Source organism: Pseudomonas sp. FSL W5-0299 (assembly GCF_005930655.1).
GTDB lineage: Bacteria > Pseudomonadota > Gammaproteobacteria > Pseudomonadales > Pseudomonadaceae > Aquipseudomonas > Aquipseudomonas mandelii.
Genome location: NZ_RXHX01000004.1, coordinates 230687 through 286191, shown reverse-complemented (window position 1 = coordinate 286191; position 55505 = coordinate 230687). Strand labels below are relative to the sequence as shown.

Here is a 55505-nt window from a genome sequence, read left to right as displayed (position 1 = left end):
CCATTCCAGCTGCGACCGAGGTAGTTGTTCGGCCCCATGATGATCGCCTTGCCGCCGTGAACATCCATGGCGTGGCTGATGCACTCGCGGCCGCGTTCGGTGAGGTGGTACTTGAGAATCGCCGACAGCACCGACGGTTTCTCGCCCAGGTCCACCGCGTTGGCGGTCAGCATTCGGGCGGCGTCCATCATCCAGGCGTTGCCGCCGATGCGTGCCATGGCTTCCTGAATACCTTCGAACGCCGACAGTGGAACGTTGAACTGCTCACGAACCTGTGCGTACTGACCGGTGACCAGGCTGGTGAACTTGGCCGCACCGGTGCCGACCGCCGGCAGGGAAATCGAACGCCCGACTGACAGGCAGTTCATCAGCATCATCCAGCCCTTGCCGAGCATTTCCTGGCCGCCGATGAGAAAGTCCAGCGGCACGAAGACGTCCTTGCCTGAGTTCGGGCCATTCATGAAGGCGGCACCCAGCGGCAGATGGCGGCGGCCGATCTCGACACCGGCGGTGTCGGTCGGGATCAGCGCCAGGCTGATGCCCAGGTCTTCCTTGTCACCCAGCAAATGGTCCGGGTCATAGGCCTTGAAGGCCAGGCCGAGGAGGGTGGCGACCGGGCCCAGCGTGATGTAGCGCTTTTCCCAGTTGAGGCGCAGGCCGAGGGTTTCCTTGCCTTCCCATTCACCTTTGCAGATGACCCCGGTGTCGGGCATGGCGCCAGCGTCGGAGCCGGCCAGTGGGCCGGTCAATGCGAAGCACGGGATATCGTCACCCCGGGCCAGCCTTGGCAGGTAATGGTTGCGTTGTTCGTCGGTGCCGTAATGCAGCAGCAGTTCGGCCGGGCCCAGCGAGTTAGGGACCATTACGGTCGACGCGAGGTCGCCACTGCGGGTTGCCAGTTTCATCGCCACCTGGGAGTGGGCATAGGCCGAGAAGCCCTTGCCGCCAAACTCTTTGGGGATGATCAGCGCGAAGAAGCCGTTCTCCTTGATGTGGGTCCAGGCTTCGGGCGGCAGGTCCATGTCTTGCCCGATCTGCCAGTCGCTGACCATGGCGCAGAGCTCTTCGGTCGGGCCGTCGATAAAGGCCTGTTCCTCTTCACTGAGCTGCACTTTTGGATAGGACAGCAACTTGTTCCAGTCCGGGCGACCGCTGAACAGTTCGCCATCCCACCACACGGTCCCGGCGTCGATCGCATCGCGCTCGGTTTGCGACATTGGCGGCAGGGTTTTCTGGAACCAGCTGAACAGCGGCGCGCTGAAGAATTTGCGACGCAGGTCGGGCAGCAACAACGGCGCCGCGACGGCTGCAATCAACACCCAGAAAACCAGCAGCAGCCAGCCTGGCGCGCGACTGAAGGCCCCCATCGCGACGATATAGGCAGCGACGATGCACAGGGCGGGCAGGGGGGCGATGCGACGGTGGGCTAAATAAGCTATCCCGACAACCAGAACCAGTATCCACAACAGCAGCATATTTAATCCTCCGTGAACCAGGGCAAAACCAACCTTCAGAGCTTAGACGGCATCCGCAAAACAGGGTGGTCGGAGCGAGGTGATTGAATTCGTGGGAAACCATCGATGAGTTTTGTAGGTTGGGTTGGCAACACGCCCGGGAAATCGTTCGTTTCCTACGCGGCAATACGCCCATGTTTGGCCGAAACGTCGTTATCTCTGTGCTGAAGGTGTCGTTAGACTCGTGGCTTCCCCAGGAGATTGTTCTCATGCACGAGTATCTGAGTCCCGGCCGCTTCATCGATAGTGACCACCCCTCGGTGGTGGAGTTCGCCGAAAAACACCGGGGCGCCAGTCGCGATCCGCTTGAGCAGGCGATCAATCTCTATTACGCGGTGCGCGAGGCCGTGCGCTACAACCCCTACACGTTCAGTCGCGACCCGGATACGTTGCGCGGCAGTTATGCCTTGGCGGCCGGGGAAAGTTATTGCGTGCCCAAGGCCACGCTTCTGGCCGGTGCCGCGCGACATTGCGGGATCCATGCGCGGATCGGTCTGGCGGACGTGCGCAATCACCTGTCGACCCCGCGGTTGCTCGAGTTGCTCAGAAGCGATGTGTTCGCCATGCACGGTTATACCGAGCTGTATCTGAACGGGCGCTGGGTCAAGGCGACGCCGGCCTTCAACCAGCAACTCTGCGAACTGTTCAATATCGCGCCGCTGGAGTTCGACGGCATCAACGACAGTGTTTTCCATCCCTTCAACCGTGATGGTGAGCAGTTGATGGAGTACCTGGTCGACCACGGCCAGTTCACCGACGTGCCTGAGACGTTCTTTTTCGAGCACCTGGAAAAGTGCTACCCACATCTGTTCAGCGACACATTGCCGGCGTTGCTGGGTGACATGCAGAGTGATTTGAGCCGCGCCTGATCCGGCGTATGCTGCCTGCGCATTCATCCATAAAGAGGCGGTCATGCTGAAGATCTGGGGTCGGAAAAATTCGTCGAATGTCAGAAAGCCATTGTGGGCCGCCGAGGAGTTGGGCCTGGCCTATGAAGCCATCGATGCGGGTGGCGCCTTCGGTGTAGTCGATACGCCGCAGTATCGTGCGATGAATCCCAACGGTCGTGTGCCGGTGATCGAAGACGACGGCTTTGTGCTCTGGGAATCGAACGCCATCGTGCGCTACCTGATGGCTCAGCACGCCAACGCCACGGCCTGGTACCCGACGGATCTGAAGGTTCGCGCCGCTGCCGACAAGTGGATGGACTGGACCACCTCCAGTTTTGCCGGCCCGTTCCGCACGGTGTTCTGGGGCGTGTTACGCACACCTGAAGACAAGCAGGACTGGACCGCCATCAACGCCGCAATCAAGGAGTGCGATGATCTGTTGGCGATGGCGAACCAGGCGTTGGCGGCCGCGCCGTATCTGTCCGGCGACGAAATCGGCATGGGCGACATTCCCCTTGGCAGTTTCATTTATGCCTGGTTCGAGATGCCGATCGAGCGTGCACCGCAGCCGCATCTTGAAGCCTGGTATGCACGACTGAAACAGCGTCCGGCGTATAAAAAAGCCGTTATGACCGCTTTGACTTAATACTCACTATCGACACACTTGACTGTACTTGTTTGGCGGCGACAAGCACCATTGCGCTCGTGCGCCGCGGTTGCATTGCTCGCCGCCCGCCCATAGTTATCCCTTTCTTCCCTTCTTGGTGCGTAAATCCGATATGAGTTCCGCTCTGTCCATCCGGCAGCTAACCAAAACCTACGGCAACGGTTTCCAGGCCCTGAGTGGTATCGATCTGGACGTCGCCGAAGGTGACTTTTTCGCCTTGCTCGGCCCTAACGGTGCCGGCAAATCCACGACCATCGGCATTCTCTCGACCCTGGTGAACAAGACCAGCGGCACGGTGAATATCTTCGGTCACGACCTGGACAAGGAGCCGGCGGCGCTCAAGCGTTGCATCGGCGTGGTGCCCCAGGAATTCAACTTCAACCAGTTCGAAAAAACCTTCGACATCGTCGTGACCCAGGCCGGTTACTACGGCATCCCGCCGAAGATCGCCAAGGAACGCGCCGAGCAGTATCTGACCCAGCTCGGGCTGTGGGACAAACGCGATGTGCCGTCGCGTTCGCTGTCCGGTGGCATGAAGCGTCGCCTGATGATCGCCCGCGCACTGGTTCACGAACCGCGCCTGCTGATCCTCGATGAACCGACCGCGGGTGTGGACATCGAACTGCGTCGCTCGATGTGGACCTTTCTCACCGAGCTGAACCAGAAAGGCATCACCATCATCCTCACCACTCATTACCTGGAAGAGGCTGAGCAGTTGTGCCGCAACATCGGCATCATCGACCACGGCACGATTGTCGAGAACACCAGCATGAAACAGCTGCTCGGCCAGCTGCATGTGGAAACCTTTCTGCTTGATCTCAAGAACACGCTGAACGTCGCGCCGCAGTTGCTCGGTTATCCGACCAAGCTGCTCGACAGCCACACACTCGAAGTCCAGGTCGACAAGGCCATGGGCATCACCGCGCTGTTCACCCAGTTGGCGCAGCAGAACATCGAAGTGCTGAGCCTGCGCAACAAAACCAATCGCCTCGAGGAGTTGTTCGTGTCTCTGGTGGAGAAAAATCTGTCGAAGGTGGCGGTATGAGTTCCGAGCTGCAACCCAACCTCGTTGCCCTCAACACCATCGTTTACCGCGAGGTGAAGCGCTTTACCCGGATCTGGCCGCAGACCCTTCTGCCGCCGGCCATCACCATGGTCCTGTACTTCGTGATCTTCGGTAACCTGATCGGTCGACAGATTGGTGATATGGGTGGCTTCACCTATATGGAATACATCGTGCCGGGCCTGATCATGATGTCGGTGATCACCAACTCCTACGGCAACGTGGTGTCGAGTTTCTTCGGCAGCAAGTTCCAGCGCTCCATCGAAGAATTGATGGTGTCGCCGGTATCGCCGCATACGATTCTGATTGGCTACACCCTGGGCGGCGTGCTGCGGGGCTTGATGGTCGGGTTGATCGTGACGCTGTTGTCGCTGTTCTTCACCGAATTGCAGGTGCATCACCTGGGCGTGACCATTCTGGTGGTGGTGCTGACGGCGACGATCTTCTCGCTGCTGGGCTTCATCAACGCCGTGTTTGCACGTAACTTCGATGATATTTCGATCATCCCGACCTTCGTGCTGACACCCCTGACATACCTGGGCGGGGTGTTCTACTCGATCAGTTTGCTGCCGCCGTTCTGGCAGACCGTGTCTCTGGCCAACCCGGTGCTGCACATGGTCAACGCCTTCCGTTACGGCATTCTTGGCGTTTCGGACATCAGGATCAGCGTGGCGATTACTTTCATGTTGGTGGCGACCGTCGTTCTATACATCGGTTGTGCGCGGCTGCTGGTCAGTGGGCGCGGGATGCGTACCTGAGAAAGACCGCGTCGCCTGCTTCGCGGGCAAGCCTCGCTCCTACAGTTCACCATCAGACCTGTAGGAGCGAGGCTTGCCCGCGAAGGCGTCAGCCCAGACGTCATAAAAAAACGGCCTCCAACAATGGAGGCCGTTTTGCATTTACTGCATCCGGTTTCTCTTGCGCCGCTTCCACTGCCGCCCAACCCACCAGCGCCAATACATCATCACCAGGCAATAGGCGAGGGCGCCCAGCACCAGCCCCGTCACCACTGAACCCAGCAAAAACGGCTGCCACAAGGTGGAAAGCTCACCACTGATCCATTCCCAGGTCAGCTCGTCCGGCAAATGCCTGGCCGGCACGTCCATTAACCACGCTCCCGTCTGATAGGTGCAGAAGAACACCGCTGGCATCGTAATCGGGTTGGTCAGCCAGACCAGGCTGACGGCAATGGCCATGTTGCCCCGCACGACGATCGCCAGAATGGCAGCGACCAGCATCTGCAACGGAATGGGCAGGAAGGCCGCGAACAGGCCCACCGCCATGGCCCGTGCGACGGAATGACGATTGAGGTGCCAGAGGTTCGGGTCATGCAGCAGGGTGCCGAGAAAGCGTAAGGATTTGTGTTCCCTGATGCTGGTCGGGTCTGGCATGTAACGTTTGAATAAGCGCCGGGGCATAAGGCTTCTCGGTCGGTTAAGGCGGCAAGTATGTCTGGATTCTATGAACCGCCCATTCAGACTTTGTGACAATTAATAACCGTGTGCGTGCAGTCGGGCAGCTATGCCTAGGGTGGGACTCTCAAGGACGGGTGTATGCGCACAGGGATGATGGCGCTGGCGTTGGGTTTGCTGGCCCTGCGTTTTTTACCGGTTTTACCGCCGGTCTGGTTATGGATGTTGCTGCCGGTCGTGGGTTTGATGCTGTTGCCGTTTCGGACTCACCCGTTGGCGTTTTTTCTGTTCGGCTTCAGTTGGGCGTGCGCGAGTGCGCAGTGGGCGCTGGATGATCGCCTGTCGCTGAAGCTCGATGGCGAGACTCGTTGGGTCGAAGGTCGGGTGACGGGCCTGCCGCAGAATGCCGAAGGGGTGGTGCGCTTCGAGTTGACCGACAGTCAGTCCCGAAGCACCCGGCTGCCCCGGCATCTGCGCCTCGCCTGGTATGACGGACCGCCCGTCAACAGCGGCGAACGGTGGCGGCTGGCGGTCAAGTTGAAGCGTCCTGCCGGGCTGCTCAATCCGCATGCCTTTGACTACGACGCCTGGTTGCTGGCACAACGCATCGGCGCTACCGGTACGGTCAAGGATGGCCATAGGCTGGTCGCCGCCCAATGGGCCTGGCGTGACAGCATTCGGCAGCAATTGCAGGCCGTCGATGCCCAAGGCCGGACGGGGGCGCTGATCGCATTGGTGTTGGGCGACGGCGGCGGGCTGAGTCGCGAGGACTGGCAAGTGCTGCAAGACACCGGCACCGTGCATCTGCTGGTGATTTCCGGGCAGCACATCGGGTTGCTGGCGGGGCTGGTGTATCTGCTGATCGCCGGGCTGGCGCGCTATGGTCTGTGGCCGAGCCGTTTGCCCTGGCTGCCATGGGCCTGCGGACTGGCGTTTGCCGCTGCGCTGGGTTACGGGTTGCTGGCCGGTTTTGAGGTGCCGGTGCGCCGGGCCTGCGTGATGATCGGTCTGGTGTTGTTGTGGCGGCTAAGGTTTCGGCACCTTGGCGCCTGGTGGCCGCTGTTGCTGGCGCTCAATGGCGTTTTACTGCTCGACCCGCTGGCGAGCCTGCAACCGGGGTTCTGGTTGTCCTTCGCAGCGGTGGCGGTGTTGATCTTCACTTTCGGTGGGCGTCTGGGGCCGTGGCGTTGGTGGCAAACGTGGACCCGTGCGCAATGGCTGATCGCGATCGGACTGTGCCCATTGCTATTGATACTTGGCTTGCCGATCAGCGTCAGCGGACCAGTGGCCAATTTGCTGGCGGTGCCCTGGGTCAGTCTGGTGGTATTGCCGCCAGCCTTGCTCGGGACGTTGTTACTGCCCGTCCCTTATGTGGGCGAGGGGTTGCTGTGGCTGGCGGGCGGTCTGGTCGACCTGTTGTTCAAGGGGCTGGCATTGATGGCAGGGCGATTCCCCGCCTGGGTGCCGGTCGCGGTGCCGGTGTGGATTTGGGCGCTCGGTACGCTGGGGGCCTTTCTTCTATTACTGCCTGAGGGGGTGCCGTTGCGCCCGTTGGGTTGGCCGCTGCTGCTGTTACTGGTTTTTCCACCTCGCCCGATGCTTGCCGAAGGCGTCGCCGAAGTCTGGCAACTGGACGTCGGCCAGGGCCTGGCCATCCTGGTGCGCACCCGCCATCACACCTTGTTGTATGACGCCGGGCCGCGTTTTGGCGAATTCGACCTCGGCGAGCGAGTGGTGCTGCCGTCATTGCGCAAACTGGGCGTGTCCGGGATCGACCTGATGCTGCTCAGTCACGCCGACGCCGATCACGCCGGCGGTGCACGCGCGATTGCCAACGGATTGCCGGTGGCGCGGGTCCTGAGCGGTGATCCCGAGGCGCTGCCAGCCGAATTGCGCGCCGAAGGCTGTGAAAGCGGCCGGCAATGGACCTGGGACGGTGTGGACTTCCGTCTCTGGCAATGGACATCCGCCGCCGACAGCAATCAAAAATCCTGTGTCTTGCAGATCGAAGCCAGTGGCGAGCGATTGCTGCTGACCGGTGATATTGATGCGGCAGCCGAGCGGGCATTGCTCGACAGTCCGCTTGCCGTGCCGACCGATTGGCTGCAATCGCCTCACCACGGCAGTCGCAGTTCCTCTTCGATGGCGCTGCTCGCCGCGTTGCAACCCAGGGCTGTGCTGATTTCCCGGGGCCAGGGCAATTCCTTTGGCCACCCGCATCCCACGGTCATGGCGCGCTATCAAAAACGAGGCATGGCGATCTACGACAGCGCCACCCACGGCGCCATTCGTCTGCAACTGGGACGGTTCAAGCCGCCATGGACGATGCGTCTGGATCGGCGTTTCTGGCGCGATCCGCCACCGTTGGGCCCATAACCGCCAGTTATGAAAGCCCGACCGGATGCGACATCACGGTCTTCGGTGCATCCGGCCCCTATGTTAGAGTGGCGCACTTTTTCGAGGGGGCTGTCACTGTGTGGGAATTGGTCAAATCCGGCGGCTGGATGATGCTGCCGATCATTCTGAGTTCCATCGCGGCAATGGCGATCGTCGCCGAGCGTCTCTGGACCCTGCGAGCCAGCCGTGTGACCCCTGAGCATTTGCTCGGGCAGGTCTGGGTGTGGATCAAGGACAAACAGCTCAATAAAGAAAAACTCAAGGAACTGCGCGCCAACTCACCGTTGGGCGAGATCCTGGCGGCGGGCCTTGCCAACTCCAAACATGGTCGCGAGATCATGAAAGAGTGCATCGAAGAGGCCGCCGCACGGGAGGTTCATGAACTCGAACGCTATATCAATGCGCTGGGCACCATCGCCGCCATGGCCCCATTGCTGGGCCTGTTGGGTACGGTGCTGGGCATGATCGACATTTTCAGCGCGTTCATGGGCACGGGCATGGGCACCAATGCCGCGGTGCTGGCGGGCGGTATCTCCAAGGCGCTGATCACTACGGCCGCTGGCCTGATGGTCGGTATCCCGGCAGTATTCTTTCACCGATTCCTGCAACGCCGGATCGATGAACTGGTGGTGGGCATGGAGCAGGAAGCGATCAAACTGGTCGAAGTGGTTCAGGGCGACCGTGATGTGGACCTGGCCGAGGGCAAAGCGTGAAATTCCGCCGCAAACCGCGGGAAACGGTCGACATCAACCTCGCGTCGCTGATCGACGTGGTGTTTATCCTGCTGCTGTTTTTCGTGGTCACCACTACGTTTACCCGTGAAACCCAGTTGCGCGTCGATCTGCCGGAAGCGGTCAGCGGTTCGCCTGCCGAAGACCAGCAGGTCAAGCACCTGGACGTTGCCATCAGTGCCGAAGGCGCGTTCTCGGTGAACAATCAGCTATTGCCGAAGAACGACCTCGCGACGCTGATGGAGGCGCTGCAGAAAGAATCCAATGGCGACACCAACCTGCCGCTGTCCATCAGCGCGGATGGCAAGACTCAGCATCAGTCGGTCATCACCGCCATGGACGCCGCCGGCAAGCTGGGTTTCAGCCACTTGCGCATGACCACGGTCGAAGCGGCACCGCCCGCGCCCTGATGGCCATGTCCGATCGCTTGCTCGCCGCGTGGTACCAAGGTCATCCGGCCCTGAAACTGTTGCAGCCACTGGAGTGGCTGTACCGGCGCATCGTCATGAACAAGCGCAAGCGCTTTCTGGCGGGCGAGGGCGAGATCTATCAGCCGCCCGTGCCGCTGATCGTGGTCGGCAATATCACCGTCGGTGGCACTGGCAAGACACCGCTGATTCTGTGGATGATCCAGCATTGCCAGCGCAGTGGTTTGCGGGTCGGCGTGGTCAGTCGCGGTTACGGCGCCAAACCGCCGCAATTGCCGTGGCGCGTCGAGGCCGATCAGAGCGCAGACATCGCCGGCGACGAACCGCTGTTGATCGTCCAGCGCACGGGCGTGCCATTGATGATCGACCCGGATCGCAGCAGCGCCGTCAAAGCGCTGCTGGCGAGTGAGCCGCTGGATCTGATCCTCTCCGATGACGGCATGCAGCATTACCGGCTGGCCCGGGACCTGGAACTGGTGTTGATCGACGCCGCCCGCGGCCTGGGCAACAAACGCTGCCTGCCGGCCGGTCCCTTGCGTGAACCGGTCGAACGCCTTCAGAGCGTCGATGCCGTGCTGTACAACGGCGCCGCCAATGATCGCGAAAACGGTTTTGCCTTCCAGCTGCAACCTACCGAACTGGTCAACCTGCAAAGTGGTGAGCGTCGCCCCCTCGACCACTTCCCCGCAGGTCAGGCACTGCACGCCGTGGCCGGGATCGGCAATCCGCAGCGTTTCTTCACGACCCTCGAAACGCTACACTGGCAGCCAGTGCCGCATGCGTTTGCCGACCACGCCGAATACAGCGTGCAGGCCTTGAATTTCACACCGTCATTGCCGTTGGTGATGACCGAAAAGGACGCGGTGAAGTGCCGTGCCTTCGCCGCCGCCGATTGGTGGTACCTGGCGGTCGATGCTGCGCCATCGCCGGCTTTCGTGGCCTGGTTCGATACGCAGCTGATGCGCCTGTTGCCGGCTCGTCTTTTGCCTTAACTCCGTTTTTATCCAGGGAATGCTCATGGACACCAAATTGCTCGACATCCTCGCTTGCCCGGTCACCAAAGGCCCCCTCAAACTCAGCGCCGACAAGACCGAGCTGATCAGCAAGGGCGCCGGCCTGGCTTACCCGATTCGCGATGGCATCCCCGTGATGCTCGAAACCGAAGCCCGCACCCTGACCACCGACGAGCGCCTGGATAAATGACCACAGCCTTTACCGTTGTCATTCCATCGCGTTATGCCTCCACCCGTCTGCCGGGCAAACCGCTGCTGCTGATCGCCGGCAAGCCGATGATCCAGCACGTCTGGGAGCAGGCGAGCAAAAGCAGTGCCGAGCGTGTCGTGGTCGCCACTGACGACGTGCGCATTGTCGAGGCGTGCAAGGCGTTTGGCGCCGAAGTGGTGCTGACCCGCGAAGATCACAATTCCGGTACCGATCGCCTGGCCGAAGTCGCCGCGAAACTGGGCCTGGCCGCCGACGCCATCGTGGTCAACGTCCAGGGTGACGAACCGTTGATTCCGCCGAGTGTGATCGATCAGGTGGCTGCCAACCTGGCCGCCCACGCCGAAGCGCGCATGGCCACCCTGGCCGAGCCGATCGAAGACGTGGAAACCCTGTTCAATCCCAACGTGGTCAAGGTTGTCAGCGACCTTAATGGCTTGGCGCTGACCTTCAGTCGTGCCACGTTGCCGTGGGCCCGCGACGCGTTCGCCAAAAGCCGCGAGCAATTGCCGGAAGGCGTGCCGTACCGCCGCCACATTGGCATCTATGCCTACCGCGCCGGTTTCCTGCACGACTTCGTCAGCTGGGGCCCGTGCTGGCTGGAAAACACTGAATCCCTGGAACAGCTGCGTGCCCTGTGGCACGGCGTGCGGATTCACGTCGCTGACGCACTGATCGCACCGCCCACCGGTGTCGACACCGTCGAAGACCTCGAGCGAGTTCGTCGCCTGCTGGAGGCCTGATGCGCGTTCTGTTCGTGTGCCTGGGCAACATCTGTCGCTCCCCGACGGCCGAAGGCGTGCTGCGGCATAAATTGCGCGAGGCGGGGCTGGCCGATCACATCGAAGTCGCCTCCGCCGGCACCGGTGACTGGCATGTCGGCAAGGCGCCGGACAAACGCAGCCAGGCCGCCGCCAGACTGCGCGGTTATGACCTGTCCGCCCAACGCGCACAGCAAGTGACCCGCGCCGATTTTTCCGCCTACGACCTGATACTGGCGATGGACAACAGCAACCTGCGCCACCTCAAGGCCCTGCAACCGGCCAAGGGCAAAGCCGAGCTGGACCTGTTCCTGCGTCGCTACGAGTCAGAACTCGATGAAGTGCCGGATCCGTACTACGACGGCGATCAGGGTTTCGAACAGGTGCTGGACCTGATCGAGTGCGCCAGTGATCGACTGGTGATCGAATTGAAGGGACGGTTATGAGTTTGCAGGTTCAACCCCGGATTTCGCTCAAGCCGTTCAATACGTTTGGTGTCGACGTTCAGGCCCGGTTGTTCGCCGAGGCCCACAGCGACGCCGATGTGCGTGAAGCCCTGGCGTATGCGTCGGCCCATGACGTGCCGTTGCTGGTGATCGGTGGCGGCAGCAACTTGCTGCTGACGGCTGATGTCCAGGCGCTGGTGCTGCGCATGGCTACGCGCGGGATTCGGATCCTGAGCGATAACGGCAGCAAGGTCGTGATCGAAGCCGAGGCGGGCGAGCCTTGGCATCCGTTCGTGCAGCACACCCTGGCGCAGGGGTTGTCGGGGCTGGAGAACCTCAGCCTGATCCCCGGTACCGTGGGCGCTGCGCCGATGCAGAACATCGGCGCCTATGGCGTCGAGATCAAGGACGTGTTCGCCGGCCTGACGGCGCTGGATCGCCAGACCGGCGAGCTGCGGGATTTCACCCTGGAAGAATGCAACTTCGCCTACCGTGACAGCCTGTTCAAACAGGAACCGGGGCGTTGGTTGATCCTGCGCGTGCGTTTCACCCTAAACCGCGCCGCGCACCTGCACCTGGAATACGGCCCGGTTCGCCAGCGCCTGACCGAGCAAGGCATCGATCAGCCGACTGCCACCGACGTCAGCCAGGCGATCTGCAGTATTCGTAATGAAAAGCTCCCGGACCCGGCAGTACTCGGCAATGCCGGCAGCTTCTTCAAGAACCCTCTGGTGCCGACCGCACTGGTAGCGCAGCTGAAAAGCCAATACCCGGACCTGGTGGCCTACGCGCAACCCGATGGGCAGATGAAACTGGCGGCGGGCTGGTTGATCGAGCGGGCCGGCTGGAAAGGCTTTCGCGATGGCGATGCCGGCGTGCATAAGTTGCAGGCGCTGGTGCTGGTCAACTATGGCAGCGCCACTGGCCTGCAATTGCTGCACCTGGCGCAGCTCATTCAGAAAGACATTTCCCAGCGTTTCAACGTCGAACTGGAAATGGAGCCGAATCAGTATTGAGGCTACGCTTTAATGGCTGATCTCAAAGCCCTGCACACCTTCAACTGTGCAGGGCTTTTTTGTTAATGCTGGGTTAACTTAGCCACCTAACGATGCAAGCATTTGCTCCACCAAAGGCCCGATGCAGACGTTGCCGTCCGCGTAAGAGAGCCTCTTAGCCTGAGCCGATCTGCATGATGCCAACCGCCAAGTCTCGGCGGCAGATTGCTCGACCCCATAACCTCCAGAAATATGCGGGCGTGCCCATGATTACCCTGAAGCTCAATGGTCAAGACCATCAACTCGACGTCACCGAGGATATGCCGCTGCTCTGGGCAATCCGCGACGTGGCCGGTTACAACGGCACCAAATTTGGCTGCGGCATGGGCCTGTGTGGTGCCTGCACCATTCATATCGAAGGCGCTCCGGCGCGCAGTTGCATCACGCCGATCGGTTCAGTGGTCGGCCAGAACGTCACCACCATCGATAACCTGCACGTCGACCCGGTCGGGCAAGTCGTGCAGCAAGCCTGGCTCGACAGCGCCGTGGCTCAGTGCGGTTTCTGCCAGGGCGGGCAGATCATGTCAGCGACGGCGTTGCTCAAGACCAACCCGAACCCCAGCGACGCACAGATCGAAGAGGCGATGGTCGGCAATATTTGCCGTTGCGGCACCTATAACCGCATCAAGACCGCCATCCGCCAGGCATCCACTCACCTGAAGGAGGCCAAGGCATGAGCCAGTTACCGAATGATTTTGCGCTGAGCAACCTCAGCCGCCGTGGCTTCCTTAAAGGCGTCGGTGCGACCAGTGCGTTAGTTCTGGTAGCGAGCTGGGGCTGGCAAGACGCTTTTGCCGAAGAAAAAGAGAAAAAATTCGGCGCCGACGGCATGCCCAATGGCTGGATCGATGATCCCAAGGTTTACATCAGCATTGCCGCTGACGGCATGGTGACCGTGGTCTGCAACCGTTCGGAAATGGGCCAGGGTGTGCGCACCAGCTTGACCATGGTAGTGGCCGATGAACTGGACGCCGACTGGGCCATGATGAAAGTGCAGCAGGCGCCGGGTGACGAGGTTCGCTTCGGTAACCAGGACACAGACGGTTCGCGCAGCATGCGTCACTGGTACGAGCCGATGCGTCGTTGCGGTGCCGCCGCGCGAACCATGCTGGAACAAGCGGCGGCTGAGCAGTGGAAAGTGCCGGTCAGCGAGTGCCACGCGCAGCTGCATAAAGTGGTGCACCAACCGAGCGGTCGTGAACTGGGCTACGGCGCTCTGGCCGCCGCTGCGGGTGCGCTGGCAGTGCCGGCCCGTGACAGCCTGCGGCTCAAGCAACCGTCGGAGTTTCGCTACATCGGCAAGGAAGGCACCAAGGCGATCGACGGTGCCGACATCGTCAACGGCCGCGCCATTTACGGGGCCGATGTGCATTTCGACGGCATGCTCTACGCCGTGATTGCGCGTCCGGCGGTTTATGGCGGCACGGTCAAATCCGTCGACTCCAGCGCGGCGATGAAAGTCCCGGGCGTGATCAAGGTCATTCAGATCGAAGGCCGTCCGCTGCCATCCGAGTTCCAGCCATTGGGTGGCGTGGCCGTGGTGGCCAGCAACACCTGGGCCGCGATCAAGGGCCGCGAAGCGCTGAAGATCGAGTGGGATGACGGCCCCAATGCCAGTTACGACTCGATCGCCTACCGCAAAGAACTGGAAGCCGCGTCCCTCAAACCCGGCAAAGTGGTGCGCAATACCGGCAACATCGACGACGCCATGAAAGGCGCCAACAGCACCCTCGAAGCCTCGTATTACCTGCCGCACCTGGCGCAGGCGCCGATGGAACCGATGGTCGCCATCGCCCGCTTCAAGGACGGTGTGTGCGAGGCCTGGGCCCCGAGTCAGGCGCCACAGGTCACCCGGGAACGGATTGGCGAACGCCTTGGTATTCCGTTCGATAAGGTCACGTTCAATGTCACCTTGCTCGGCGGCGGTTTCGGTCGCAAGTCCAAGCCGGACTTCGTCATCGAAGCGGCGATCCTCGCCAAGGAATTCCCCGGTAAAGCGGTGCGGGTGCAATGGACCCGTGAAGACGACATCCACTGCTCCTACTTCCACACCGTGTCCGCCGAGTACCTGAAGGCCAGCCTGGACAAGGATGGGCTGCCCTCTGGCTGGTTGCACCGCACCGTGGCCCCGAGCATTACCGCGCTGTTCGCCCCGGGCATGAACCACGAGGCGGCTTTCGAGCTGGGCATGGGCTTTACCAACATGGCCTACGCCATCCCCAACGTGCGCCTGGAAAACCCCGAAGCGGCGATTCATACCCGGGTCGGCTGGTATCGCTCGGTGTCGAACATTCCCCACGGGTTTGCGATCCAGAGCTTTGTCGATGAGCTGGCGCACAAGGCCAAGCAGGATCCGCTCAAGTATCAGATCAAACTGCTCGGCCCGGATCGTCAGATCGATCCGCGTACCTTGAGTGAGGAGTGGAACTACGGCGAATCGCCCGAGCGTTATCCGATCGACACCGGGCGGATGCGTACGGTACTGGAAACAGCCGCCAAGGCCGCCGGTTGGGGGCGCGAGCTGCCCAAGGGCCGAGGCCTGGGCCTGGCGGTGCATTACAGCTTCGTCAGCTACGTGGCGGCGGTGATCGAAGTCGAAGTCAAAGACGACGGCACGTTGATCGTGCACAAGGCCGACATCGCAGTGGATTGTGGTCCGCAGATCAACCCCGAACGGATTCGCGCTCAGTTCGAAGGCGCTTGCGTCATGGGCCTGGGCAATGCCGTGGTCGGGGAAATCAGCTTCAAGGACGGCAAGGTGCAGCAGGACAATTTCCACATGTATGAGGTGGCGCGCATGTCGCTGGCACCGAAGGAAGTGGCGGTGCATCTGGTGACGCCTCCGGGCAATGTGCCGTTGGGCGGAGTCGGTGAGCCAGGCGTACCGCCGATTGCGCCTGCGCTGTGCAACGCGATCTTCGCTGCCACTGGCCAGCGTATCCGCAACTTGCCGGTTCGCTTCCAGCTGCAAGGTTGGCAGAAGGCGCAGGCCTGATGGACAGCGCGGATCTGAACGTCCTGCGCAGCGTGCTGGAATGGCGTCGCGCCGGTCGGCGGGTGGTGTTGTACAGCGTGGTCCAGACCTGGGGCACTGCGCCCCGGGCACCTGGCGCGATGCTGGCGTTGCGTGAAGATGGCGTGGTGATCGGCTCGGTGTCCGGCGGCTGTGTCGAGGATGATCTGATTGCCCGGCTGCACGATGGGCGGATTCCACCTGACGGGCCGCCGGTGCAATTGATCACCTACGGCGTCACCCGCGAGGAGGCCGCACGGTTTGGTTTGCCCTGCGGTGGCACCTTGCGCCTGACCGAGGAGCGGGTCGGCGATCCAGGTTGGGTCGCCGAGTTGCTGGAACGCTGCGAGGCCCATGAAATAGTGGCTCGTTCGCTGGATATTGCGACCGGTGAATTGATTTTGCAGGCGGCGAACAAAAGCGATGTGCTGAGCTTTGACGGCCACACCCTGCGCGCCATCTACGGTCCGCGTTGGCGGCTATTGCTGATCGGTGCGGGGCAATTGTCCCGGTATGTTGCCGAAATGGCGCGACTGCTGGATTTCGAAGTGCTGATCTGCGATCCGCGCAGCGAGTTTGTCTACGGTTGGGAAGAGCAGCACGGCCGTTTCGTCTCGGGCATGCCGGATGAAGCGGTGCTGACCATCGAGACCGACGAACGCACGGCCATTGTCGCCCTGACCCATGATCCGCGCCTGGATGATATGGCGTTGCTGACCGCTCTGGATTCCAGGGCTTTTTATGTCGGCGCCCTCGGCTCGCGGGTCAACAGCCTGAAGCGGCGGGAAAATCTGGCTCAGCTAGGCTTGTCATCACAGGCCATCGAGCGGCTGCACGGCCCGATCGGTTTGCACATCGGCAGCCACAGTCCCGCGGAAATCGCCTTGTCGCTGCTGGCCGAGATTGTGGCGATCAAGAACGGCGTCGAATTGAAGCAGAAGAAGCCGTTGCAGGAGGTTGTATGAGTGAATCCATCGGCGTCATCGTGCTGGCGGCGGGGCAGGGCAGACGCTTCAGGGAGGTGGCGGGAGCGGACAAGGACAAGCTGCTGGCCGACTGCACGGGGCGAGATGGCGCGGTTCGGTCGGTGATCGAGCACGTGCTGCTGAGTGTGCCGGCCAACCTTGGGAAGCGTGTGCTGGTGACGACCGAAGATCGCCCGCAAGTGATGCGCATGGCTCAGGCGTACGGTTTCGAGAGTGTGAAGATCGGGCCTGCCGGGATGGGCGATAGCATTGCCGCCGGGGTGGCGACGTGTCCAGATCTCGGTGGCTGGTTGATTGTGCTGGGGGATATGCCGTTTATCTTGCCGTCGAGTATCGAACGGGTGGTGGCCGGGGTTGCGGACGATTGCGTCAGTGTGCCGGTCCATGCGGGGAAGTACGGACACCCGGTTGGGTTCGGGCGCAGTTTTGGGCCGGGGTTGATGGCGTTATCGGGTGATCATGGGGCCAAGCCGTTGTTTGCGCAGGGCAGGGTGGTTGAAGTGGCGGTGGATGATGCCGGGGTGTTGTGGGATGTGGATGTGCCTGCAGCATTAGTATTTTCCTGACACACCGTCTTGCCCGCGAAGAACGATAACGCGGTCTACTTGCTTTATCTCAGATGTAAAAAAGCCCCGCCTGGATCACCAGGCGGGGCTTTTTAGTGGCCGATGGAATCAGACGAGGGGTTTAGGCTCGTGTTCTTTTTCCAGGGCTTGTTCGTGTTGCTCGACCGCTTCCTGTACGGAGCGCGGCGCTTCTTCGATGACCGATTCGGCAACAGGTGCCGCTTCGATCACTTCAGCCACAACCGGTGCAGGCTCGTCAGCGACAATCGCTTCAACCGGAGCAGCAGCGGCAGCCAGTTCGGCTTCCTTCTGCAGACGCTCTTCTTCACGCTTGCGACGACGCACTTCACGTGGATCGTTCGGTGCACGGCCGCTTGGCGTCAGGGCGCTGACAGGGGCGGCTTCGACGTGTGGTGCAGCCACTTCGGCAACGACCGGCGCCGGTGCTTCAACGACTGGAGCAGGTTCGGCAGCCACAATCACTGGCTCGGACACCATGGCTTCGGCAACCTGAGCTTCAGCAACCGGAGCAGGCGCTTCAACCGCAGCCGGCTCGGCAACCCAGTTGAACGCGGTTTGTTCTTCACGAACTTCGCGGACAGCTTCGGTTACGGTTTCGCTGGAGGTTTCGGCAGCTGGCTCGGCAGCAAACACTGGCTCGGGGGCCGCTTCAACTTCAGGCTGTGCTTCACGAACCGGTGCCACTTCGATTTCCGGAGCCGCAGTGGCTTCTACCGGAGTCGTTGCTTCCACTACTGGCGCTTCGACCGAAGCCGTTTCCAGGGTGGCGGCCGTTGCGCGTTCGGCTTGCTCGTTGGCTTGCGCTTCAGCAGGCGCGCTGATCACGGTGCTGGCAACGGCTGCGGTAACAGCCAGGCCGGCGGCCAGATCGGAAGTGCTTGGCGCTTCGTTGCTTTCGCCCGCTTCGCTGCCTTCGGCGGATTCGGATTCTTCCGAACCTTCGATCACGTTGCCGTTGGCATCGCGTTGACGCTCGCGACGGTTGCTGCGACGACGCTGGCCACGGGAGCGGCGGCGTGGACGATCGCCTTCGGCGCCTTCCTGACCGTCTTCCTGCAGTTGCTCTTCGTTGGTTACCAGTTCTTCTTCGGCAACCGCGGCAGCGGCTTGCTCGGCACGTGGCTGACGTTCTTCACGCGGTGGGCGCGGAGCGCGTTCTTCACGTGGCTGGCGAGCTGGACGCTCTTCAGCGGTCGCAGCAGCGGCTGGAGCGGTGGCATCCAGAGGTTCGCGCAGTTCACGCACGCGTTCTTCACGCTCGCCACGTGGCTTGCGGTCTTCGCGAGGTGCGCGCGGTGCACGTTCTTCACGAGGGGCGCGTGGTGCACGCTCTTCACGTGGAGCACGTTCTTCGCGGGCGACTACCGGGGTTTCTTCCCGGGCTTCGCGTGGTTGACGCTCTTCGCGTGGCTCACGTGGTGCACGTTCTTCACGCGGTGCACGTTCCTCACGAGGCTTGCGCTCTTCATCGCGGCGACCGTTACGGTTGCGGCTCTGCTGACGACCGTTGCGACGCTCTTCGTTACGGGCCGGGCGCTCGGTGGTCGCTGGTTTTTCAACCACAACCGGAGCAGCAGGCTCTTCCTTGGTAGCAAACAGGCTGACCAGCGACTTCACCAGGCCTTTGAACAGGCTTGGCTCTGGCACGGCGATCGGTGCAGCAACAGGTGCGGCAGCGACGACTTCGGTCGGAACCGGAGCGTTGGCGCGGGCCGGCGCGGTCTTGACTGCGGCTTCCTGACGAACCAGGGTGCGGGTCGCGGCGGCTGGCTGGACTTCTTCGACTTCGGCAGCGGCTGCTGCGATTTCGTAGCTGGACTGGCCGACTGCGGCTTCCGGGCTGTCATCACGCAGACGCTGAACTTCGAAGTGCGGCGTTTCGAGGTGATCGTTCGGCAGAATGACGATGCGGGCACGGGTGCGCAGTTCGATCTTGGTGATCGAGTTGCGCTTTTCGTTGAGCAGGAAGGCTGCGACCGGAATCGGCACTTGGGCGCGAACTTCGGCGGTGCGGTCTTTCAGGGCTTCTTCTTCGATCAGGCGCAGGATCGCCAGGGACAGCGATTCAACGTCACGGATGATGCCGGTGCCGTTGCAACGCGGGCAAACGATGCCGCTGCTTTCGCCCAGGGATGGACGCAGGCGCTGACGGGACATTTCCAGCAGGCCGAAGCGCGAGATGCGACCGACTTGCACGCGAGCGCGGTCGGCTTCCAGGCATTCGCGGACTTTTTCTTCCACGGCGCGCTGGTTCTTGGCAGGGGTCATGTCGATGAAGTCGATGACGATCAGGCCGCCGATGTCGCGCAAGCGCAACTGACGGGCGATTTCTTCGGCGGCTTCAAGGTTGGTCTGCAGGGCGGTTTCTTCGATGTCGCTGCCTTTGGTGGCGCGCGCCGAGTTGATGTCGATGGACACCAGGGCTTCGGTCGGATCGATAACGATGGAGCCGCCGGAAGGCAGTTCAACGACGCGCTGGAAAGCGGTCTCGATCTGGCTTTCGATCTGGAAACGGTTGAACAGCGGAACGCTGTCTTCGTACAGCTTGATCTTGCTGGCGTACTGCGGCATCACCTGGCGAATGAAGGTCAGGGCTTCGTCCTGGGCTTCAACGCTGTCGATCAGCACTTCGCCGATGTCCTGGCGCAGGTAATCGCGGATGGCGCGGATGATCACGTTGCTTTCCTGGTAGATCAGGAACGGCGCGGAGCGATCCAGCGAAGCTTCTTTGATGGCGGTCCAGAGTTGCAGCAGGTAGTCGAGGTCCCACTGCATTTCTTCGCTGCTGCGGCCCAGGCCGGCAGTACGAACGATCAGACCCATGTCGGCTGGTGCAACCAGGCCGTTCAGGGCTTCACGCAGTTCGTTGCGCTCTTCACCTTCGATGCGACGGGAGATACCGCCGGCACGCGGGTTGTTCGGCATCAGCACCAGGTAACGACCGGCCAGGCTGATGAAGGTGGTCAGGGCAGCGCCCTTGTTGCCACGTTCTTCTTTTTCGACCTGAACGATGACTTCCTGGCCTTCGCTCAGGACGTCCTTGATGTTGACGCGGCCTTCAGGGGCTTTCTTGAAGTATTCGCGGGAGATTTCTTTGAGGGGCAGGAAGCCGTGGCGCTCAGAGCCGAAATCGACAAAGGCAGCCTCAAGGCTTGGTTCGATGCGAGTAATCCGGCCTTTATAGATGTTGGCCTTCTTCTGCTCGCGTGCACCGGATTCGATGTCCAGGTCGTAGAGGCGTTGGCCATCTACCAGTGCAACACGCAACTCTTCGGGTTGAGTTGCGTTAATCAGCATTCTTTTCATGTAGTACCGTCGGTTTCCGGGCTGCCGGAAACGGCGTTCGGCACACACGACTTCTCATGGTCGGTGTCAGGTGCGTCGGGAGTGGTTGGCCATTCCCGTGTCCAGCGATGTCTGGCCAATTGGGCCGTTATCGCGACTTACGCGTCCTGCTTGCTGTGGCTACTTAAGCACTCAGTCAGGAGGAGGAATCAACCAGCGGCTGTGGACGAGATGAAGCGTCTTGATAAAGCCTATTGCTACACAGTCCAGCGGTTGTGCATCTCCACCCTACACGTATCCCTGATAATTCGGGTGCTGCCGCGCGCAGAATCCGCAGCGGGTTGGCATTTACCGTGAGCTCCGAAGGGGGAGGTCACGCATCATGGCTAATTTAGGCGTTGTTTCCGAAGCGTTCGCTCGGGGTCGTCCTTAGCTGACTGCACTTTGTGAACTGGCCATGAATATTGGCTCGCAAGGGGAGTGAAAACTCTGCTTTGCGGCTTGATTCAGGCCTCATGTCACCTGCGCTTGTTACAGCTGCAAACTCCACCGTTACGTAGCGAAAGCCCCGTAGGACGGCCTCGCGTCCTGGTGAATTGCGTTGGTCAGGGCCGGTTTTTGACCGTTAGTCCGCTGTCCAGGCCGCTTTTGGCGGCGTTCGCGACTATAGCAGCAATGATTAAGTGCTTCAATTCCATAAAAAATTGTTATCATCCGCGGCATGACGACTACTGCCCCTTCGACCCCAGCCGTACAACTGCTGGAGGTCTCGCCGGAATATGCCGGCCAACGTATTGATAACTTCCTTCTCGCTCGGCTCAAAGGCGTGCCCAAGACCTTGATTTACCGCATTTTGCGCAAGGGCGAAGTGCGAGTGAACAAAGGTCGGATCAAGCCCGAATACAAGCTGCAGGCGGGCGATATCGTGCGCGTGCCGCCGGTTCGCGTGCCTGAGCGCGACGAGCCGGTGCCGCTGGCCCAAGGCCTGCTGCAACGCCTGGAAGCCTCGATTGTGTTCGAGGACAAAGCGCTGATCGTGATCAACAAGCCTTGCGGCATTGCGGTTCATGGCGGCAGCGGCCTGACTTATGGGGTGATCGAAGCCTTTCGTCAGTTGCGTCCCGATTGCAAGGAGCTCGAACTGGTTCACCGTCTCGACCGTGATACCTCCGGCCTGTTGATGATCGCCAAGAAACGCAGCATGTTGCGCCACTTGCACACGGCCTTGCGCGGCGACGGCGTCGACAAGCGCTATATGGCGCTGGTCCGTGGTAACTGGGCGGCTTCGATCAAGCAAGTCCGGGCGTCGCTGGGCAAGAGCAATCTGCGTTCCGGCGAGCGTATGGTCGAGGTCGACGAGGAGGAGGGCAAGGAGTCTGTGACCGTGTTCAAGGTCCTGCGCCGCTTCGGTGACTTTGCCACCTTGATCGAGGCGAGGCCGATTACCGGCCGGACCCACCAGATTCGCGTCCATACCTTGCACGCCGGGCATTGCATCGCTGGCGACACCAAGTATGGCGACGAAGGTTTCAGCAAGGAAATTCGCGATTTGGGCGGCAAACGCCTGTTCCTGCACGCCTATCTGCTGACTGTGCCGCTGCCCGATGGTGGCGAGCTGAAATTGCAGGCGCCGGTGGATGAAATGTGGGCCAAGACCGTGGAGCGCCTGAGTGCACCCCTCTGATTACAAACTGCTGATTTTCGATTGGGACGGCACGCTTGCTGACTCCATTGGTCGGATTGTCGAGGCGATGCATGTCGCGTCCGAACGGTTCGGGTTTCAGCTGCGCGATGATTTTGCCGTCAAAGGCATTATCGGTCTGGGTCTGCCTGAGGCCATTCGCACGTTGTACCCCGATATTGGCGATGCCGAGCTGATTGCGTTCCGCCAACACTATGCGGATCACTACATCGCCGCAGAGGCTGTGCCTTCACCGCTGTTCGAGGGTGTGCTCGAGTCGATGGAGGCGTTTCGCGCCGAGGGTTATCATCTGGCTGTGGCCACGGGCAAGGCGCGTCGCGGGCTGGATCGGGTGCTGAAAGCCCATGGCTGGGAAGATTATTTCGATATCACCCGCGCCGCCGACGAAACCGCCAGCAAGCCCCATCCGCTGATGCTTGAGCAGATTATCGCGCATTGCGAGGTTCGCCCGGAGCAGGCGCTGATGGTGGGCGATTCGTCCTTCGACCTGCAGATGGCGCGTAACGCCGGTATGGATTCGGTGGCAGTTAGTTATGGCGCGCAATCGATCGACGCGCTGAAGCTGTTCGAGCCGCGACTGGCCATTGATCGTTTTTCAGAATTGCATGCCTGGCTGGGTCAGCGGGCTTAACAGGTTTTTGCTGGGGTAGATGTCATGACCGACGAATGGAAAGCGCCCGCCAAGGCGAGTGCAGAGAGCGGTGACGAAAAAAGCTGGAAGCTGCTGGAAACGACCCTGCTGGCCAGTGTCCAGGAGCAGCGCCGGTCTCGTCGCTGGGGTATTTTCTTTAAATTGCTGACCTTTGTGTACCTGTTTGGCGCGTTGATTCTGTTCACGCCGCTCATGGACATGGAAAAAAGCGCGACCCGCGGTTCCCACTACACGGCGTTGATCGATGTGACCGGCGTGATCGCCGACAAGGAGCCGGCCAGCGCCGACAACATTGTTGGCAGTCTGCGTGCAGCCTTCGAGGATGAGAAGGTCAAGGGTGTGGTCCTGCGCATCAATAGCCCGGGCGGCAGTCCGGTGCAGTCGGGTTATGTGTATGACGAGATCGTCCGTCTGCGCGGCTTGCACCCGGATACCAAGGTGTACGCGGTGATCTCTGACCTGGGCGCTTCCGGTGCTTACTACATCGCCAGCGCGGCGGATCAGATTTATGCCGACAAGGCGAGTCTGGTCGGTTCCATTGGTGTGACGGCGGCCGGTTATGGTTTCGTCGGCACCATGGAGAAGCTTGGCGTCGAGCGTCGGACCTACACGTCCGGCGAGCACAAGTCGTTCCTCGACCCGTTCCAGCCGCAGAAGCCTGAGGAAACTCAGTTCTGGCAGGGCGTTCTTGATACCACGCACCAGCAGTTCATCAACAGCGTGAAGAAGGGCCGTGGCGACCGTCTCAAGGATAAAGAGCATCCAGAGTTATTCTCCGGGCTGGTCTGGAACGGTGAGCAGGCGTTGCCGCTGGGTCTGATCGATGGCCTGGGGAGTGCCAGTTCGGTGGCGCGCGATGTAATTGGCGAGAAGGAACTGGTGGATTTCACCGTTCAGGAATCGCCATTTGATCGTTTCTCGAAAAAGCTCGGTGCCAGCGTGGCTGAGCAACTGGCGATGTGGATGGGCTTCCAGGGGCCTTCGTTGCGTTGATTCTTTGGTTGCACCAGAAAACCGGCCGCAGTGGCCGGTTTTTTGTGTTCAGGGAATTTGCACGCCCTCGGCCAGTAGCATGTCGATCAGGCGAATCAGCGGCAGGCCGATCAGGCTGGTGGCGTCAGGGCCTTCGGTGCTTTGAAACAGGCTCACCCCCAAGCCTTCGGCCTTGAAGCTGCCAGCGCAGTCGTAGGGCTGTTCGGCGTGCAGGTAGCGCTCGATGCGTGCCGGGTCGAGGGTGCGCATGTGCACGGTGAAAGGCACGCAGTCGACCTGGCAGTCGCCGGTCTGGCTGTTGAGCAGCGCCAGGCCCGTCAGGAAGGTCACGCTGGCACCGCTGGATGCCAGTAGTTGTTCGCGGGCCTTCTCGAAGGTGTGGGGTTTGCCGATGATTCGATCGCCGAGGACGGCAACCTGGTCGGAGCCGATAATCAGATGAGCAGGATGGCTGCCGGCCAGTGCCCGGGCTTTTTCTTCGGCAAGGCGTTTTACCAGTTCGATGGCCGTCTCGCCGGAGCGATGGCTTTCATCGATATCCGGTGAGCTGCAGGTGAATGGCAGCTGCAAGCGGGCCAGCAATTGCCGGCGATAAACCGAGCTTGAAGCGAGTAATAAAGGCAGCATGCGTATCTCCGGAAGACAGGCGCGAATTCTACCGAGGCTTCCAAGTGACGGACAGGGCTGAATTTCCTTTGACATGGCTGGGTGCATCCCTATAATGCTGCGCCTATGTTGAATGACCCGATTCCACCTCACGTTGACCCGCGCAAATTGGCTGACCGTGGCACCACCCTTCAAGGTGAACTGCTGCTGGCCGATTTGGAGAGACTCTGCGACCCGCTTTCCGATACTGTCGGTACGGTGCAGGCTAAATTCGTTTTTGAACGAGATGAACGTAAGTCTGTGGTAATCCACAGTTTTATCGACACCGAAGTCAAAATGGTTTGCCAGCGTTGTCTTGAGCTGGTCACCCTGCCGATCCATAGCGAATGCAGTTATGCTGTGGTGAAGGAGGGTGCGAATACCCAGTCGTTGCCGAAAGGTTATGACGTGCTGGAACTGGGCGAAGATCCATTGGATCTGCAGTCACTGATCGAGGAGGAGCTTCTGCTCGCCTTGCCCATTGTGCCTGCTCATCATCCGGAAGAATGCCAGCAGCCGGCGGGTCTCGATGAGCCCGAACCGAGCGAGGACGAGGTAACGCGGTCCAACCCGTTCAGTGTATTGGCGCAGTTAAAGCGTGACCCAAACGTTTAGGAGTTAATCAATTATGGCTGTTCAGCAGAACAAAAAATCCCGCTCTGCCCGTGACATGCGTCGTTCGCACGACGCCCTGACGGCAAGCACTCTGTCTGTAGAAAAAACCACCGGTGAAATTCACCTGCGTCACCACGTATCGCCAGAAGGCGTATACCGTGGCCGTAAAGTGATCGACAAGGGCGCTGACGAGTAATCACTTGTCTGCTCAAGTCATCGCGATTGACGCAATGGGCGGGGACTTCGGTCCCCGCAGCATTGTTCAGGCCAGCCTTGCTTGTCTGTCTGCTACGCCCTCGCTGCACCTGACCCTCGTCGGTCAACCCTCTCTTCTTGAAGAATTGCTCTCTGGCCAATCGGCTGTGGATCGCTCGCGCCTGTCGATTGCTCCGGCGTCCGAAGTCATCGCCATGGACGAAAAGCCTGCCCAGGCCTTGCGTGGCAAGCCTGACTCGTCGATGCGCGTGGCGCTTGAGTTGTTGCGTGATGGCAAGGTTCAGGCCTGTGTCAGTGCCGGCAATACCGGTGCGCTGATGGCGTTGTCGCGGTTTGTGCTCAAGACGTTGCCCGGCATCGATCGGCCGGCGATGGTGGCGGCGATTCCAACGCAGAAGGGTTATTGCCAGTTGCTCGACCTCGGCGCCAACGTTGATTGCAGTGCCGAGCATTTATTGCAATTTGCGGTGATGGGCTCGGTGGCGGCAGAAACCCTCGGCATTGTTCGCCCGCGGGTGGCCTTGCTGAACATCGGCACCGAAGACATCAAGGGTAATCAGCAGGTCAAGCTGGCGGCGACCTTGTTGCAAAGTGCTCGCGGCATCAACTACATCGGCTTTGTCGAAGGTGACGGATTGTACCGGGGCGAGGCGGACGTGGTGGTGTGTGACGGCTTTGTCGGCAATATCCTGCTCAAGTCCAGCGAAGGCCTGGCGACCATGATTGCCGGGCGCATCGAAGCCTTGTTCAAGAAAAACCTCGCCTCGAAAATGATCGGCGCGCTGGCGCTACCCCTGATGAAGCGTTTGCAGGCCGATCTGGCGCCTGCGCGACATAACGGCGCAAGCTTCCTGGGTTTGCAGGGGATTGTGGTGAAAAGCCACGGTTCGGCCGGAGTTCAGGGTTTTCAGAGTGCCATTTCCCGTGCGCTGATCGAGATCCAGGAAAACCTTCCGGAACGCATTCACGGTCGTCTGGAGGATTTGTTGCTTTAGGCGTTTTCGTCGGACAATGCTTAAATGTGACCGCTCAGTTCAATTGGCCATCCAACTGTCAGTTTCTTGCGTCCCCCAAGCGGGACGTCAAATTCTCCGACGACAAGATCATTAGGGGCTTGTTACATGTCTGCTTCCCTCGCATTCGTCTTTCCAGGACAGGGTTCGCAGTCCCTCGGCATGCTGGCCGAGTTGGGCGCACAACATCCGGTTGTCCTCGAAACATTCAAAGAAGCTTCCGATGCTCTGGGTTACGACCTGTGGGCACTGACCCAGCAAGGGCCGGAAGAGCAACTCAATCAAACCGATAAAACCCAGCCGGCCATTCTGACTGCCTCGATCGCCTTGTGGCGTCTGTGGCTGGCGGAAGGCGGCGCGCGTCCGGCTTACGTTGCCGGTCACAGCCTGGGCGAGTACAGCGCACTGGTCGCGGCGGGCAGCCTCAGCCTGGGCGCCGCCGTCAAGCTGGTGGAGCGCCGTGGTCAGTTGATGCAGGAAGCGGTTCCGGCCGGGCAGGGCGGCATGGCCGCAATCCTGGGTCTGGAAGATGCTGACGTGTTGGCCGCCTGTGCCGAAGCGGCGCAAGGCGAAGTGGTCAGCGCGGTCAACTTCAACTCCCCGGGCCAGGTCGTGATCGCCGGTGCCAAGGCTGCGGTCGAACGCGCCATCGAAGGCTGCAAGGCTCGTGGTGCCAAGCGTGCCATGCCGTTGCCGGTCAGCGTGCCGTCCCACTGCGAATTGATGCGTCCGGCAGCCGAGCGTTTCGCTGAGTCGATCGCTGCCATTGACTGGCAGGCTCCGCAGATCCCTGTGGTGCAGAACGTCAGCGCCAATGTGCCGGCCGATCTGGAAACCCTCAAGCGCGACCTGCTTGAGCAGCTCTACAAGCCTGTACGCTGGGTTGAGTCGGTCCAGGCGCTGGCCGCCAAGGGCGCGACCCAACTGGTCGAATGCGGCCCTGGCAAAGTACTCGCCGGCCTGAACAAGCGTTGCGCCGAAGGCGTGTCGACATCCAACCTCAATACCCCAGACGCTTTCGCTGCCGCCCGTGCAGCGCTGGCCTGAATCAGGAGAAACTTGCATGAGTCTGCAAGGTAAAGTTGCACTGGTCACCGGTGCGAGCCGCGGTATCGGCCAGGCCATCGCCCTGGAACTGGGTCGTCAGGGCGCTATTGTTGTCGGTACCGCGACGTCCGCTTCCGGCGCCGAGCGTATTGCCGCTACCCTGAAAGAAAATGGTATTCAAGGCACTGGTCTGGAACTCAATGTCACCAGCGACGAATCCGTTGCTGCCGTATTGGCGAGCATCACAGCACAGTTCGGTGCGCCGGCGATCCTGGTCAACAATGCCGGTATCACCCGCGATAATCTGATGATGCGCATGAAAGATGACGAATGGCATGACGTCGTCGATACCAACCTGAACAGTCTGTTCCGCCTGTCCAAGGGCGTTTTGCGCGGTATGACCAAAGCCCGTTGGGGACGAATTATCAGTATTGGCTCGGTTGTGGGTGCCATGGGCAACGCAGGCCAAGTAAACTACGCAGCCGCCAAGGCCGGTCTGGAAGGTTTCAGCCGTGCACTGGCGCGTGAAGTCGGTTCGCGTTCGATTACGGTAAACTCGGTGGCCCCTGGGTTCATCGACACCGATATGACCCGCGAACTGCCTGAGGCACAGCGTGAAGCCTTGCAGACGCAGATTCCGCTGGGCCGTCTGGGGCAAGCTCAAGAGATCGCGTCTGTGGTCGCTTTTCTTGCATCCGACGGTGCGGCTTACGTTACTGGGGCTACAATCCCGGTGAACGGCGGGATGTACATGAGTTAAATGTGACGGATTGCTTCAAAAAAATGTCATACGAGCTGTCTAAAATCCGTTATAAAGCTGCAATCTATTTATAGGCAGAGGGCCGTCGGGTTTGAGGAGTGAAGCTTTCAGTTGAAAAACTGAAAAGTCTTTCTATACACTTACCCACTGGCCAGCTGCCTGAATTTGTCCATTAGGAGTGAAAACAAGGTATGAGCACCATCGAAGAGCGCGTCAAGAAAATCGTTGCTGAGCAACTGGGCGTTAAAGAAGAAGAAGTGGTCAACACTGCTTCCTTCGTTGAAGACCTGGGTGCCGACTCCCTTGACACCGTTGAGCTGGTGATGGCTCTGGAAGAGGAATTCGAGACCGAAATCCCTGACGAAGAAGCTGAGAAGATCACTACTGTACAAGCCGCAATCGATTACGTTACTAACCACCAGGCTTAATAGCTTGTAATCGTTGCTTGCTGTCATGGAAAAACCGCACTGCCATCACGGCGTGCGGTTTTTTCTTTAGGCCTGATGCAAAGTCGTCATTTGAAAAAGGAGAGTGCTGTGTCGCGTAGACGCGTCGTAGTCACCGGTATGGGTATGTTGTCGCCACTGGGCACGGATGTGCCAAGCAGTTGGCAGGGCATTCTGGCTGGCCGCAGTGGCATTGGTCTGATCGAACACACCGACCTTTCTGCCTATTCCACCCGTTTTGGCGGCTCGGTAAAGGGCTTCAATGTCGAGGAATACCTGTCGGTCAAGGAAGCTCGAAAGCTCGACCTGTTCATTCAGTACGGTCTGGCCGCAGGTTTTCAGGCTGTACGTAACGCAGGCCTTGAAGTCACCGACGCCAACCGTGAACGCATCGGCGTGGCCATGGGGTCGGGTATTGGCGGTCTGACCAATATCGAAGAAACCAGCCGCACCCTGCATGATTCCGGGCCACGACGGATTTCTCCGTTTTTCGTGCCTGGCTCGATCATCAATATGATTTCCGGTTTTCTGTCCATCCACTTGGGTGCACAGGGACCTAACTACGCCATCGCCACCGCGTGTACCACCGGTACGCACTGCATTGGCATGGCTGCGCGCAACATCATGTACGACGAAGCCGACGTGATGATTGCCGGCGGCGCCGAGATGGCGGCTTGCGGTCTGGGCATGGGTGGCTTCGGTGCTTCCCGTGCGCTGTCGACCCGCAACGACGAGCCAACCCGTGCCAGCCGTCCATGGGACAAGGGCCGTGATGGCTTCGTTTTGTCCGACGGTGCCGGCGCCCTGGTTCTCGAAGAGCTGGAGCACGCCAAGGCGCGCGGCGCGACCATCTATGCCGAGCTGATCGGTTTCGGCACCAGCGGCGATGCCTACCACATGACTTCGCCTCCCGCCGATGGCGCCGGTGCTGCCCGTTGCATCACTAATGCCTTGCGCGACGCCAGGATCAATGGCGATCAGGTCCAGTACATCAACGCCCACGGCACCTCGACCTCGGCCGGCGATCTCGCCGAAGCCTGTGCAATCAAGTCGGTGTTCGGCGATCACGCCTACAAACTGGCCGTCAGTTCGACCAAGTCCATGACCGGTCACTTGCTGGGTGCAGCAGGCGCAGTCGAGGCGATCTTCAGCGTGCTGGCGATCAATAGCCAGGTAGCGCCACCGACCATCAACCTCGATGAACCGGACGAAGGCTGCGATCTCGATTTCGTGCCGCACACCGCGCGCAATATGGATATCGATGTGGTGCTCTCCAACTCCTTCGGATTTGGCGGTACCAACGGCTCGCTGGTGTTCCGCCGGTTCGCTGACTGATGGACAGCTGGGTCGACGGTCAGCCGGCTGACGCTTTGTCGCTGAAGGATCGCGGCCTGGCTTACGGTGATGGTCTGTTCGAGACCATTGCCGTGCGTGGTGGGCAACCCTTGTTGCTGGACCGACATCTGTCGCGTCTGGCCGATGGCTGTTCACGGCTGGCGATCACTGCCGATCACGAGTTGATCCGCAGTGAGCTGCTGGCCTATGCCGCCGCACTGGGTCAAGGTGTGCTCAAGCTCATCCTCACCCGCGGCGACAGTCTGCGTGGTTACGCTCCCGATCCTTCGGCTCAGGCCCGACGTATTCTGCAAGGAAATCCCCCCGCTGCTTATCCTGCCGTTCATGGCGAGCAGGGTGTTCGTCTGTTCCCGTGTGCGACGCGACTGTCCAGGCAACCACTGCTTGCCGGCCTCAAACACCTGAACCGCCTGGAGCAGGTCATAGCCCGTTCCGAATGGCAGGACACCGAGCATGCCGAAGGCTTGATGCTCGACAGGACAGGGCGGGTGATCGAAGGCGTATTCAGTAATCTTTTCCTGGTGCGCGATGGCGTGTTGATCACAGCCGATTTGAAGCGCTGCGGCGTGGCGGGTGTGATGCGTGCCGAATTATTGTTTCAAGCCGAGTCATTGGGGATCCCCACGCAAATCACCGACATTAGCCTCGATCAGCTGCAATGGGCCGATGAAGTCTTTGTCTGCAACAGCGTGTATGGCGTTTGGCCGGTGCGCGCCTATGCTGCGCTGAGCTGGCCGGTTGGGCCGCTCACCCGTAAACTCCAAACCATTGCCCATGCGCTACTGGATGCTTGATACGTGAGACGTAAATTGTTGCTGCTGCTGGAAACCGGATTGGTTCTGGCAGGGCTGTGTCTGGGCGCCTCCGCCTGGAAGATTCATACGGCGCTGAATCAGCCGCTGAACATCACCCAGGAAGAACTGCTGGAAGTGCCTAAAGGCACGACACCCACCCGCACCTTCTATCGACTCGAAGCCGATGGCGTCATCAAGGACGCTTTCTGGTTGCGCGTGTATTGGCGTTTCAATCTGGCCGGACAACCCTTGCACAAGGGCGAATACCGCATGCAGCCCGGCATGACCGTCGAAGGGCTGATCGACCTGTGGAAGCGTGGGGACATCGTTCAATACAGCCTGACTCTGGTCGAAGGCTGGAATTTTCATCAGGTCCGGGCGGCATTGGCCAAGGATGAAAAACTCGAGCAGACCCTCAACGGCTTGAGCGATAGCGAAGTGATGACCAAGCTGGGCCATACCGGGATCTTTCCCGAGGGCCGGTTCTTCCCCGACACTTACCGCTTCGTGCGGGGCATGACCGACGTCGATCTGCTGAAAAAAGCCTACGATCGCCTCGACGAAGTCCTGGCCAGGGAATGGGAGCAGCGCGCTGCTGACTTGCCGTACACCGAACCCTATCAGGCGCTGATCATGGCCTCGCTGGTTGAAAAGGAAACCGGTGTGCCCCAGGAGCGCGGGCAGATTGCAGGCGTGTTCGTGCGACGCATGGCGATGGGCATGCTGCTGCAGACCGATCCGACGGTGATCTACGGCCTGGGTGATCGCTACAGCGGCAAGTTGACCCGCGCCCACCTCAAGGAGGCCACGCCGTACAACACCTATATGATTTCGGGCCTGCCACCCACCCCGATTGCCATGGTCGGCCGCGAAGCGATCCATGCCGCGTTGAACCCGGTGGCAGGCAACAGCCTCTACTTTGTGGCTCGCGGTGACGGCAGCCACGTGTTCTCCGATGATCTGGACGCCCACAATAATGCGGTGCGCGAGTTCCAGCTCAAGCGTCGTGCCGATTATCGGTCCAGTCCGGCACCGGTCTCCGCGCCAGAAACTCCGAGTGCCGACACACCGGGTGCCGAAGCGCCGATTCCGGCCGCTTCGCCCAATCCCGATCCCGAAGCTTTGCCAGAAGTAGCGCCACAAGACGCGCCGCAAGAACCCGCTCCGGCGCCCGAACCCGTGCCCGAGCCGGACACACCGGCTCCGCAAAGCCCGCAATGACTCTGATTAAGGACTGCCCGTGACTGGCTTGTTTATTACCCTGGAAGGCCCGGAAGGCGCCGGCAAGAGCACCAACCGCGAATACCTGGCCGAGCGCCTGCGCGCCGCCGGTATCGAGGTGGTGTTGACCCGCGAGCCGGGTGGTACGCCCTTGGCCGAGCGGATCCGCGAGGTGCTGTTGGCGCCGGTTGATGAAGTCATGAACCCTGACACCGAGCTGCTGCTGGTGTTCGCCGCACGCGCCCAGCATCTGGCCGAGGTGATTCGCCCGGCGCTGGCCCGTGGCGCGGTGGTCTTGTGTGATCGCTTTACCGATTCGACCTACGCCTATCAGGGCGGTGGTCGTGGTTTGTCGCTGGAGCGTATCGCGGCCCTCGAAACCTTTGTGCAGGGCGATTTGCGCCCGGATCTGACGCTGATCTTCGATTTGCCGGTGGAAGTGGGCCTGGCCCGCGCCAGCGCTCGCGGTCGCCTGGATCGTTTTGAACTCGAAGGCCGAACCTTTTTTGATGCCGTGCGCAGTGCGTTCCTCAAGCGCGCTGAAGCTGACCCGGCGCGTTATGTGCGGGTCGATGCCGCTCAGCCGCTGGCACAGGTTCAGCAGTCGCTGGACGCCTTGCTGCCACGCCTGCTGGAGTTGGCCCGTGGCTGAAGCGTATCCGTGGCAGGACAGCCTCTGGCAGCAGTTGGCCGGTCGCAAGCAACATGCGCACGCCTATCTGCTGCATGGCCCGGCCGGGATCGGCAAGCGGGCGCTGGCGGAACGGTTGATGGCCAGTTTGCTGTGCCAGCGTCCGACCGCGCAGGATGCCTGCGGTGAATGCAAGTCCTGCCTGCTGCTCAAGGCCGGCAGCCACCCCGACAATTACATCCTGGAACCCGAAGAGGCCGACAAGGCGATCAAGGTCGATCAGGTGCGCAATCTGGTCAGTTTCGTGGTCCAGACCGCCCAAATGGGCGGGCGCAAGGTGGTGTTGATCGAGCCGGTCGAGTCGATGAACATCAACGCCGCGAACGCCTTGCTCAAAAGTCTTGAGGAACCGTCCGGCGACACCGTTTTGCTGTTGGTCAGCCACCAGACCAGTCGTCTGCTGCCGACCATCAAGAGCCGCTGCGTACAGCAGGCTTGTCCGCTGCCGAGCGAAGCGATGAGTCTTGCCTGGCTGGCCAAGGCCCTGCCGGACAGCTCGGAAGAAGAGCGTATCGAACTGCTGACCCTGGCGGCCGGCTCCCCGCTGGCGGCGGTCAAGTTGCAGGCCCAAGGCGTGCGCGAACAGCGAGCTCTGGTGGTCGAAGGCGTGAAGAAGCTGCTCAAGCAGCAGCAATCGCCGACGCAATTGGCCGAAGAATGGAAAACCGTCCCGCAGTTGCTGTTGTTCGACTGGTTCTGCGACTGGTCGAGTCTGATCCTGCGCTATCAATTGACCCAGGATGAGCAGGGGCTGGGGTTGGCGGACATGCGCAAGGTCATTCAATACCTGGCGCAGAAAACCGCTCAGGATAAAGTCTTGAATATCCAGGACTGGATTCTCGCCCAGCGTCAGAAGGTCATGAGCAAAGCTAACCTCAATCCGGCCTTGTTGCTGGAGGCACTGCTGGTGCAATGGGCATCCTTGCCTACCCAGAAGTGATCGTCTGTGCCTAGACTCTGATCATCAGCAATGGAGGTCAGCATGAATGAAGCCGTCAATCCGGGGCCGCGCAACGGCATTTTGTCCCTGACCATCAAGGACAAGTCCGTGCTTTACGCGGCCTACATGCCGTTCATCAAGAACGGTGGCCTGTTTATCCCGACCAACAAGAGCTACAAGTTGGGCGACGAGGTGTTCATGCTGCTGAACCTGATGGATGAGGTCGATAAGATTCCGGTAGCCGGCAAGGTTGCCTGGATTACGCCCAACGGTGCGCAGGGCAATCGGGCTGCCGGGGTCGGCGTACAATTCAACGACGGCGACAACACCGCGCGCAGTCGAATCGAAACCCATCTGGCCGGAGCCCTGAAGTCCGACCGTCCCACTCATACGATGTAAGTTGCAGCCCTTTTATGCTCGTAGATTCCCATTGTCACCTCGATCGTCTTGACCTCGCCGCCCACGACGGCTCACTGGATGCCGCGCTTGATGCGGCCCGGCAGCGCGGGGTAGGGCACTTTTTATGTATCGGCGTCAGCGTTGAAAATGCCGCGGATGTCAAAGCCCTGGCCGAACGTTATGGCGACGTCGACTGTTCAGTGGGCGTGCATCCTCTGGATGTACAGCCGGGTGCCGCTCCGGCGCTGGATTGGTTGTTGCGTGAGCTCAATCACCCCCGTGTCGTGGCCATCGGTGAAACCGGCCTGGATTATCACTACGAGCCGGAAGCGGCAGAGTTGCAGCAGGCATCGTTTCGCTTGCACCTGCAGGCGGCTCAGCAAACAGGCAAACCGGTGATCATCCACACCCGTGGCGCCCGTGCCGATACGTTGAGTTTGCTGCGCGAGGCTGCGTTGCCTCAGGCGGGCGTGTTGCATTGCTTCACGGAAGACTGGGACATGGCCAAGGCTGCACTGGACATGGGCTATTACATTTCCCTGTCAGGCATTGTCACTTTTCGCAATGCCGATGCGCTGCGTGACGTCGCCAGCAAAGTGCCGGCTGATCGATTGCTGGTAGAAACCGACTCGCCGTACCTGGCGCCGATCCCTTATCGCGGCAAACCCAACCTGCCGCAGTACGTGCGCGAGGTGGCGGAGTTTCTGGCAATGTTGCGGGGTGAGGCTTACGAGCGATTTGCCGAACAGACCACTGAAAACTTCAAGCGCCTGTTTCCGCTGGCGCATGTGAAGGGCTGAATCGCAGGCAAAAAAAACCCGGGTTCTGGGGGGTGAATCCGGGTTAAGACCATTAGGAGTAAAACAAAGGCACGCGGTCCGTTGGTACCTATATCGACGCGACACTTGGGGGAGATGCCCCGCCGACAGTTCAAGTATTGATCAGTATTGCGCCGAGTCCAGTTTACCGGTCCCGGTTTTTAAACAATTTTGGAATACGGGCGCTTCGGAAGTGTTCTCATCAACAGGCGACCCTGTGTGAAATCATCAAGAAACACAGATATGGTCGGATGATCCGTGCATTTTGGCGCAAGTTAGGCATAATACGCGGCTTCGAATTTTGACCCCTACAGACCTTTTCTTATGCATAAAGAACCTCGTAAGGTCCGTGAGTTTCGTCGCCGCGAGCAAGAAATTCTCGATACCGCGCTCAAGCTGTTCCTCGACCAAGGTGAAGACAGTGTCACCGTCGAGATGATTGCTGATGCCGTCGGTATCGGCAAAGGCACGATCTACAAGCATTTCAAATCCAAGGCGGAGATCTATCTGCGCCTGATGCTCGACTACGAGCGTGATCTGAACGAGCTGTTGCATTCGGCTGATGTCGACAAGGACAAGGAAGCCCTGTCCCGGGCCTACTTCGAATTCCGCATGCGCGATCCGCAACGCTATCGCTTGTTCGATCGCCTGGAAGAGAAGGTGGTCAAGGGCAACCAGGTGCCGGAGATGGTCGAGGAACTGCACAAGATCCGCGCCTCGAACTTCGAACGCCTGACCTTGCTGATCAAGGGCCGGATCAGCGAAGGCAAGCTTGAAGACGTGCCGCCTTACTTCCATTACTGCGCGTCCTGGGCGCTGGTGCACGGTGCCGTGGCGCTGTATCACTCGCCGTTCTGGAGCAATGTGCTGGAAGATCAGGAAGGTTTCTTCCAGTTCCTGATGGATATCGGCGTGCGCATGGGCAACAAGCGCAAGCGCGATACCGACACTCCGAGTAGCTGAACCATTCAGTTGCCTTATTGCGCCATGATTTCTCTATATGGCGCAGTACCTCAGGAATATACTCAGGCATGGGACTTGCTAAAACTTGATTTGTGAGTCAAGTTTTGCGCGTTCAAATTCCTTTCGCCGGAGTGCTCCATGATCGTTGACCGTCAAGGCAGGCGTTTCCGCAATCTGCGGATCAGCCTGACCTCAGCCTGCAATTACGCGTGTACCTACTGCGTGCCCAACGGCAAGCGGCTGGTGGCTGCACAGGACGAATTGTCGGCCGACGCCATGGCGCGCGGTGTGGCGTACCTGATCGAAGCGGCGGGCATCGAGCGCTTGCGCATCACCGGTGGCGAGCCGCTGGTCAGCCCCAAGCTCGAAGCCTTCATGACGGCCGTCGGCAAGATGGGCCTGGAAGACATCAGCCTGACTACCAATGGTCAGCTGCTGGCGAAGAAGCTGCCGTTGCTGGTAGACGCCGGCATCCGTCGCATCAACGTTTCCCTCGATACCCTGGATGCCAGCGCGTTCCGCAGCATTGCCCGTGGCGGCGACCTGGCGACCGTGCTCGACGGGATGGATCAGGCAAAGGCCGCCGGCCTTAAAATCAAGGTCAACATGGTGCCCCTGCGCGGCCAGAACCTTGATCAAGTGATGCCTCTGCTCGATTACTGCCTGGAGCGTGGCTATGAATTGCGCTTCATCGAGCTGATGCGCATGGGTCATCTGGCCAGCGACAACAACGCTTTCCTGCAACAGTTCGTCAGCCTTCAGCAGTTGCTGAGCCTGATTGGCGAGCGTTACGAGTATTTGCAGGCCGATGCACCCGTAGACGCCACTGCCGTGCGTTACCAAATACCGGGGCTGGGGCACTTCGGTGTGATCGCCAATGAAAGCGTTCCCTTCTGCCGGACTTGTTCACGCCTGCGCCTGTCGTCCACCGGCTGGCTGCATGGCTGTTTATCGTCGAGCAATCGCCACTATGTCGGCGATCTGCTCGACAAGCCGCGCCATCAGGCATTGCCGGCGTTGCAGCGACTTCTGGTGAAAGCCTTGGGGGACAAGCAGGAAGTGGCGTTCTCGGGGGGGGCGACCATCATGAAGATTATTGGCGGCTGATCGGGCCTCATTGTCCGAACGCCGCTCCGAGCCTGCTCGCGATTGCTATCTATAAGGCCACAACATCCTTGAGCTGGCGCGGAAGCTGCATCCAATGGCCATTCGCCGGTTTTCCGTCACCGGCCTCTGGAGGGTAGGATGCGTAGCCTGGTTTTGCTGCTGGCCGTTTTGGCGCTTGGTGGCTGCATGAATGTCAGCGATATGGCTGAAGGAACTCGCTACCACATGAGCGATGCAGGGCTGCTGGATCACAGCGACAGTCGTCGGGTGAATAACCTGCGCATTCAGCCGGACTCATTCATCTACATCGCCCAAGGTGCCTTCGCGCCGCCGGGCAGTGCTTATCCGCGACCTAACGTGGTCGCTGAAGAAGCCTTCAACGGCTTTATCGAATATTTCCCGATGGTCCGCCGCGCGCGCGCGCCCGAAGGTCTCGACCAGGCCATGGGTGAAGCCCGCGCCGCCGGTGCCCATTACCTGCTTTACACACGGTTCGCCAAGGCGGATGACCGAATCGGTAACTCGGACGAATGGCTCGATCAGGAATACGTGGATCGCTTGGGCATCGACAGCGGCGTGATTCAGATCATGTTGATCGAGACCAGCACCCAGTATTTGATTGATACTGCACGTATCAAGAGTCGTGGCGGTTTACTGACGTTCCACGATAACAAGCCACAAGACCTGATCGGCCCGCCGCTTGAGCAATACGCGCGCAGCCTGATTGGTCTCAGCGACCAGTAATCCAAGGAGAACGCCATGAGTGGCCCGCAAAAAGCCAACGACTTGTTGGGGCAAATCCCCAAAACCAAAGGCTTGCCGCCGGTCCACCTGTGGAACCCTGATTTCTGTGGCGACATCGACATGCGCATCGCCCGCGACGGCACCTGGTATTACCTGGGGACGCCGATCGGGCGCAAGCCGATGGTCAAATTGTTTTCCACCATCATTCGCCGCGATGGCGATGACTATTTTCTGATCACTCCGGTCGAGAAAGTGGGCATCAAGGTCGATGATGCGCCGTTTGTGGCGATTGCCGTGGACGTGGAAGGCGAGGGCGAAGCCCAGCTTCTGCGCTTCACCACCAACGTCGACGAGACCACGGACGCCGGCACCGAACACCCGATTCGCGTGGTGATCGACCCGGTCACGCAAGAGCCAGCACCCTACGTGCATGTGCGCACCAACCTCGAAGCCCTGATCCATCGTAATGTGTTCTACCAACTGGTGGAGTTGGCCGTGACCCGTGAGATCGACGGGCAACGTTGGCTGGGTGTATGGAGCGGCGGTGAATTCTTCCCCATCGGCCTTGAGCCTTAACGCATAGCACTGTGGGGGCGGGCTTGCTCGCGATGAGGCCATAACATCAACCTAGATGTTACTTGTTACGCCGCCATCGCGAGCAGGCTCGCTCCCACATTGGATGTGTGAGTCATCCAAAAAATCAAATTGACACCCAATCGTATGATGATTAGCGTGGACACCCATCGCGAACGGCTTTGTGCCGCTCCTGCATCGAGGTGTCCATGTCCAGCAGTTTTCATGCGTCGACCGTCGATTGGCTGGGTTGCTGGATAGCCGCCGGCCAGGTCAAGCCGGGTGAAACCATCAAGGTCGAAGCCGACCTGGGTGAGCAGTTGGGTGTCAGTCGCACGGTCATCCGCGAAGCCATCAAAACCCTGGTCGCCAAAGGCATGCTCGAAGTCGGGCCGAAAGTCGGTACACGGGTGCTACCGGTGCGACGCTGGAACCTCTTCGACCCGCAAGTCGTGGGTTGGCTTTCGCGCAGCGGCTTGCCGGAAAACTTCGTCGACGACTTGCTCGATCTGCGCCGCACCATCGAACCGATGGCCGTGCGCTGGGCCTGTGAGCGCGCGACGGTCGAACAGGTCCAGGCGATCCAGCAGGCCTATAACGCGTTGGAACGGGCGGTGGACAGCGGCGTCGATTACAACCGCGCCGACCAGGTCTTCCACGAGTGCATACTCGCCGCCAGCCACAACCAGTTCATCGAACAAATGGTCCCGGCCCTTGGCGCGTTGTTGGCTGTGTCGTTCGAAGTGTCCGCCGCCGACCCGGACGAATTGCGCCGCACGCTGCCGATTCACAAAGACATGGCCGACGCCATCGCCGCACGGGATGCCGCGCGGGGTGTCTGGGCCTGCATGACCCTGATCGATAACGCGGACCTGGCGATCAAACGCTTTTATCCAAAAGTCATGGCCGACAAAAAAGCCGGCTGAGAGGCTTGCGCCACATACAAAAACAACAGGAGGTTTCATGACGTGGAATGCGGTTACCGGACACCGTGCACAACTCGGTGAAGGTCCGTTCTGGGATGTGCCGACCCAGGCGCTGTATTGGGTGGACATCGCCGGCAAGCAAGCCCTGCGGCTGATCGGCGCCAACGTGCAAATCTGGAAAATGCCGGAACATGTGTCCGCGTTCATCCCCTGTGAAAGCGGCGATGCGCTCGTGACGTTGAGCAGCGGCGTCTATCGGCTGGACCTTGATTCGCCGGGGCTTGAGCCGCGCCTGACCTTGCTCTGCGTCGCCGACCCGCAACCCGGCAACCGCGCCAACGAAGCCCGCTGCGATGCACAGGGTCGGCTCTGGCTTGGCACCATGCAGAACAACATCGGTGAAAATGGCGAAGACCTGCCCATTGTGCGTCGCTCCGGCGGCCTGTTTCGCATCGACCGCGACGCCCGGGTCACGCCGCTGCTTCGCGGGCTGGGCATTCCCAACACGTTGCTGTGGAGCGAGGACGAGACCACGCTGTTTTTCGCCGACAGCATGGACAAAACCTTGTACCGCCATTTCGTCCACACCGATGGCAACCTGGACACCGCGTATGTCTGGTTCGGTCCCCACGATCGGGGCGGCCCCGATGGCTCGGCGATGGATGCGGAGGGTTTCATCTGGAACGCCCGCTGGGACGGTAGCTGCCTGATCAGGCTAACCCCGGATGGCTATGTCGACCGCGTGATCGAATTGCCGGTCAGCCGCCCCACCAGTTGCGTGTTCGGCGGCGAAGACTTGAAAACCCTTTACGTCACAAGCGCCGCGAGTCCGCTCAACCACCCGCTGGACGGCGCGCTGCTGTCGATTCGCGTCGATGTGCCCGGAAAAACCTGCACCCGCTTTGCTGGATAAAATCCCAAAATATGGGATGTAAAATTATATATTGAGATTATTTGGTGGTCGGGTTTATAGTCGGCCATCAGTTACACGCACTCACACTTAAAAAAACAAAACAGGTGAAGTGATGCAGCGATTTTCCAAAAGGACTTTTGACCGGACATCGACAGATGCCCGGCTTTTGTCGTCCCTGAAAAAAGGGGGCTTGATCCATGGCTGAGCCTCTTTCCTTGCCCGCCGTGCCCGAACCAGCCAAAGGCGAGCGCCTGAAAAATAAGGTCGTGCTGCTGACCGGCGCTGCGCAGGGCATCGGCGAGGCCATCGTGGCCACGTTCGCGTCGCAGCAGGCCAAACTGATCATCAGTGATATTCAGGCCGAAAAAGTCGAGAAAGTCGCGGCGCACTGGCGGGACAAAGGCTTCGATGTCCAGGCCATCAAGGCCGACGTCTCCCGGCAGCAAGATCTGCACGCGATGGCCAGGTTGGCCGTCGAGCGTCACGGCCGGATCGACGTATTGGTCAACTGCGCTGGGGTCAACGTATTCCGCGATCCACTGGAAATGACCGAAGAAGACTGGCATCGCTGCTTCGCCATCGACCTCGACGGCGCGTGGTATGGCTGCAAAGCCGTGCTGCCGCAAATGATCGAGCAGGGCATCGGCAGCATCATCAACATCGCTTCGACCCATTCCACCCACATCATCCCGGGCTGCTTTCCGTACCCGGTGGCCAAGCACGGCTTGCTCGGGCTGACCCGCGCGCTGGGCATCGAATACGCGCCAAAGGGCATTCGCGTGAATGCGATCGCGCCGGGCTACATCGAAACCCAATTGAACGTCGATTACTGGAACGGTTTTGCCGACCCCCAGGCCGAACGTCAGAGGGCATTCGACCTGCATCCGCCGCGTCGTATCGGGCAACCGATGGAAGTGGCCATGACGGCCGTCTTCCTGGCCAGCGATGAAGCACCGTTCATCAATGCTTCATGCATCACCATCGATGGTGGACGCTCGGTCATGTATCACGACTGAGCAAAACGGCTTTCAGACGCGGAGTTCCGTCTGAAATCCAATCATCATACGATATGACTATTTGCAGTACCGGCTTTCAAAATAACGCTCAAAAAAAATAACAAGGAGTCAGCTATGAATCGTCGTCGTGGGATCCGTTCCCTGTGCTGTGCCGCTTTGGCGGTCACTGCGGTCAGCTTGAGCAGCACGCTGCTGGCGGCCGAGGAAGTGAAAATCGGCTTCCTGGTCAAGCAGGCGGAAGAGCCCTGGTTCCAGACCGAATGGGCATTCGCCGAAAAGGCCGGGAAAGACAAGGGCTTCACTGTCATCAAAATCGCCGTGCCTGACGGCGAGAAAACCCTCTCGGCCATCGACAGCCTCGCAGCCAATGGTGCAAAGGGCTTCGTGATCTGCCCGCCGGACGTCTCCCTTGGTCCGGCCATCATGGCCAAGGCTAAGCTCAATGGTATGAAAGTCATCGCTGTCGATGACCGTTTCGTCGATGCCAATGGCAAGTTCATGGAAGACGTTCCTTACCTCGGCATGGCCGCATTCGAAGTCGGCCAGAAGCAGGGCGCGGCAATGGCCACCGAAGCGAAAAAACGCGGCTGGGACTGGAAAGAAACCTATGCGGTGATCAACACCTTCAATGAACTCGACACCGGCAAGAAGCGCACCGACGGTTCGGTCAAAGCGCTGGAAGATGCCGGAATGCCGAAAGACCACATCCTGTTCTCGGCGCTGAAAACCCTCGACGTACCGGGCAGCATGGACGCCACCAACTCGGCTCTGGTGAAACTGCCGGGCGCGGCGAAAAACCTGATCATCGGCGGCATGAACGACAACACCGTATTGGGCGGCGTGCGCGCCACCGAAAGCGCCGGTTTCGCTGCTGCCAACGTGATCGGCATCGGCATCAACGGTACCGACGCCATCGGCGAACTGAAGAAAGCCAACAGCGGTTTCTTCGGCTCGATGCTGCCGAGCCCTCACATCGAAGGCTACAACACCGCGAGCATGATGTTCGAGTGGGTCACCACCGGCAAAGAACCACCGAAGTACACCGCGATGGACGACGTGACGCTGATCACTCGCGAGAACTTCAAGCAGGAACTGGAAAAGATCGGCCTGTGGAACTGAGGGCTGGTTGATTTCATCGGCGGCCCTGGCGACGGGGCCGCCTGATCTGTGTGATGAGGTGGTTTTATGCACGCGCAAGTACAGACACATGAGCACAGCGTCGGCGGCAGCCTGCGCTTCAACGGGATCGGCAAGACGTTTCCCGGGGTGAAGGCGCTGGATGGCATCAGTTTCGTCGCTCATCCGGGGCAGGTTCACGCCTTGATGGGCGAGAACGGTGCCGGCAAATCGACCCTGCTGAAAATCCTCGGCGGTGCTTACACGCCGAGCAGCGGCGACCTGCAGATCGGCGAGCAGACGATGGTCTTCAAGTCCACCGCCGACAGCATCGCCAGCCGGGTGGCGGTGATCCACCAAGAGCTGCATCTGGTCCCGGAAATGACCGTGGCGGAGAACCTGTTCCTCGGTCATCTGCCGGCCAGTTTCGGCCTGATCAATCGAGGCGCACTGCGCCAGCAAGCGTTGGCCTGCCTCAAAGGCCTGGCCGATGAAATCGACCCGCAAGAGAAAGTCGGGCGCCTGTCCCTCGGTCAGCGACAACTGGTGGAGATTGCGAAGGCGTTGTCCCGTGGCGCGCATGTGATTGCCTTCGACGAACCCACCAGCAGCCTGTCGGCGCGGGAAATCGATCGCTTGATGGCGATCATCGGGCGTCTGCGCGACGAAGGCAAAGTGGTGCTTTACGTGTCCCATCGCATGGAAGAAGTGTTCCGCATCTGCAACGCGGTGACGGTGTTCAAGGACGGCCGCTACGTGCGCACGTTCGAGGACATGAGCGAACTGACCCACGACCAGTTGGTGACGTGCATGGTCGGGCGCGACATTCAGGATATCTACGATTACCGCAGCCGCCAGCGGGGCGCCGTGGCGCTCAAGGTTGACGGTTTACTCGGGCCGGGACTGCGTGAACCGGTGAGTTTCGAGGTGCACAAGGGCGAGATTCTCGGGCTGTTCGGCCTGGTGGGCGCGGGGCGTACCGAGCTGTTCCGGATACTCAGCGGGCTGACGCGCAACACCGCCGGACGCCTGGAGCTTCGTGGTCATGAGGTGAAACTGCGTTCCCCCCGCGATGCCATCGCGGCCGGGATTCTGCTGTGTCCCGAAGATCGCAAGAAGGAGGGCATCCTGCCGCTCGCCAGCGTCGCCGAGAACATCAACATCAGCGCGCGCGGCGCCCATTCCACGTTCGGTTGCCTGTTGCGCGGCTTGTGGGAAAAGGGCAACGCCGACAAGCAGATCAAGGCGCTGAAAGTGAAGACGCCGAGCGCCGAGCAGAAAATCATGTACCTGTCCGGCGGCAATCAGCAGAAGGCCATTCTCGGCCGTTGGCTGTCGATGCCGATGAAAGTCCTGTTGCTCGATGAACCGACGCGCGGCATCGATATCGGCGCGAAAGCCGAGATCTACCAGATCATCCATAACCTGGCTGCCAGCGGCATCGCGGTGATCGTGGTGTCCAGCGACCTGATGGAAGTGATGGGTATTTCCGACCGCATCCTGGTGCTCTGCGAAGGCGCGATGCGCGGCGAGTTGTCTCGCGCAGAGGCCAATGAATCCAACCTGCTGCAACTGGCTTTGCCGCGCCAACGTGCTGACGGCGTGGCGAACTGAGAGGTGACTATGACCATCCAAAACAACGCTCTGCCCACTGCACGCAAACCTCTGGACCTGCGGCGCTTTCTCGACGACTGGGTGATGCTGCTGGCGGCGGTCGGGATCTTCGTGCTGTGCACGCTGCTGATCGACAACTTCCTGTCGCCGCTGAACATGCGCGGCCTGGGCCTGGCGATTTCGACAACGGGCATCGCGGCCTGCACCATGCTGTATTGCCTGGCGTCCGGGCATTTCGATTTGTCGGTGGGCTCGGTGATTGCCTGTGCCGGCGTGGTCGCGGCGGTGGTGATGCGCGACACCGACAGTGTGTTTCTCGGCGTGAGTGCGGCGCTGGTGATGGGGCTGATTGTCGGGCTGATCAACGGCATCGTCATCGCCAAGCTGCGGGTCAACGCGTTGATCACCACCCTGGCGACCATGCAGATCGTTCGTGGCCTGGCTTACATTTTTGCCAATGGCAAAGCGGTCGGCGTGTCGCAGGAGTCGTTCTTCGTCTTTGGTAACGGCCAGTTGTTTGGCGTGCCGGTGCCGATCCTGATCACCATCGTGTGCTTCCTGTTTTTCGGCTGGCTGTTGAATTACACCACCTACGGGCGCAATACCATGGCCATCGGCGGCAACCAGGAAGCGGCGTTGCTGGCCGGGGTGAACGTTGACCGGACCAAGATCATCATCTTTGCCGTGCACGGTGTGATTGGCGCGTTGGCCGGGGTGATTCTGGCGTCGCGGATGACCTCCGGGCAGCCGATGATTGGCCAAGGGTTTGAGTTGACGGTGATCTCGGCGTGCGTGCTGGGCGGGGTGTCGTTGAGCGGCGGGATCGGCATGATCCGGCATGTGATTGCCGGGGTGTTGATTCTGGCGATCATTGAGAATGCGATGAACCTGAAGAACATCGACACGTTCTATCAATACGTGATTCGCGGTTCGATCTTGCTGTTGGCCGTCGTGATTGATCGTCTCAAACAACGTTAACTTCGCTTTGTGGCGAGGGAGCTTGCTCCCGCTGGGCTGCGCAGCGGCCCCAAAATCACTGTTTTGATTCAGGATTTTGTGAGTGCTGCGCACTCGAGCGGGAGCAAGCGCCCTCGCCACAGTGATTACTCCTTCCGTCACCTCCCTTAAATAGTCCTTGCCCGCACCATCGCGTTTCGGTTATCACTTTGTACATGATTAGACAGGTACGATTTGACAAGAAACAACGGGTGGTCGATGAACTCATCCGGCGGATTGAAAGCGGCCTCATGGAGGACGGCTTTCTGTTGCCGGGCGAGCATCAATTGGCTCAAGAATTCAAAGTCAGCCGCGGCACGCTGCGTGAGGCCCTTGCCGAGTTGAAACGACGCAACTACATCGCGACCCAAAGCGGCGTCGGCTCCATCGTCACCTTCGACGGTGTGGTGCTCGATCAACGCAGTGGCTGGGCGCAAGCGCTCGCCGACAGCGGGGCGCTGATCAATACCGAAGTACTGCGGCTGGAGGCCGTCACGCGGCCTGATTTGCTGCCGCGCTTCGGCACCGACCAATTCATCACCCTCGACCGGCGCCGTCGCTCCACCGATGGCAAGCTGGTGTCCCTCGAACGCTCATTGATGCCCGCCACCGGAGGCCTGGAAAGCCTGCCGCGGGTCGGCCTCATCGACAATTCCCTGACCATCACCCTGGCCGCCTACGGCTACATCGGTGAACGCGGCGATCAATGGATCGGCGCAGAACCCTTGAACGCCGAAGACGCCGCGTTGCTCGGTCGTCCGGTGGGCACCGTCTTCCTCAAAGCCTTGCGCACCACCTACGACCGGCAAAACCGGTTCATGGAACAGGTCGAAAGCTTGCTCGACCCGGTGCATTTTCGTCTGCACCTGCAGTTTGGAGAGTCGAAATGACCGCGCTCGACCGTGCGCTCGGCGCGTTCTACGGACTGGCCCTGGGCGATGCGCTGGGCATGCCGACGCAATCCCTGAGCCGCGCCGAGATCTCGGCGCGCTTCGGTGCGATCACTGATCTGCAAGACGCCGGCCCCGATCAGCCGATTGCCGCCAACATGCCCAAGGGCTCGATCACCGACGACACCGAACAGGCGATTCTGGTCGGTCAATTGTTGGTGGCCGGTGAGGGCCGGATCGAACCGGCCGTGCTCGCTCAGCGGCTGATCGAATGGGAGGCCGGGATGCAGGCCAAGGGTTCTCAAGACTTACTCGGCCCTTCGACCAAGCGCGCAATCGAAATGATCCTGGCCGGCCACTCGCCGGAAGAAGCGGGGCGCTACGGCACCACCAACGGCGCGGCGATGCGCATCACGCCGGTCGGTATCGCCACGGATGTCGCCCAGCCTGAACGTTTTATAAGCGCCGTCGTGCAGGCCTGCCAGGTCACCCACAACACCACGCTGGGAATTTCCAGTGCGGCGGCGGTGGCGGCAGTGGTTTCGGCCGGCATCAACGGCATGGACCTGGGCGAGGCGTTGAACCTCGGTCAGCAGATCGCCCAACAAGCCGAAAGTCATGGCCACTGGGTGGCGGGCGGACGGATTGCCTCGCGCATCAGCTGGGCGCGGACCATCAGCGTCGACAGTGACAAAGCGTTGCTGGCGGATTTGCTGTACGACGTGATCGGCACGTCGGTGGCTTCGCAGGAATCGGTCGTGGTCTCGTTTGCCCTGGCGCAACAAGTGGCCGTTGGTGAAATGAACGCCTTCGAAGCGCTGTGCATGGCCGCGAGCCTGGGCGGTGACACCGATACCATCGCGGCGATACTGGGCGCGATGCTCGGGGCCTGCCTGGGGCTTGGGAGTTGGCCGGTGGCGATGATCGAACAGGTCAAAGCCGTTAATGATCTGGAGCTGGAACCTTTGGTAAAAGGGCTTCTGGCCTTGCGCTGACTGACCTGGCCTCTTCGCGAGCAGGCTCGCTCCCACAGGTACCGTGCGGCTTGCATTATCCCTGTGGGAGCGAGCCTGCTCGCGATGGGCGCACCGCCTATTCGAATTGATAACCCCGCAATGGAAAGCACGAATACGGCCAGGATCGCCGGGATGTAGTTTCGTCTTCCGTCATTGCCCACAACCACAACAAAGGCAACAGGAGCATTTTCATGAGTTCATCGAACGCCGGGCAAAGCGCCGGGCAACTGGAAACCCGCGGCATCGAACCGGTGCCGGAAGCGGAGTGCAACGGTCACCCGCTGCAACTGTTCTGGGTCTGGTTCGCGGCTAACATTTCCATTCTCGGCCTGCCGCTGGGTGCCACGCTGGTGGCGTTTCGCGGGTTGGCGATCTGGCAGGCGATCATCGTTGCGATCCTCGGCGCCGCCGGTTCTTTCGCGGTGGTCGGGATCATCTCCATCGCCGGTCGTCGTGGTCGTGCACCGAGCCTGACGCTGTCGCGCGCCATCTTCGGGGTGCGCGGCAACATCGGCCCGACCCTGGTTTCGCTGATGTCGCGGCTGGGCTGGGAAACCGTCAACACCACCACCGCCGCCTTCGTGCTGCTGTCGCTGTGCTCAATCCTGTTCGGTTCGCCGGTGGAGGCCAAAAGCGCACCGGTGTTGACCCTGGTCTTCATCGCGATTTTCGTGCTGCTGACTTTGTCGGTTTCCGGCCTTGGTCACGCTACTTTGCTGGTGATCCAGAAGTGGGCGACTTATGTGTTCGGTGCGCTGAACATTCTGGTCGGCGGCTTCCTCTGCGCCACCATCGACTGGAGCGCGGTGTTCAACGCCACGCCTGCGCCTTTGAGCGCGATGATCATCGGCATCGGCACCATGGCCGCCGGCACCGGGATCGGCTGGGCCAATGCCGGTGCCGACATGTCGCGCTATCAGCATCGCAGCGTCAAAGCCGTGCGCCTGGTCGCGTCGGCGGCCTTTGGTGCGGGGATTCCGCTGGTGCTGCTGATTACCCTCGGCGGCCTGCTGTCGGTGGGCAACAACGACCTGGCCTCGGCCACCGATCCGATCATCGCGATCCGCGACATGCTGCCAACCTGGATGGCCGTGCCGTACCTGATCACCGCGTTCGGCGGGCTGCTGCTGTCGAACAACCTGTCGGTGTATTCCGCCGGATTGACCACGCTGACCCTCGGCCTCAAGGTCAAGCGCGTCTACGCCGTGGTGGTCGACATCGTCGCGATCTTCGCCGGTTCGATCTACTTCATGCTGATCGCCGACAGTTTCTACGGCCCGTTCATTACCTTCATTTCGCTGCTGGCGGTGCCTATCACGGCGTGGGTCGGGATCTTCGTCGTTGACCTGATACATCGTCATTACTACAGCCCCAAAGATTTGCTGGACGTCAGCCCGAGCAGTGCCTACTGGTACAACGGCGGTATCGAATGGCGCGCGTTTGGCGCGTGGGCGCTGGCGATCGTGCTGGGCTTCAGCTTCACCACCATTGGCACCACCGAACAAAACGTCTGGTTCCGCGGTTTTCTTTCGGATTCGTGGCTGGGCCATAACGGCCTGGGCTGGATCGTGACGTTCCTGGTGGCCGGCGGGATTTATTTTGTACTCGGTGGGGCCAGGGATCGTCGTGCCGCAATGACCGAGAACGCTCATGCCTAGATTGCTGCACACCGGCCAGGTCATCATCGACCTGGTCATGGCCGTGGACAAACTGCCGCAACCGGGCGGCGATGTGCTGGCGCAATCCGCCAGTTTCGAAGCCGGCGGAGGGTTTAACGTGATGGCCGCCGCCGCGCGTAACGGGCTGCCGGTGGTCTACCTCGGTCGTCATGGCACCGGTCGTTTCGGCGACCTGGCCCGTGAGGCGATGAAGGTTGAAGGCATTCGGATCGGCATCGCACACAAGGCCGAACGGGATACGGGGTTGTGCGTTGCGGTGACCGATGCCTCGGCTGAGCGCAGTTTCATTTCCTACATCGGCGCCGAGGGCGAATTGACCACCGAGGACCTGGCGAGCGTGCCGGCCGAGGCGGGTGACTACGTGTATGTCAGTGGCTACAGCCTGTTGCATGTCGGCAAGGCCCAGGCGCTGCTGGATTGGGTGCTGGGTTTGCCGAAAGTGATCAACGTGGTGTTCGATCCCGGCCCGTTGGTGGACTCGCCGGACGCGCCATTGATGCAGGCGTTGTTGCCGCGCATTGATCTGTGGACAAGCAACAGTGTCGAGGCACTGCGGTTTACCGGGGCGGCGGACATTGCCGAGGCGCTGGACAGGCTCACCGATCACCTGCCGGCCGAGGTGTTGATGGTGGTGCGCGATGGGCCGCAAGGGTGCTGGATCAGTCAGCGCGGCGAGCGAGAGCATCTGCCCGGTTTCAAGGTTGAAGCGGTAGACAGCAATGGTGCTGGCGATGCCCATGCCGGGGTGTTTCTGGCCGGGTTGGCGCGAGGGTTGTCGGCGAGTGAAGCGGCGCGACGGGCGAATGCGGCGGCGGCGCTGGCAGTCACTCGGTGGGGGCCGGCGACTTCGCCTGGGACTGCTGAAGTGAATGCATTAATCAGGAAGACTTTCGGCGCCTGACATAACGCTTTCGCGGGCAAGCCTCGCTCCTACAGGGATTTGGTCATACGCGGATTTTCGCTACAACCCGAACCCGTAGGAGCGAGGCTTGCCCGCGAAGGGGCCACTACATTCAATAAAAAAAATCAGGCTTCTACCCAGCCTTGCGCAACGCCTCAATCAACTCTTGTTTACGCATGCTCGAGCGCCCCGGAATCTTCTTCGAAGTCGCTTCCTTCCTCAAACTGTCAACCGTCTGCGTCTCTCGCGAAGCCTTGCTGTCACGCGAATGACCTTCGCGACTGGCCACCGCACGCCGTGACGATTCCTTGCGATCTTCTGATTTGGCACTCGCCGGTTTCTTGCGCCCGGAGCCCCCCTTGCGTTCGCCGCCACCGGACTGCTTGTTCACCGTTGCCCAGGCGCGCGCCTGCGCTTCATCTTTCGAGACACCTTTGTGCTCGTAGCCTTCTTCAATGTGCTCGGCCTTACGCTTTTGCTCGGCGGTATATTTGTCTTTGCTTCCACGAGGCATGGGATTTCTCCTGCTACTTGTAGAGTCGCTCAAACGGTCGCAGCCGCGCACGACTGCGACCTGATCCATCTTGTTAAACGTCCAGCTTGCGCGCCGCCTCAACCCCAGCCGCGCTGAGTTTGATCGGCAGTTGCAGCGAGTGTTCGCCGGCCTCGTTGCAGGTCACATGCCCGTGCTGAATCAGCCCGCGATCCTGCAGCGTGGCGAGGGTGCTGGCCACGATTTTCTCCCCCCGGTAATTGTCCAGGACCTCCTTGCCCAAGCCATTTGGATGGGCGTGCAGCAGACGGGTCAGGACTTCTTTCTCAAGGTTGTTATCGACGTTCATGGTTACCTCTTCATGGATGTGGATAGGTGAAACTCGCGTGGGCGAACTATTGGCTGGCGCCGCCTTCGGAACCCGAGCCACCGGTGGTGGTTTTCGAGCCCATGCCGGCGCCGGCGTTATCCGGTGTCTGAGTGTCCGGCATGTTCATGCCACCTTGGCGGCCCGTATCGTTGCCCTGAATCCGTGGGTCGGTGCCCGTTGACGGAGGCTGGCTGCTGTCGACGCCCGTGCCGTTGGTGTTCATGCCGGGCGAGCCTTGGGTGGTCGGATTTTTCTGACCTTCGACCGGGTTGGTCGGGCCGGTACCCGTGGCGGTGGTCGCCGCGAAAGCGGCAGAGGACAACAGCGTGGCGAGAGCGAGGGCGGTCAAGCGGGACATGATCATGGTGTCGTCTCCATTTAATTAGAGTCCTTACCTGATGTTGGTCCGCCCCCGATTTGGATTGGTGCCTGATGAACGACGAACGGTTCAGGCCTGTTGCAACGATTTGCTGCTGTCGACCCGGCGCCAGATCAAGCGGCCCAAGGTGATCAGCCAGTTCAACAGCCCTATGGCGAGAACTGTGAGTAGAAGTGTCGTCATTCCGTGTTCGACGATGATCTTCCCTGCGAGCAATGGAAAGCCGAATACACCGATGAAGTACGACAGGCTGAACAGCAACAACGATTGCGAAGTGGTGCCGTGGGGCGTTTCGTTCGCCGCCAGGCCATTGATCACCGAGTACGTCAGCCCGTAGCCGACCCCGAGCATCATCGCTGCCAGCACGTAGCTGAGCTCGCTATCGACCACGAAGCTGAACAGCACAATCGAACCCGCCATCACGCCTGACAGCAGGCACGAAGCGCGCAATGCATCGCGCTTGACCACGACCCCGGCGATCAACATCCGGCTGCTGATTGCCGCACCCATGAAGCCGAAAAAGAACAGCGAGTAATCCAGCGAGCGAGACGCTGCGTAACTGGTTTGAAAGCTCGACAGGCCGCCGAATACGCACCCGCCGAGGCCGACCATGATGATCGGAAACACTGCCTTCGACGACAGCACCTGAGTCGTCGCACGCCAGGAAATGCGGGCGACAGTGGCGGTAGGCGAGGGCGTTTTTTTCAGTTGCGAATGCAGCCGCCAGAACAGCAACACACCCATCAGGCTGGCCAACGCGGATAGGTAAAAGGCGGCGGTGACGGGATAACCGAACGCACTGGCCGCGCGGCCCAACAGCGGCCCGCTGCCGATCCCGGTCATCATGCTGCCCGACAGCAGCGCAAAATATTTCGCGCGTTGCGCGGGCGTCACCAGGCTCGCCACGATCATCGGCCCCAAGGTGTAAAACACCCCCCAGCCCAGCCCCAGCAGCAGTCCGAAAAACAGCAACAGATTGCCGAACCCCGGCGTCAGCGCGAAGCCCAGGCTGGCCGCCACCAACAACGCGCCGAACAGCGCAATCGAACGCGCCGCGCCGAGCAGGTCAGACAGGTGCCCGGAGACAACTACCGCCGCAAATGTGCTGAGCATCGCCGCCGAAATCACACTGCCGGCATCATGTTCGTTGCCGCCCCGTGAACCGATCAACAGTGACAACAGGAAGGTCGAGCCGTAGGACAGCGACAGCAAATAACTGGCGAGGCAAAACAGGCCGAACACTCTGCTTGAGACGTGGGGCGTAGCGGTAGACATGACGCGGTTCCTTGACCCGATAAAAACGCTGACCCTCTATCTACCATGTACCTCGACATTGTTAGGTCTGGGGTTATCGATGCCAGGGTTAGCGCGGGCCGGAGTAATGCGCTCAGGTGATGCCGATTTCTTCCTTGAACAGCACCATAAAACCCTTCAGGCGCTCATGCCTGACGCGCGCCAGCCGCTGGCCGGTGATCGTCTGGAAACCGTCCGCCAGGTGCAGCAACTTGGTCTGAAAGTGATCGAGGCAAAAGCGTTTGTCATCGTAGTCCCGCGCTGTCGCTTCCGGGTCTTGCGGGTCGTAAAGGGCGCTGCCCATACGTCCGGCGATATAGAACGTGCGCGCTACGCCGAGCATGCCGAGGGAGTCGAGGCGGTCGGCGTCCTGCAGGACTTTGGCTTCGAGCGAGGTCGGGGTGATGTTGGCGGAAAAGCTGTGGGCTTCGATGGCGTGGGCGACTGCGCTGATTTTTGCACTTGGCCAAGCTATGTCGCTTAGCACGGCAGATGCTTTTTCAGCAGCCAGGCGTGAGGCCTGTGAGCGCAACGGCGAATTCTTTTCCACCGCCACGCAATCATGCAAAAGCACCGCCGCCAGCAGCACTCCGAGATCGCCGCCTTCTTCAGCATGAAGCGTTCGCACGTTGTGCCACACCCGTTGCAGATGGGCCCCATCGTGGGCGCCATCTTCCGAGGGTTCCAGTGCGTGGGGTAGCAGTTGCGCTGCGAGAAGTTGCAGCGGCGCGAAAGCATCAGTGGCCATGACTTTCCTTTGAAGTGAACGCGCTTTTGTGGCGAGGGCGCTTGCTCCCGCCGGGTTGCGAAGCAACCCCATCCCGGGAGCAAAGGTATTTCAGTTAAAACCGAGTTGCCAGCCTTTACGACTGCTTCGCACTCGGACGGAAGCAAGCTCCCTCGCCACAAACCACGCGCCGACTTAGTATGGCGTTTTCAACTTTCGACAAAGGCACGTCCATGACGATCGAGATCCGCCCGGCAACCCCCAGCGATGCACCGCAAATCCTCGGGTTCATCACTGAACTGGCCGACTACGAACGTGCCCGTCACGAAGTCATCGCCAGCGTTGCCGACATCGAACGCAGCCTGTTCAGCGAAGGCGCCACCGCCCACGGCCTGATCTGCCTGCGCGACGGCTTGCCGATCGGCTTCGCGGTGTTCTTCTTCAGCTATTCCACCTGGCTCGGCAGTAATTGCCTGTACCTCGAAGACCTCTACATCACCCCCCAGCAACGCGGTGGCGGCGCCGGTAAAACCTTGCTGCGCCACCTCGCCAGAATCGCCTGCGCCAATGACTGCGGGCGCTTCGAATGGAGCGTGCTGGACTGGAACAAACCGGCGATCGAATTTTATAAGTCGTTGGGCGCGCAGCCGCAGGAAGAGTGGGTCCGGTATCGGATGGATGGGAAGGTGTTGCGCGAGTTTGCTGAGGGGAGTTGATCCTACCCGTCTAGTCCGTCATCCTCTGCGCCTTTGCGCGCTCACGGATGACACCTGCAATGTCTATGACGTCTTCATCACTCGACACTCGTCATGTTCGCCATCGACTGTCCGGTTGGTTGAACGATGGTGGTGCATTTCCTTTGCGCCCTGATGGTTGCCACCATCGCTATAAAACTCAAAAGCAAGGAGCTTTAACTTGAGTGGAAAACCTGCTGCGCGCGTTACAGACCCTACTTCGTGCCCGTTACCCGGACATGGCACCAATCCGATTGTTTCTGGATCACCAGATGTTTTCTTCGATGGTCTGGCAGCTGCTCGCATGACGGACAAATCTGCCTGTGGCAGCCCGATTACCGGCGCTGTTTCGGGGACGGTATTCATCAATGGTCTCAACGCCGCAACCCTCGATAGCACGGGCGGGCACGGCAACGTAGTTATCGGCGGTTCCGGGACCGTTATCATCGGGCAAAGCGGAGGCGGAGCAGCTTTTAGTGGGTTGCTTCCGATGCCGGTGCATTTTACCGACAGATTACAAGTGGTGAATGACGCGACCGGTGGGCCGATTCCTTATCACCCCTATACCATTCAACGTGGTGACGGCAGCGAAGAGCATGGCGTGACGGATGCGTCCGGGTTTACTCACACAGTCAGTTCCCATTTGGCCGAGACCATTAAATTGTTTGTGGAGTGATTGGCATGGCGGGTGAAACTGCGGCGGTGAAACAAGCGTTACCTAAAAGAGAAGTAAAAATACATACATTGACCTGTAAGACTGATCAGGCTGTTAAGCAGGTGCCTGTCACCTTGCGAGACTTGGTTATATTTTTTATTGGTGGTGCGGGCGATCAGGAAAGTTACTACGGCACAGGGCCTAATAATAATATCGATTATGTGCGTCGAATTGCTGTTGGCGACGCAAAACAACTAGAGATTTTGAAGCGCTGTCCTTCATGGGTGCTCAGTTATAATGCTTTTATTAGTGATGATGATCTTGAGCGCAATGTGTTGAGTAGAATACCTAATTGCTCCTCTGCGATTTACATCGTTGGTCACAGTCTCGGCGGCTGGAATGGTGCCCACCTTTCCAGTGTACTGACAGACAAAGGCTTCAAAGTAAAAATGCTGATTACACTGGACCCCGTGGGTGAAGGGAAAATTGTTTACGGCATCTCAAGTATCTATAGACGAGAGCCGATCCCCAAGGCTGACTATTGGGTGAATATTCGGGCAGCAGCGGTAGACTGGAATGCGTCGGATCTGGTCGCGGACTTTGGTGAACAGTGGGAAGTAACACAAGGACCCAATGTGATGGGGCGGGTGGATGTTAACCATGCTGATGCAGACAGAATGTTTGTGCAGATATTGCCAGGAGGCAAGTCTGCCCGCCAAATATTCAATGAATCGATTTTGAACTACTTCAGGGAGTGATTCTGGATGCATAAATTTTTTTTGTTTTTAGCAATCTTGATGAGTGCATCGTGTTCTCTCAATCACGGAAGACCTGTCGCAGCACTTGAGTATTCCAGTGTAAACGAACTTCGTAATACTGGAATTTACCAGGTTTTTTTCAATTCCGATGTGGAGCTTATTGGATTATTTAAGTCGCGAATAGGTGAGGGGTTAGTCTGTTCTTTAGAGGATGATCTTGATTTTAGCGAAGCGCACCATATAAAGCGTTCCGGGTTTGGTTTGGTGGAAAAAGTGAGTGAGTCTGCACCATTGCTCTATCGAGCGAATGTCATTTTTAGTGAGTCGGAAAGCGGAAAAGGAGGAGAGGATTATTTGGAAGGAGAGGCCCTTATTCCGCTATTGAAGAAGCGTGATTTTATTTCGTGTGTTTATCGAGTTCATACTACTACATACAATACGTACTTCTCCCAAGTCATGCACGTGCCGACCGCAGAGCTGTTGAAGGCTATTGCTCACCAGTAAAACGAATCCATGCGATTCGAGGATGTTTTGCCGGGGTAAACAGCCTCTCAATAACTCAGTCACTGGCTTCCCAATTACTCTTGATCAATCCGTCGAGGACTTGTCGAACAGTAATCTTGAAAGCCCCGGCCTTCCTCTCATCAAAGGCCGTTCGCCATGCCATATAACCCTGACTGAAATCCGTAATCTCTGCAGTTTCCCCCACCCGGTGGGTGATGCTGCGTTCCAAGGCTTTTGCCTGGAAGGGTAGGTGTGGCATTTCATTGAACTCGCTACCTGTCACCGGATTGATCATCTGAAAGCCATCGACCCTGATGTGAATAACCTTGCCCAATTTTGGATAATTTTCGATTTTCAGGATCGTCAGTGTCGAT

General features: G+C 59.9%; 60 protein-coding genes (2 of these 60 running past the window's edge). 50 read left to right on the top strand and 10 right to left on the bottom strand.

Annotation, left to right across the window (positions count from 1 at the left end; translation table 11 throughout):
• Nucleotides 1–1475 carry the 5' portion of an acyl-CoA dehydrogenase gene (locus tag FHL16_RS08385; protein WP_077748011.1) on the bottom strand. Its footprint begins 973 nt before the window's first position, so only the first 1475 of its 2448 coding nucleotides appear in the window; its start codon is at nucleotides 1473–1475; the stop codon falls past the left edge of the window.
• A 248-nt stretch (nucleotides 1476–1723) separates the two neighbouring features.
• On the opposite strand from FHL16_RS08385, the gene FHL16_RS08380 reads away from it, so the two are divergent.
• The 4 genes from FHL16_RS08380 (at nucleotide 1724) to FHL16_RS08365 (ending at nucleotide 4892) form a co-directional block, all read left to right on the top strand.
• Nucleotides 1724–2383: a transglutaminase-like domain-containing protein gene (locus FHL16_RS08380; protein WP_077748010.1), complete on the top strand. Its 660-nt coding sequence runs from the start codon at nucleotides 1724–1726 to the stop codon at nucleotides 2381–2383.
• A gap of 43 nt (nucleotides 2384–2426) precedes the next feature.
• A complete protein-coding gene (locus FHL16_RS08375; RefSeq protein WP_077748009.1) occupies nucleotides 2427–3050 on the top strand; it encodes a glutathione S-transferase family protein in 624 nt (207 codons plus the stop codon).
• Between the two features lie 133 nt (nucleotides 3051–3183).
• A complete protein-coding gene (locus FHL16_RS08370; protein WP_010461902.1) occupies nucleotides 3184–4116 on the top strand; it encodes an ABC transporter ATP-binding protein in 933 nt (310 codons plus the stop codon).
• On the top strand, nucleotides 4113–4892 hold the full coding sequence (locus tag FHL16_RS08365; protein ID WP_010461900.1) for an ABC transporter permease: 780 nt from the start codon (nucleotides 4113–4115) through the stop codon (nucleotides 4890–4892). Before FHL16_RS08370 ends, FHL16_RS08365 begins: the two co-directional genes overlap by 4 nt.
• A 141-nt stretch (nucleotides 4893–5033) precedes the next feature.
• Here FHL16_RS08365 and FHL16_RS08360 read toward each other — a convergent pair whose 3' ends face one another.
• On the bottom strand, nucleotides 5034–5552 hold the full coding sequence (locus tag FHL16_RS08360) for a DUF2062 domain-containing protein (RefSeq protein ID WP_077748008.1): 519 nt from the start codon (nucleotides 5550–5552) through the stop codon (nucleotides 5034–5036).
• A gap of 135 nt (nucleotides 5553–5687) precedes the next feature.
• On the opposite strand from FHL16_RS08360, the gene FHL16_RS08355 reads away from it, so the two are divergent.
• The 12 genes from FHL16_RS08355 (at nucleotide 5688) to FHL16_RS08300 (ending at nucleotide 17150) form a co-directional block, all read left to right on the top strand.
• Nucleotides 5688–7922: a DNA internalization-related competence protein ComEC/Rec2 gene (locus tag FHL16_RS08355; RefSeq protein ID WP_077748007.1), complete on the top strand. Its 2235-nt coding sequence runs from the start codon at nucleotides 5688–5690 to the stop codon at nucleotides 7920–7922.
• A 98-nt stretch (nucleotides 7923–8020) separates the two neighbouring features.
• Nucleotides 8021–8656: a MotA/TolQ/ExbB proton channel family protein gene (locus FHL16_RS08350; RefSeq protein ID WP_177346226.1), complete on the top strand. Its 636-nt coding sequence runs from the start codon at nucleotides 8021–8023 to the stop codon at nucleotides 8654–8656.
• Entirely contained in the window at nucleotides 8653–9084 is a 432-nt protein-coding gene (locus FHL16_RS08345) for an ExbD/TolR family protein (protein ID WP_010461891.1), read from the top strand. The genes FHL16_RS08350 and FHL16_RS08345 overlap by 4 nt, the downstream gene beginning before the upstream one ends.
• Nucleotides 9084–10094: a tetraacyldisaccharide 4'-kinase gene (lpxK, locus tag FHL16_RS08340; RefSeq protein ID WP_077748005.1), complete on the top strand. Its 1011-nt coding sequence runs from the start codon at nucleotides 9084–9086 to the stop codon at nucleotides 10092–10094. The genes FHL16_RS08345 and lpxK overlap by 1 nt, the downstream gene beginning before the upstream one ends.
• A gap of 25 nt (nucleotides 10095–10119) precedes the next feature.
• Nucleotides 10120–10305: a Trm112 family protein gene (locus tag FHL16_RS08335; protein ID WP_010461887.1), complete on the top strand. Its 186-nt coding sequence runs from the start codon at nucleotides 10120–10122 to the stop codon at nucleotides 10303–10305.
• A complete protein-coding gene (gene kdsB / locus FHL16_RS08330) occupies nucleotides 10302–11066 on the top strand; it encodes a 3-deoxy-manno-octulosonate cytidylyltransferase (RefSeq protein ID WP_077748004.1) in 765 nt (254 codons plus the stop codon). Before FHL16_RS08335 ends, kdsB begins: the two co-directional genes overlap by 4 nt.
• Complete coding sequence (locus FHL16_RS08325) at nucleotides 11066–11530, top strand: low molecular weight protein-tyrosine-phosphatase (RefSeq protein ID WP_077748003.1); 465 nt, start codon at nucleotides 11066–11068, stop codon at nucleotides 11528–11530. Before kdsB ends, FHL16_RS08325 begins: the two co-directional genes overlap by 1 nt.
• On the top strand, nucleotides 11527–12546 hold the full coding sequence (gene murB / locus FHL16_RS08320; RefSeq protein ID WP_077748002.1) for a UDP-N-acetylmuramate dehydrogenase: 1020 nt from the start codon (nucleotides 11527–11529) through the stop codon (nucleotides 12544–12546). The genes FHL16_RS08325 and murB overlap by 4 nt, the downstream gene beginning before the upstream one ends.
• Nucleotides 12547–12791: 245 nt before the next feature.
• A complete protein-coding gene (locus FHL16_RS08315) occupies nucleotides 12792–13262 on the top strand; it encodes a (2Fe-2S)-binding protein (RefSeq protein WP_010461879.1) in 471 nt (156 codons plus the stop codon).
• Nucleotides 13259–15580, top strand: a complete 2322-nt coding sequence (locus FHL16_RS08310; protein WP_077748001.1) for a xanthine dehydrogenase family protein molybdopterin-binding subunit — start codon at nucleotides 13259–13261, stop codon at nucleotides 15578–15580. Before FHL16_RS08315 ends, FHL16_RS08310 begins: the two co-directional genes overlap by 4 nt.
• A complete protein-coding gene (locus FHL16_RS08305; RefSeq protein WP_077748000.1) occupies nucleotides 15580–16563 on the top strand; it encodes an XdhC family protein in 984 nt (327 codons plus the stop codon). Before FHL16_RS08310 ends, FHL16_RS08305 begins: the two co-directional genes overlap by 1 nt.
• The gene (locus FHL16_RS08300) at nucleotides 16560–17150 is read left to right on the top strand and encodes a nucleotidyltransferase family protein (protein WP_077747999.1); all 591 of its coding nucleotides are present in this window, start codon (nucleotides 16560–16562) and stop codon (nucleotides 17148–17150) included. Before FHL16_RS08305 ends, FHL16_RS08300 begins: the two co-directional genes overlap by 4 nt.
• A 108-nt stretch (nucleotides 17151–17258) precedes the next feature.
• Here the strand turns inward: FHL16_RS08300 and rne are convergent, their stop codons facing one another.
• On the bottom strand, nucleotides 17259–20477 hold the full coding sequence (gene rne, locus FHL16_RS08295) for a ribonuclease E (RefSeq protein ID WP_077747998.1): 3219 nt from the start codon (nucleotides 20475–20477) through the stop codon (nucleotides 17259–17261).
• A gap of 700 nt (nucleotides 20478–21177) precedes the next feature.
• On the opposite strand from rne, the gene rluC reads away from it, so the two are divergent.
• From rluC to sppA, 3 genes are read left to right on the top strand one after another with little or no spacing between them, the layout of a single operon-like run.
• Nucleotides 21178–22140, top strand: coding sequence for a 23S rRNA pseudouridine(955/2504/2580) synthase RluC (rluC, locus tag FHL16_RS08290; RefSeq protein WP_010461871.1), 963 nt, complete (start codon nucleotides 21178–21180; stop codon nucleotides 22138–22140).
• Entirely contained in the window at nucleotides 22127–22789 is a 663-nt protein-coding gene (locus FHL16_RS08285; protein WP_077747997.1) for an HAD-IA family hydrolase, read from the top strand. Before rluC ends, FHL16_RS08285 begins: the two co-directional genes overlap by 14 nt.
• Nucleotides 22790–22813: 24 nt before the next feature.
• Nucleotides 22814–23803 (top strand): signal peptide peptidase SppA, encoded by a 990-nt coding sequence (gene sppA / locus FHL16_RS08280; protein WP_010461867.1) that lies wholly within the window; start codon nucleotides 22814–22816, stop codon nucleotides 23801–23803.
• A gap of 48 nt (nucleotides 23804–23851) precedes the next feature.
• On the opposite strand, the gene FHL16_RS08275 is transcribed toward sppA, so the two are convergent.
• A complete protein-coding gene (locus FHL16_RS08275) occupies nucleotides 23852–24430 on the bottom strand; it encodes a Maf family protein (protein ID WP_077747996.1) in 579 nt (192 codons plus the stop codon).
• A gap of 105 nt (nucleotides 24431–24535) precedes the next feature.
• Here FHL16_RS08275 and FHL16_RS08270 point away from each other — a divergent pair, with 105 nt between their 5' ends.
• The 27 genes from FHL16_RS08270 (at nucleotide 24536) to FHL16_RS08140 (ending at nucleotide 49218) form a co-directional block, all read left to right on the top strand.
• Nucleotides 24536–25063 carry a YceD family protein gene (locus tag FHL16_RS08270; protein WP_004371317.1) on the top strand — a complete coding sequence of 176 codons (528 nt, stop codon included), beginning with the start codon at nucleotides 24536–24538 and terminating at the stop codon, nucleotides 25061–25063.
• A 13-nt stretch (nucleotides 25064–25076) separates the two neighbouring features.
• Nucleotides 25077–25259, top strand: coding sequence for a 50S ribosomal protein L32 (gene rpmF, locus FHL16_RS08265; protein WP_008152339.1), 183 nt, complete (start codon nucleotides 25077–25079; stop codon nucleotides 25257–25259).
• A 4-nt stretch (nucleotides 25260–25263) separates the two neighbouring features.
• Nucleotides 25264–26274, top strand: coding sequence for a phosphate acyltransferase PlsX (gene plsX / locus FHL16_RS08260; protein ID WP_077747995.1), 1011 nt, complete (start codon nucleotides 25264–25266; stop codon nucleotides 26272–26274).
• Nucleotides 26275–26400: 126 nt separating this feature from the next.
• Nucleotides 26401–27339: an ACP S-malonyltransferase gene (fabD, locus tag FHL16_RS08255; RefSeq protein WP_042932292.1), complete on the top strand. Its 939-nt coding sequence runs from the start codon at nucleotides 26401–26403 to the stop codon at nucleotides 27337–27339.
• A 16-nt stretch (nucleotides 27340–27355) separates the two neighbouring features.
• Nucleotides 27356–28099: a 3-oxoacyl-ACP reductase FabG gene (gene fabG, locus FHL16_RS08250; RefSeq protein WP_010461854.1), complete on the top strand. Its 744-nt coding sequence runs from the start codon at nucleotides 27356–27358 to the stop codon at nucleotides 28097–28099.
• A gap of 191 nt (nucleotides 28100–28290) precedes the next feature.
• Nucleotides 28291–28527, top strand: coding sequence for an acyl carrier protein (acpP, locus tag FHL16_RS08245; protein WP_003442511.1), 237 nt, complete (start codon nucleotides 28291–28293; stop codon nucleotides 28525–28527).
• A gap of 108 nt (nucleotides 28528–28635) precedes the next feature.
• Nucleotides 28636–29880, top strand: a complete 1245-nt coding sequence (gene fabF, locus FHL16_RS08240; RefSeq protein WP_008152330.1) for a beta-ketoacyl-ACP synthase II — start codon at nucleotides 28636–28638, stop codon at nucleotides 29878–29880.
• On the top strand, nucleotides 29880–30695 hold the full coding sequence (gene pabC / locus FHL16_RS08235; protein WP_010461852.1) for an aminodeoxychorismate lyase: 816 nt from the start codon (nucleotides 29880–29882) through the stop codon (nucleotides 30693–30695). The genes fabF and pabC overlap by 1 nt, the downstream gene beginning before the upstream one ends.
• Nucleotides 30696–30698: 3 nt before the next feature.
• On the top strand, nucleotides 30699–31916 hold the full coding sequence (mltG, locus tag FHL16_RS08230) for an endolytic transglycosylase MltG (protein WP_042932290.1): 1218 nt from the start codon (nucleotides 30699–30701) through the stop codon (nucleotides 31914–31916).
• A 19-nt stretch (nucleotides 31917–31935) separates the two neighbouring features.
• The gene (tmk, locus tag FHL16_RS08225; protein WP_010461848.1) at nucleotides 31936–32568 is read left to right on the top strand and encodes a dTMP kinase; all 633 of its coding nucleotides are present in this window, start codon (nucleotides 31936–31938) and stop codon (nucleotides 32566–32568) included.
• Nucleotides 32561–33547, top strand: a complete 987-nt coding sequence (locus tag FHL16_RS08220; RefSeq protein ID WP_010461847.1) for a DNA polymerase III subunit delta' — start codon at nucleotides 32561–32563, stop codon at nucleotides 33545–33547. The genes tmk and FHL16_RS08220 overlap by 8 nt, the downstream gene beginning before the upstream one ends.
• A gap of 42 nt (nucleotides 33548–33589) precedes the next feature.
• The gene (locus FHL16_RS08215) at nucleotides 33590–33946 is read left to right on the top strand and encodes a PilZ domain-containing protein (protein WP_077747994.1); all 357 of its coding nucleotides are present in this window, start codon (nucleotides 33590–33592) and stop codon (nucleotides 33944–33946) included.
• A 14-nt stretch (nucleotides 33947–33960) separates the two neighbouring features.
• A complete protein-coding gene (locus FHL16_RS08210) occupies nucleotides 33961–34746 on the top strand; it encodes a TatD family hydrolase (protein WP_077747993.1) in 786 nt (261 codons plus the stop codon).
• 342 nt (nucleotides 34747–35088) lie between these two features.
• A complete protein-coding gene (locus FHL16_RS08205) occupies nucleotides 35089–35727 on the top strand; it encodes a TetR/AcrR family transcriptional regulator (protein WP_008152317.1) in 639 nt (212 codons plus the stop codon).
• Nucleotides 35728–35865: 138 nt separating this feature from the next.
• Nucleotides 35866–36834: a GTP 3',8-cyclase MoaA gene (locus FHL16_RS08200; RefSeq protein ID WP_010461842.1), complete on the top strand. Its 969-nt coding sequence runs from the start codon at nucleotides 35866–35868 to the stop codon at nucleotides 36832–36834.
• A 138-nt stretch (nucleotides 36835–36972) separates the two neighbouring features.
• A complete protein-coding gene (locus tag FHL16_RS08195) occupies nucleotides 36973–37578 on the top strand; it encodes a DUF4823 domain-containing protein (RefSeq protein ID WP_010461840.1) in 606 nt (201 codons plus the stop codon).
• 15 nt (nucleotides 37579–37593) lie between these two features.
• Complete coding sequence (locus FHL16_RS08190) at nucleotides 37594–38154, top strand: DUF1285 domain-containing protein (RefSeq protein ID WP_010461838.1); 561 nt, start codon at nucleotides 37594–37596, stop codon at nucleotides 38152–38154.
• A 206-nt stretch (nucleotides 38155–38360) separates the two neighbouring features.
• On the top strand, nucleotides 38361–39077 hold the full coding sequence (locus FHL16_RS08185) for a FadR/GntR family transcriptional regulator (RefSeq protein WP_010461836.1): 717 nt from the start codon (nucleotides 38361–38363) through the stop codon (nucleotides 39075–39077).
• A gap of 37 nt (nucleotides 39078–39114) precedes the next feature.
• Nucleotides 39115–39990: an SMP-30/gluconolactonase/LRE family protein gene (locus FHL16_RS08180; protein ID WP_077747992.1), complete on the top strand. Its 876-nt coding sequence runs from the start codon at nucleotides 39115–39117 to the stop codon at nucleotides 39988–39990.
• A 197-nt stretch (nucleotides 39991–40187) separates the two neighbouring features.
• Nucleotides 40188–41006, top strand: a complete 819-nt coding sequence (locus tag FHL16_RS08175; protein WP_077747991.1) for an SDR family oxidoreductase — start codon at nucleotides 40188–40190, stop codon at nucleotides 41004–41006.
• A 114-nt stretch (nucleotides 41007–41120) separates the two neighbouring features.
• Nucleotides 41121–42125, top strand: coding sequence for a substrate-binding domain-containing protein (locus FHL16_RS08170; RefSeq protein ID WP_010461828.1), 1005 nt, complete (start codon nucleotides 41121–41123; stop codon nucleotides 42123–42125).
• Nucleotides 42126–42191: 66 nt separating this feature from the next.
• A complete protein-coding gene (araG, locus tag FHL16_RS08165; protein WP_077747990.1) occupies nucleotides 42192–43736 on the top strand; it encodes an L-arabinose ABC transporter ATP-binding protein AraG in 1545 nt (514 codons plus the stop codon).
• A gap of 9 nt (nucleotides 43737–43745) precedes the next feature.
• A complete protein-coding gene (gene araH, locus FHL16_RS08160; RefSeq protein ID WP_010461824.1) occupies nucleotides 43746–44714 on the top strand; it encodes an L-arabinose ABC transporter permease AraH in 969 nt (322 codons plus the stop codon).
• A 194-nt stretch (nucleotides 44715–44908) separates the two neighbouring features.
• Nucleotides 44909–45622, top strand: a complete 714-nt coding sequence (locus FHL16_RS08155; protein WP_042932288.1) for a GntR family transcriptional regulator — start codon at nucleotides 44909–44911, stop codon at nucleotides 45620–45622.
• Nucleotides 45619–46617 (top strand): ADP-ribosylglycohydrolase family protein, encoded by a 999-nt coding sequence (locus tag FHL16_RS08150; protein WP_077747989.1) that lies wholly within the window; start codon nucleotides 45619–45621, stop codon nucleotides 46615–46617. Before FHL16_RS08155 ends, FHL16_RS08150 begins: the two co-directional genes overlap by 4 nt.
• Nucleotides 46618–46829: 212 nt before the next feature.
• Nucleotides 46830–48296, top strand: coding sequence for a purine-cytosine permease family protein (locus FHL16_RS08145; protein ID WP_077747988.1), 1467 nt, complete (start codon nucleotides 46830–46832; stop codon nucleotides 48294–48296).
• The gene (locus FHL16_RS08140; protein ID WP_077747987.1) at nucleotides 48289–49218 is read left to right on the top strand and encodes a PfkB family carbohydrate kinase; all 930 of its coding nucleotides are present in this window, start codon (nucleotides 48289–48291) and stop codon (nucleotides 49216–49218) included. The genes FHL16_RS08145 and FHL16_RS08140 overlap by 8 nt, the downstream gene beginning before the upstream one ends.
• 133 nt (nucleotides 49219–49351) lie before the next feature.
• On the opposite strand, the gene FHL16_RS08135 is transcribed toward FHL16_RS08140, so the two are convergent.
• From FHL16_RS08135 to FHL16_RS08115, 5 genes are all read right to left on the bottom strand, one after another.
• On the bottom strand, nucleotides 49352–49732 hold the full coding sequence (locus tag FHL16_RS08135) for a Rho termination factor N-terminal domain-containing protein (protein WP_010461813.1): 381 nt from the start codon (nucleotides 49730–49732) through the stop codon (nucleotides 49352–49354).
• Between the two features lie 73 nt (nucleotides 49733–49805).
• Entirely contained in the window at nucleotides 49806–50060 is a 255-nt protein-coding gene (locus FHL16_RS08130) for a hypothetical protein (RefSeq protein WP_010461811.1), read from the bottom strand.
• Between the two features lie 46 nt (nucleotides 50061–50106).
• Nucleotides 50107–50445, bottom strand: a complete 339-nt coding sequence (locus FHL16_RS08125; protein ID WP_010461809.1) for a hypothetical protein — start codon at nucleotides 50443–50445, stop codon at nucleotides 50107–50109.
• 84 nt (nucleotides 50446–50529) lie between these two features.
• The gene (locus tag FHL16_RS08120) at nucleotides 50530–51735 is read right to left on the bottom strand and encodes an MFS transporter (protein WP_077747986.1); all 1206 of its coding nucleotides are present in this window, start codon (nucleotides 51733–51735) and stop codon (nucleotides 50530–50532) included.
• Between the two features lie 112 nt (nucleotides 51736–51847).
• Nucleotides 51848–52501 (bottom strand): HD domain-containing protein, encoded by a 654-nt coding sequence (locus FHL16_RS08115; protein WP_077747985.1) that lies wholly within the window; start codon nucleotides 52499–52501, stop codon nucleotides 51848–51850.
• Nucleotides 52502–52713: 212 nt separating this feature from the next.
• On the opposite strand from FHL16_RS08115, the gene FHL16_RS08110 reads away from it, so the two are divergent.
• The 4 genes from FHL16_RS08110 to FHL16_RS08095 all read left to right on the top strand — a co-directional run bounded on the left by FHL16_RS08110 (nucleotide 52714) and on the right by FHL16_RS08095 (nucleotide 55131).
• The gene (locus FHL16_RS08110) at nucleotides 52714–53196 is read left to right on the top strand and encodes a GNAT family N-acetyltransferase (protein WP_077747984.1); all 483 of its coding nucleotides are present in this window, start codon (nucleotides 52714–52716) and stop codon (nucleotides 53194–53196) included.
• Nucleotides 53197–53395: 199 nt separating this feature from the next.
• Complete coding sequence (locus FHL16_RS08105) at nucleotides 53396–53890, top strand: PAAR domain-containing protein (protein WP_042932284.1); 495 nt, start codon at nucleotides 53396–53398, stop codon at nucleotides 53888–53890.
• A 5-nt stretch (nucleotides 53891–53895) separates the two neighbouring features.
• Nucleotides 53896–54627 (top strand): alpha/beta hydrolase, encoded by a 732-nt coding sequence (locus FHL16_RS08100; RefSeq protein ID WP_077747983.1) that lies wholly within the window; start codon nucleotides 53896–53898, stop codon nucleotides 54625–54627.
• A 6-nt stretch (nucleotides 54628–54633) separates the two neighbouring features.
• The gene (locus FHL16_RS08095) at nucleotides 54634–55131 is read left to right on the top strand and encodes a hypothetical protein (protein WP_077747982.1); all 498 of its coding nucleotides are present in this window, start codon (nucleotides 54634–54636) and stop codon (nucleotides 55129–55131) included.
• A gap of 55 nt (nucleotides 55132–55186) precedes the next feature.
• Here the strand turns inward: FHL16_RS08095 and FHL16_RS08090 are convergent, their stop codons facing one another.
• Nucleotides 55187–55505: the 3' portion of a hypothetical protein gene (locus tag FHL16_RS08090; protein ID WP_077747981.1), read on the bottom strand. 125 nt of this gene lie beyond the right edge of the window; only the last 319 of its 444 coding nucleotides appear in the window; its start codon lies beyond the right edge, outside the window; its stop codon occupies nucleotides 55187–55189.

Excerpts from the sequence above, each read along its gene's own strand:
- FHL16_RS08380 (WP_077748010.1), top strand. The coding sequence starts at position 1,724 with ATGCACGAGTATCTGAGTCCCGGCCGCTTCATCGATAGTGACCACCCC.
- FHL16_RS08375 (WP_077748009.1), top strand. The coding sequence starts at position 2,427 with ATGCTGAAGATCTGGGGTCGGAAAAATTCGTCGAATGTCAGAAAGCCA.
- FHL16_RS08370 (WP_010461902.1), top strand. The coding sequence starts at position 3,184 with ATGAGTTCCGCTCTGTCCATCCGGCAGCTAACCAAAACCTACGGCAAC.
- FHL16_RS08365 (WP_010461900.1), top strand. The coding sequence starts at position 4,113 with ATGAGTTCCGAGCTGCAACCCAACCTCGTTGCCCTCAACACCATCGTT.
- FHL16_RS08360 (WP_077748008.1), bottom strand. The coding sequence starts at position 5,552 with ATGCCCCGGCGCTTATTCAAACGTTACATGCCAGACCCGACCAGCATC.
- FHL16_RS08355 (WP_077748007.1), top strand. The coding sequence starts at position 5,688 with ATGCGCACAGGGATGATGGCGCTGGCGTTGGGTTTGCTGGCCCTGCGT.
- lpxK (WP_077748005.1), top strand. The coding sequence starts at position 9,084 with ATGGCCATGTCCGATCGCTTGCTCGCCGCGTGGTACCAAGGTCATCCG.
- FHL16_RS08335 (WP_010461887.1), top strand. The coding sequence starts at position 10,120 with ATGGACACCAAATTGCTCGACATCCTCGCTTGCCCGGTCACCAAAGGC.
- kdsB (WP_077748004.1), top strand. The coding sequence starts at position 10,302 with ATGACCACAGCCTTTACCGTTGTCATTCCATCGCGTTATGCCTCCACC.
- FHL16_RS08325 (WP_077748003.1), top strand. The coding sequence starts at position 11,066 with ATGCGCGTTCTGTTCGTGTGCCTGGGCAACATCTGTCGCTCCCCGACG.
- murB (WP_077748002.1), top strand. The coding sequence starts at position 11,527 with ATGAGTTTGCAGGTTCAACCCCGGATTTCGCTCAAGCCGTTCAATACG.
- FHL16_RS08315 (WP_010461879.1), top strand. The coding sequence starts at position 12,792 with ATGATTACCCTGAAGCTCAATGGTCAAGACCATCAACTCGACGTCACC.
- FHL16_RS08310 (WP_077748001.1), top strand. The coding sequence starts at position 13,259 with ATGAGCCAGTTACCGAATGATTTTGCGCTGAGCAACCTCAGCCGCCGT.
- FHL16_RS08305 (WP_077748000.1), top strand. The coding sequence starts at position 15,580 with ATGGACAGCGCGGATCTGAACGTCCTGCGCAGCGTGCTGGAATGGCGT.
- FHL16_RS08300 (WP_077747999.1), top strand. The coding sequence starts at position 16,560 with ATGAGTGAATCCATCGGCGTCATCGTGCTGGCGGCGGGGCAGGGCAGA.
- rne (WP_077747998.1), bottom strand. The coding sequence starts at position 20,477 with ATGAAAAGAATGCTGATTAACGCAACTCAACCCGAAGAGTTGCGTGTT.
- rluC (WP_010461871.1), top strand. The coding sequence starts at position 21,178 with ATGACGACTACTGCCCCTTCGACCCCAGCCGTACAACTGCTGGAGGTC.
- sppA (WP_010461867.1), top strand. The coding sequence starts at position 22,814 with ATGACCGACGAATGGAAAGCGCCCGCCAAGGCGAGTGCAGAGAGCGGT.
- FHL16_RS08275 (WP_077747996.1), bottom strand. The coding sequence starts at position 24,430 with ATGCTGCCTTTATTACTCGCTTCAAGCTCGGTTTATCGCCGGCAATTG.
- FHL16_RS08270 (WP_004371317.1), top strand. The coding sequence starts at position 24,536 with ATGTTGAATGACCCGATTCCACCTCACGTTGACCCGCGCAAATTGGCT.
- rpmF (WP_008152339.1), top strand. The coding sequence starts at position 25,077 with ATGGCTGTTCAGCAGAACAAAAAATCCCGCTCTGCCCGTGACATGCGT.
- fabD (WP_042932292.1), top strand. The coding sequence starts at position 26,401 with ATGTCTGCTTCCCTCGCATTCGTCTTTCCAGGACAGGGTTCGCAGTCC.
- fabG (WP_010461854.1), top strand. The coding sequence starts at position 27,356 with ATGAGTCTGCAAGGTAAAGTTGCACTGGTCACCGGTGCGAGCCGCGGT.
- acpP (WP_003442511.1), top strand. The coding sequence starts at position 28,291 with ATGAGCACCATCGAAGAGCGCGTCAAGAAAATCGTTGCTGAGCAACTG.
- pabC (WP_010461852.1), top strand. The coding sequence starts at position 29,880 with ATGGACAGCTGGGTCGACGGTCAGCCGGCTGACGCTTTGTCGCTGAAG.
- FHL16_RS08215 (WP_077747994.1), top strand. The coding sequence starts at position 33,590 with ATGAATGAAGCCGTCAATCCGGGGCCGCGCAACGGCATTTTGTCCCTG.
- FHL16_RS08210 (WP_077747993.1), top strand. The coding sequence starts at position 33,961 with ATGCTCGTAGATTCCCATTGTCACCTCGATCGTCTTGACCTCGCCGCC.
- FHL16_RS08205 (WP_008152317.1), top strand. The coding sequence starts at position 35,089 with ATGCATAAAGAACCTCGTAAGGTCCGTGAGTTTCGTCGCCGCGAGCAA.
- FHL16_RS08200 (WP_010461842.1), top strand. The coding sequence starts at position 35,866 with ATGATCGTTGACCGTCAAGGCAGGCGTTTCCGCAATCTGCGGATCAGC.
- FHL16_RS08195 (WP_010461840.1), top strand. The coding sequence starts at position 36,973 with ATGCGTAGCCTGGTTTTGCTGCTGGCCGTTTTGGCGCTTGGTGGCTGC.
- FHL16_RS08190 (WP_010461838.1), top strand. The coding sequence starts at position 37,594 with ATGAGTGGCCCGCAAAAAGCCAACGACTTGTTGGGGCAAATCCCCAAA.
- FHL16_RS08185 (WP_010461836.1), top strand. The coding sequence starts at position 38,361 with ATGTCCAGCAGTTTTCATGCGTCGACCGTCGATTGGCTGGGTTGCTGG.
- FHL16_RS08180 (WP_077747992.1), top strand. The coding sequence starts at position 39,115 with ATGACGTGGAATGCGGTTACCGGACACCGTGCACAACTCGGTGAAGGT.
- FHL16_RS08175 (WP_077747991.1), top strand. The coding sequence starts at position 40,188 with ATGGCTGAGCCTCTTTCCTTGCCCGCCGTGCCCGAACCAGCCAAAGGC.
- FHL16_RS08170 (WP_010461828.1), top strand. The coding sequence starts at position 41,121 with ATGAATCGTCGTCGTGGGATCCGTTCCCTGTGCTGTGCCGCTTTGGCG.
- araG (WP_077747990.1), top strand. The coding sequence starts at position 42,192 with ATGCACGCGCAAGTACAGACACATGAGCACAGCGTCGGCGGCAGCCTG.
- araH (WP_010461824.1), top strand. The coding sequence starts at position 43,746 with ATGACCATCCAAAACAACGCTCTGCCCACTGCACGCAAACCTCTGGAC.
- FHL16_RS08155 (WP_042932288.1), top strand. The coding sequence starts at position 44,909 with ATGATTAGACAGGTACGATTTGACAAGAAACAACGGGTGGTCGATGAA.
- FHL16_RS08150 (WP_077747989.1), top strand. The coding sequence starts at position 45,619 with ATGACCGCGCTCGACCGTGCGCTCGGCGCGTTCTACGGACTGGCCCTG.
- FHL16_RS08145 (WP_077747988.1), top strand. The coding sequence starts at position 46,830 with ATGAGTTCATCGAACGCCGGGCAAAGCGCCGGGCAACTGGAAACCCGC.
- FHL16_RS08140 (WP_077747987.1), top strand. The coding sequence starts at position 48,289 with ATGCCTAGATTGCTGCACACCGGCCAGGTCATCATCGACCTGGTCATG.
- FHL16_RS08135 (WP_010461813.1), bottom strand. The coding sequence starts at position 49,732 with ATGCCTCGTGGAAGCAAAGACAAATATACCGCCGAGCAAAAGCGTAAG.
- FHL16_RS08130 (WP_010461811.1), bottom strand. The coding sequence starts at position 50,060 with ATGAACGTCGATAACAACCTTGAGAAAGAAGTCCTGACCCGTCTGCTG.
- FHL16_RS08125 (WP_010461809.1), bottom strand. The coding sequence starts at position 50,445 with ATGATCATGTCCCGCTTGACCGCCCTCGCTCTCGCCACGCTGTTGTCC.
- FHL16_RS08120 (WP_077747986.1), bottom strand. The coding sequence starts at position 51,735 with ATGTCTACCGCTACGCCCCACGTCTCAAGCAGAGTGTTCGGCCTGTTT.
- FHL16_RS08115 (WP_077747985.1), bottom strand. The coding sequence starts at position 52,501 with ATGGCCACTGATGCTTTCGCGCCGCTGCAACTTCTCGCAGCGCAACTG.
- FHL16_RS08110 (WP_077747984.1), top strand. The coding sequence starts at position 52,714 with ATGACGATCGAGATCCGCCCGGCAACCCCCAGCGATGCACCGCAAATC.
- FHL16_RS08100 (WP_077747983.1), top strand. The coding sequence starts at position 53,896 with ATGGCGGGTGAAACTGCGGCGGTGAAACAAGCGTTACCTAAAAGAGAA.
- FHL16_RS08095 (WP_077747982.1), top strand. The coding sequence starts at position 54,634 with ATGCATAAATTTTTTTTGTTTTTAGCAATCTTGATGAGTGCATCGTGT.